Source organism: Burkholderia anthinoferrum (genome assembly GCF_002925705.1).
GTDB lineage: Bacteria > Pseudomonadota > Gammaproteobacteria > Burkholderiales > Burkholderiaceae > Burkholderia > Burkholderia semiarida.
This window is the reverse complement of the sequence record NZ_LFZP01000030.1, coordinates 56,831-112,798: the sequence shown is the minus strand read 5'-3', so window position 1 is coordinate 112,798 and position 55,968 is coordinate 56,831. Positions and strand designations below refer to the sequence as shown.

53 protein-coding genes, 1 other RNA gene and 1 pseudogene (2 of these 55 only partly in view) are annotated in these 55,968 nt (G+C 67.7%); 24 read left to right on the top strand and 31 right to left on the bottom strand.

The genetic code is table 11. The features are described from left to right. A protein-coding gene (gene rlmD, locus C5F75_RS09230; RefSeq protein ID WP_264160244.1) for a 23S rRNA (uracil(1939)-C(5))-methyltransferase RlmD crosses the window boundary here: on the bottom strand, positions 1–486 show its start. 819 nt of this gene lie to the left of the window's left edge; 486 of the gene's 1,305 nt are visible here — the first part of the coding sequence; the start codon lies at positions 484–486; its stop codon lies beyond the left edge, outside the window. A 324-nt stretch (positions 487–810) separates the two neighbouring features. Between rlmD and C5F75_RS09225 the strand changes: the two genes are divergently transcribed. Continuing rightward, the gene (locus C5F75_RS09225) at positions 811–1,665 is read left to right on the top strand and encodes an endonuclease/exonuclease/phosphatase family protein (RefSeq protein WP_059585307.1); all 855 of its coding nucleotides are present in this window, start codon (positions 811–813) and stop codon (positions 1,663–1,665) included. 29 nt (positions 1,666–1,694) lie between these two features. Here the strand turns inward: C5F75_RS09225 and C5F75_RS09220 are convergent, their stop codons facing one another. From C5F75_RS09220 to ffs, 10 genes are all read right to left on the bottom strand, one after another. Continuing rightward, positions 1,695–2,471 carry a 3'-5' exonuclease gene (locus C5F75_RS09220; RefSeq protein ID WP_059645787.1) on the bottom strand — a complete coding sequence of 259 codons (777 nt, stop codon included), beginning with the start codon at positions 2,469–2,471 and terminating at the stop codon, positions 1,695–1,697. Between the two features lie 3 nt (positions 2,472–2,474). Beyond that, complete coding sequence (gene rpoS, locus C5F75_RS09215) at positions 2,475–3,563, bottom strand: RNA polymerase sigma factor RpoS (RefSeq protein ID WP_059585305.1); 1,089 nt, start codon at positions 3,561–3,563, stop codon at positions 2,475–2,477. Positions 3,564–3,574: 11 nt separating this feature from the next. Next, complete coding sequence (locus C5F75_RS09210; protein ID WP_059585304.1) at positions 3,575–4,465, bottom strand: peptidoglycan DD-metalloendopeptidase family protein; 891 nt, start codon at positions 4,463–4,465, stop codon at positions 3,575–3,577. A gap of 5 nt (positions 4,466–4,470) precedes the next feature. Continuing rightward, positions 4,471–5,421: a protein-L-isoaspartate(D-aspartate) O-methyltransferase gene (locus tag C5F75_RS09205; RefSeq protein WP_059585330.1), complete on the bottom strand. Its 951-nt coding sequence runs from the start codon at positions 5,419–5,421 to the stop codon at positions 4,471–4,473. Next, positions 5,418–6,179 (bottom strand): 5'/3'-nucleotidase SurE, encoded by a 762-nt coding sequence (surE, locus tag C5F75_RS09200; RefSeq protein ID WP_059585303.1) that lies wholly within the window; start codon positions 6,177–6,179, stop codon positions 5,418–5,420. The genes C5F75_RS09205 and surE overlap by 4 nt, the downstream gene beginning before the upstream one ends. Positions 6,180–6,399: 220 nt before the next feature. Continuing rightward, positions 6,400–7,605, bottom strand: a complete 1,206-nt coding sequence (locus C5F75_RS09195) for a CaiB/BaiF CoA transferase family protein (protein ID WP_059585302.1) — start codon at positions 7,603–7,605, stop codon at positions 6,400–6,402. 48 nt (positions 7,606–7,653) lie between these two features. Further along, positions 7,654–8,250, bottom strand: a complete 597-nt coding sequence (gene recR / locus C5F75_RS09190; protein WP_006478665.1) for a recombination mediator RecR — start codon at positions 8,248–8,250, stop codon at positions 7,654–7,656. Positions 8,251–8,281: 31 nt separating this feature from the next. After that, positions 8,282–8,608: a YbaB/EbfC family nucleoid-associated protein gene (locus tag C5F75_RS09185; RefSeq protein ID WP_006482124.1), complete on the bottom strand. Its 327-nt coding sequence runs from the start codon at positions 8,606–8,608 to the stop codon at positions 8,282–8,284. Positions 8,609–8,703: 95 nt separating this feature from the next. Next, entirely contained in the window at positions 8,704–11,088 is a 2,385-nt protein-coding gene (locus C5F75_RS09180; RefSeq protein ID WP_059585301.1) for a DNA polymerase III subunit gamma/tau, read from the bottom strand. Positions 11,089–11,215: 127 nt separating this feature from the next. Then, an RNA gene (gene ffs / locus C5F75_RS09175) (signal recognition particle sRNA small type) lies at positions 11,216–11,314 on the bottom strand. A 389-nt stretch (positions 11,315–11,703) separates the two neighbouring features. Here ffs and trxA point away from each other — a divergent pair. From trxA to C5F75_RS09130, 8 genes are all read left to right on the top strand, one after another. Then, positions 11,704–12,030 (top strand): thioredoxin TrxA, encoded by a 327-nt coding sequence (gene trxA / locus C5F75_RS09170; RefSeq protein WP_006402348.1) that lies wholly within the window; start codon positions 11,704–11,706, stop codon positions 12,028–12,030. A 195-nt stretch (positions 12,031–12,225) separates the two neighbouring features. Then, positions 12,226–13,488: a transcription termination factor Rho gene (gene rho, locus C5F75_RS09165; RefSeq protein ID WP_006753675.1), complete on the top strand. Its 1,263-nt coding sequence runs from the start codon at positions 12,226–12,228 to the stop codon at positions 13,486–13,488. A gap of 129 nt (positions 13,489–13,617) precedes the next feature. Further along, on the top strand, positions 13,618–14,118 hold the full coding sequence (locus tag C5F75_RS09160; protein ID WP_059585300.1) for a MerR family transcriptional regulator: 501 nt from the start codon (positions 13,618–13,620) through the stop codon (positions 14,116–14,118). Continuing rightward, the gene (locus C5F75_RS09155) at positions 14,115–15,671 is read left to right on the top strand and encodes an MFS transporter (protein WP_059585299.1); all 1,557 of its coding nucleotides are present in this window, start codon (positions 14,115–14,117) and stop codon (positions 15,669–15,671) included. The genes C5F75_RS09160 and C5F75_RS09155 overlap by 4 nt, the downstream gene beginning before the upstream one ends. A gap of 38 nt (positions 15,672–15,709) precedes the next feature. Beyond that, positions 15,710–16,543 (top strand): M90 family metallopeptidase, encoded by an 834-nt coding sequence (locus C5F75_RS09150; RefSeq protein WP_059585298.1) that lies wholly within the window; start codon positions 15,710–15,712, stop codon positions 16,541–16,543. Positions 16,544–16,700: 157 nt separating this feature from the next. Then, complete coding sequence (locus tag C5F75_RS09145) at positions 16,701–16,964, top strand: type B 50S ribosomal protein L31 (RefSeq protein WP_040144297.1); 264 nt, start codon at positions 16,701–16,703, stop codon at positions 16,962–16,964. 145 nt (positions 16,965–17,109) lie between these two features. Further along, complete coding sequence (locus C5F75_RS09135; protein ID WP_104012116.1) at positions 17,110–18,942, top strand: ArnT family glycosyltransferase; 1,833 nt, start codon at positions 17,110–17,112, stop codon at positions 18,940–18,942. Between the two features lie 2 nt (positions 18,943–18,944). Then, on the top strand, positions 18,945–20,297 hold the full coding sequence (locus C5F75_RS09130; protein ID WP_060011029.1) for an MATE family efflux transporter: 1,353 nt from the start codon (positions 18,945–18,947) through the stop codon (positions 20,295–20,297). 11 nt (positions 20,298–20,308) lie between these two features. Here C5F75_RS09130 and lipA read toward each other — a convergent pair whose 3' ends face one another. From lipA to C5F75_RS09100, 6 genes are all read right to left on the bottom strand, one after another. Continuing rightward, positions 20,309–21,274 (bottom strand): lipoyl synthase, encoded by a 966-nt coding sequence (gene lipA / locus C5F75_RS09125; protein WP_059585295.1) that lies wholly within the window; start codon positions 21,272–21,274, stop codon positions 20,309–20,311. Positions 21,275–21,276: 2 nt separating this feature from the next. Continuing rightward, positions 21,277–22,392 (bottom strand): acetoin dehydrogenase dihydrolipoyllysine-residue acetyltransferase subunit, encoded by a 1,116-nt coding sequence (locus C5F75_RS09120; RefSeq protein WP_059585294.1) that lies wholly within the window; start codon positions 22,390–22,392, stop codon positions 21,277–21,279. Positions 22,393–22,396: 4 nt separating this feature from the next. After that, the gene (locus tag C5F75_RS09115) at positions 22,397–23,401 is read right to left on the bottom strand and encodes an alpha-ketoacid dehydrogenase subunit beta (RefSeq protein WP_059585293.1); all 1,005 of its coding nucleotides are present in this window, start codon (positions 23,399–23,401) and stop codon (positions 22,397–22,399) included. A gap of 54 nt (positions 23,402–23,455) precedes the next feature. Then, positions 23,456–24,439 (bottom strand): thiamine pyrophosphate-dependent dehydrogenase E1 component subunit alpha, encoded by a 984-nt coding sequence (locus tag C5F75_RS09110; protein ID WP_059585292.1) that lies wholly within the window; start codon positions 24,437–24,439, stop codon positions 23,456–23,458. 77 nt (positions 24,440–24,516) lie between these two features. Continuing rightward, entirely contained in the window at positions 24,517–25,293 is a 777-nt protein-coding gene (locus C5F75_RS09105) for an SDR family NAD(P)-dependent oxidoreductase (RefSeq protein ID WP_059585291.1), read from the bottom strand. 58 nt (positions 25,294–25,351) lie between these two features. After that, positions 25,352–26,410, bottom strand: a complete 1,059-nt coding sequence (locus C5F75_RS09100) for an ATP-NAD kinase family protein (RefSeq protein ID WP_059585290.1) — start codon at positions 26,408–26,410, stop codon at positions 25,352–25,354. Between the two features lie 525 nt (positions 26,411–26,935). On the opposite strand from C5F75_RS09100, the gene C5F75_RS09090 reads away from it, so the two are divergent. Beyond that, on the top strand, positions 26,936–28,870 hold the full coding sequence (locus C5F75_RS09090) for a sigma-54-dependent Fis family transcriptional regulator (protein WP_059585288.1): 1,935 nt from the start codon (positions 26,936–26,938) through the stop codon (positions 28,868–28,870). A 9-nt stretch (positions 28,871–28,879) separates the two neighbouring features. Here the strand turns inward: C5F75_RS09090 and C5F75_RS09085 are convergent, their stop codons facing one another. Both C5F75_RS09085 and C5F75_RS09080 read right to left on the bottom strand, forming a co-directional pair. Further along, the gene (locus C5F75_RS09085; RefSeq protein WP_059585287.1) at positions 28,880–29,314 is read right to left on the bottom strand and encodes a carboxymuconolactone decarboxylase family protein; all 435 of its coding nucleotides are present in this window, start codon (positions 29,312–29,314) and stop codon (positions 28,880–28,882) included. Then, positions 29,298–29,759: a MerR family transcriptional regulator gene (locus C5F75_RS09080; RefSeq protein WP_059585286.1), complete on the bottom strand. Its 462-nt coding sequence runs from the start codon at positions 29,757–29,759 to the stop codon at positions 29,298–29,300. Before C5F75_RS09080 ends, C5F75_RS09085 begins: the two co-directional genes overlap by 17 nt. Before the next feature lie 286 nt (positions 29,760–30,045). Here C5F75_RS09080 and C5F75_RS09075 point away from each other — a divergent pair, with 286 nt between their 5' ends. After that, positions 30,046–30,657: a ComEA family DNA-binding protein gene (locus C5F75_RS09075; RefSeq protein WP_059585285.1), complete on the top strand. Its 612-nt coding sequence runs from the start codon at positions 30,046–30,048 to the stop codon at positions 30,655–30,657. Between the two features lie 88 nt (positions 30,658–30,745). After that, on the top strand, positions 30,746–31,177 hold the full coding sequence (locus C5F75_RS09070; RefSeq protein ID WP_059585284.1) for a YidB family protein: 432 nt from the start codon (positions 30,746–30,748) through the stop codon (positions 31,175–31,177). 119 nt (positions 31,178–31,296) lie between these two features. Here the strand turns inward: C5F75_RS09070 and clpB are convergent, their stop codons facing one another. Next, positions 31,297–33,894, bottom strand: a complete 2,598-nt coding sequence (gene clpB / locus C5F75_RS09065; RefSeq protein WP_104012115.1) for an ATP-dependent chaperone ClpB — start codon at positions 33,892–33,894, stop codon at positions 31,297–31,299. A gap of 158 nt (positions 33,895–34,052) precedes the next feature. Further along, a complete protein-coding gene (locus tag C5F75_RS09060; RefSeq protein WP_059585282.1) occupies positions 34,053–34,571 on the bottom strand; it encodes an Rrf2 family transcriptional regulator in 519 nt (172 codons plus the stop codon). Between the two features lie 252 nt (positions 34,572–34,823). On the opposite strand from C5F75_RS09060, the gene C5F75_RS09055 reads away from it, so the two are divergent. Further along, the gene (locus C5F75_RS09055; RefSeq protein WP_059585281.1) at positions 34,824–35,384 is read left to right on the top strand and encodes a group III truncated hemoglobin; all 561 of its coding nucleotides are present in this window, start codon (positions 34,824–34,826) and stop codon (positions 35,382–35,384) included. Positions 35,385–35,446: 62 nt separating this feature from the next. Here the strand turns inward: C5F75_RS09055 and C5F75_RS09050 are convergent, their stop codons facing one another. From C5F75_RS09050 to C5F75_RS09025, 6 genes are all read right to left on the bottom strand, one after another. Next, entirely contained in the window at positions 35,447–35,923 is a 477-nt protein-coding gene (locus tag C5F75_RS09050) for a molybdenum cofactor biosynthesis protein MoaE (protein ID WP_059585280.1), read from the bottom strand. 11 nt (positions 35,924–35,934) lie between these two features. Continuing rightward, positions 35,935–36,192, bottom strand: a complete 258-nt coding sequence (moaD, locus tag C5F75_RS09045) for a molybdopterin converting factor subunit 1 (RefSeq protein ID WP_059585279.1) — start codon at positions 36,190–36,192, stop codon at positions 35,935–35,937. Between the two features lie 19 nt (positions 36,193–36,211). Next, complete coding sequence (locus C5F75_RS09040) at positions 36,212–37,459, bottom strand: molybdopterin molybdotransferase MoeA (protein WP_059585278.1); 1,248 nt, start codon at positions 37,457–37,459, stop codon at positions 36,212–36,214. Between the two features lie 234 nt (positions 37,460–37,693). Beyond that, positions 37,694–39,145 carry a threonine synthase gene (gene thrC, locus C5F75_RS09035; RefSeq protein ID WP_059585277.1) on the bottom strand — a complete coding sequence of 484 codons (1,452 nt, stop codon included), beginning with the start codon at positions 39,143–39,145 and terminating at the stop codon, positions 37,694–37,696. Positions 39,146–39,159: 14 nt separating this feature from the next. Further along, entirely contained in the window at positions 39,160–40,488 is a 1,329-nt protein-coding gene (locus tag C5F75_RS09030) for a homoserine dehydrogenase (RefSeq protein WP_059585276.1), read from the bottom strand. A 53-nt stretch (positions 40,489–40,541) separates the two neighbouring features. After that, the gene (locus C5F75_RS09025) at positions 40,542–41,780 is read right to left on the bottom strand and encodes a pyridoxal phosphate-dependent aminotransferase (protein WP_059585275.1); all 1,239 of its coding nucleotides are present in this window, start codon (positions 41,778–41,780) and stop codon (positions 40,542–40,544) included. A gap of 315 nt (positions 41,781–42,095) precedes the next feature. On the opposite strand from C5F75_RS09025, the gene C5F75_RS09020 reads away from it, so the two are divergent. The 9 genes from C5F75_RS09020 to C5F75_RS08980 all read left to right on the top strand — a co-directional run bounded on the left by C5F75_RS09020 (position 42,096) and on the right by C5F75_RS08980 (position 50,475). After that, entirely contained in the window at positions 42,096–42,470 is a 375-nt protein-coding gene (locus C5F75_RS09020; RefSeq protein ID WP_059585274.1) for an Mth938-like domain-containing protein, read from the top strand. A gap of 124 nt (positions 42,471–42,594) precedes the next feature. Next, a complete protein-coding gene (locus C5F75_RS09015; RefSeq protein WP_059585273.1) occupies positions 42,595–44,271 on the top strand; it encodes a glycosyltransferase family 39 protein in 1,677 nt (558 codons plus the stop codon). A 13-nt stretch (positions 44,272–44,284) separates the two neighbouring features. After that, a complete protein-coding gene (locus C5F75_RS09010) occupies positions 44,285–44,656 on the top strand; it encodes an EamA family transporter (protein ID WP_059585272.1) in 372 nt (123 codons plus the stop codon). 130 nt (positions 44,657–44,786) lie between these two features. Further along, positions 44,787–45,938: a DegT/DnrJ/EryC1/StrS family aminotransferase gene (locus C5F75_RS09005; RefSeq protein WP_104012114.1), complete on the top strand. Its 1,152-nt coding sequence runs from the start codon at positions 44,787–44,789 to the stop codon at positions 45,936–45,938. Positions 45,939–45,944: 6 nt separating this feature from the next. Continuing rightward, positions 45,945–46,997, top strand: coding sequence for a glycosyltransferase (locus C5F75_RS09000; protein ID WP_059645634.1), 1,053 nt, complete (start codon positions 45,945–45,947; stop codon positions 46,995–46,997). After that, positions 46,994–47,941, top strand: coding sequence for a formyltransferase (locus tag C5F75_RS08995; RefSeq protein ID WP_104012113.1), 948 nt, complete (start codon positions 46,994–46,996; stop codon positions 47,939–47,941). Before C5F75_RS09000 ends, C5F75_RS08995 begins: the two co-directional genes overlap by 4 nt. Further along, complete coding sequence (locus C5F75_RS08990) at positions 47,938–48,993, top strand: bifunctional UDP-4-keto-pentose/UDP-xylose synthase (RefSeq protein WP_006478632.1); 1,056 nt, start codon at positions 47,938–47,940, stop codon at positions 48,991–48,993. The genes C5F75_RS08995 and C5F75_RS08990 overlap by 4 nt, the downstream gene beginning before the upstream one ends. A gap of 13 nt (positions 48,994–49,006) precedes the next feature. Further along, entirely contained in the window at positions 49,007–49,903 is an 897-nt protein-coding gene (locus C5F75_RS08985; protein ID WP_104012112.1) for a polysaccharide deacetylase family protein, read from the top strand. 110 nt (positions 49,904–50,013) lie between these two features. Further along, positions 50,014–50,475: a peroxiredoxin gene (locus C5F75_RS08980; protein WP_059645625.1), complete on the top strand. Its 462-nt coding sequence runs from the start codon at positions 50,014–50,016 to the stop codon at positions 50,473–50,475. 198 nt (positions 50,476–50,673) lie between these two features. Here C5F75_RS08980 and C5F75_RS37140 read toward each other — a convergent pair. Next, positions 50,674–50,915, bottom strand: a pseudogene (locus C5F75_RS37140) (hypothetical protein); the annotation flags it as partial. Between C5F75_RS37140 and C5F75_RS08970 the strand changes: the two are divergent. Both C5F75_RS08970 and C5F75_RS08965 read left to right on the top strand, forming a co-directional pair. Beyond that, the gene (locus C5F75_RS08970; protein WP_059645620.1) at positions 50,811–52,622 is read left to right on the top strand and encodes a PhoH family protein; all 1,812 of its coding nucleotides are present in this window, start codon (positions 50,811–50,813) and stop codon (positions 52,620–52,622) included. The pseudogene C5F75_RS37140 and the gene C5F75_RS08970 overlap by 105 nt on opposite strands. Before the next feature lie 234 nt (positions 52,623–52,856). Further along, on the top strand, positions 52,857–53,948 hold the full coding sequence (locus C5F75_RS08965) for a C40 family peptidase (RefSeq protein WP_059585266.1): 1,092 nt from the start codon (positions 52,857–52,859) through the stop codon (positions 53,946–53,948). A gap of 122 nt (positions 53,949–54,070) precedes the next feature. Here the strand turns inward: C5F75_RS08965 and C5F75_RS08960 are convergent, their stop codons facing one another. The 3 genes from C5F75_RS08960 to dnaB all read right to left on the bottom strand — a co-directional run. Next, on the bottom strand, positions 54,071–55,081 hold the full coding sequence (locus C5F75_RS08960; protein ID WP_059585265.1) for an inorganic phosphate transporter: 1,011 nt from the start codon (positions 55,079–55,081) through the stop codon (positions 54,071–54,073). A 9-nt stretch (positions 55,082–55,090) separates the two neighbouring features. Then, entirely contained in the window at positions 55,091–55,717 is a 627-nt protein-coding gene (locus C5F75_RS08955) for a DUF47 domain-containing protein (protein ID WP_059585264.1), read from the bottom strand. 138 nt (positions 55,718–55,855) lie between these two features. Continuing rightward, on the bottom strand, positions 55,856–55,968 hold the end of the coding sequence (gene dnaB / locus C5F75_RS08950; RefSeq protein ID WP_059585263.1) for a replicative DNA helicase. It continues 2,311 nt past the right edge of the window; only the last 113 of its 2,424 coding nucleotides appear in the window; the start codon falls outside the window, past its right edge; its stop codon occupies positions 55,856–55,858.

The window sequence follows — 55,968 nt, the reverse complement described above, 5'->3', positions numbered from 1 at the left end:
CACGAGCATCGCCGACACGTGCGGCGGCAGCACTTCGCAGCTCGTCATGTCGGCGACGTAGCTGCTCTTCTTCTCGTGGAATCCGACCAGCACGCCGCCCTTCTTCGCGACGTTGCGCACGGTCAGGCGCGCGCGGTAGCGATAGCCCCATGACGGGCCGTGGATCGGCGCGAACATCGTTTCCGCGCGCAGCTTCGCCAGGTGCCACAGATTGTCTTCGAGCACGCGCTGCTTGACCGCGACCTGCGCGCGCATGTCGAGATGCTGCATCGAGCAGCCGCCGCAGGTGCCGAAGAACTTGCATTTCGGCTGCGTGCGCATCACGCTCGGGCGCAGAATGTCGACGACCGTCGCCTGCTCGTAGCTCGGCTTGCGGCGATAGCTCGAATAGGTCACGCGCTCGCCCGGCAGCGCGCCTTCGACGAAGATCACCTTGCCCGGCTGGCCGTCCTCGGTCACCGTGCGGCCGACACCGCGCGCTTCCATGTCGAGCGATTCGATCTCGAGAACCGGTGCAGGCCCGGGCGGAACGGGCGCATTTTTCGATTTGCGCGCAGAAGTGGGGACGGCTTCGGACACCAGCTTTTCCTGACAAACGTTGAAGAAGGCGAGATTGTAGACGACGCAGGCCCTCGCCGCGTGCTTTGGATGAGGCACGCATCGGGCACGCGGGCATAAACCATGCGGCGCGGGCCCGGACGGCCGCTCGACGCGGCTTTCCGATTCGCCCGCGGCCGGCGTGGGCCACGGAATCAGCCGAGGCAACGTCCGAGGCCCAACATCCCTACCCGCCCGACAGGAGGTTCGACCATGCGATTGATCGACTGGAACATCCAATGGGGCCGGGACGCGGACGGCGGCGTCGATCTTCCGCGCACCGTCGCAGCCATCCGCCGGCTCGGCGATTTCGACGTGCTGTGCCTGCAGGAAGTCACGCGCGGCTTCGACGCACTGCCCGGCCGGCCAGGCCCGGATCAGTTCGCCGAACTCGCGGCGCTGTTGCCCGGCTATACGATCGTCGAGGCCATCGGCGCCGACCTGCCTGCCATCCGGCCCGGTGGAGCACGCCGCCAGTTCGGCAATGCGATCGCGACGCGGCTGCCGGTCGGGCGCGTGCTGCGCCAATTGCTGCCGTGGCCCGCCGACGCCGGCGCGCCGTCGATGCCGCGCGTCGCGCTCGATATCGAGTTGCAGGCGCCCTTCGGGCCGTTGCGCGTGATCACCACGCATCTGGAGTATTACTCGGCGCGCCAGCGGCTTGCACAGGTCGACGCGTTACGCGCCCGGCATCGCGAGGCCTGTGCGCACGCGGACCACCCCGCGCCCGCCGAAACCGCCGACGGGCCGTTCAACGCGACCGGACAACCGCGCGACGCGATCGTCTGCGGCGATTTCAACAGCGCATTCGGCAGCGAGGCATACCGACGCTTTCTGGAGCCGATTGCCGACGCGCCGCGTTTCGTCGACGCGTGGGTCGCGCTGCATCCCGGTCGTACGCCGCCGCCGACGGCCGGCGTCTACGATACGGTGCAATGGTCGGACGGCCCGCTCGCGTGCGATTTCGTGTTCGTGACCGACACGCTGTTGCCGCGCGTCACCGGCTGCGAGATCGACGGCGACGTACGCGCGTCCGATCACCAGCCGGTGCTGCTCGAGCTGGCCTGAACGCGCAGGTTGCGGCGCCGCCGCCCGCGCTACGCGTCGAAGCCGGCCAGGTATTCGGCCCAGTGCGGCGCCGGCTCCAGCGCGAGCGCGTTCTTCACGAGCAGGATTTCGTCCGCGTACTCGCTCGGCGTCAGCCCGCCGCGCATCAACTGAAACCGGCAATACAGCAGGTAGGTGTTGACGACGTCGGTTTCGCAATAGTTGCGGATTTCGTCGATCCGGCCGTCGCGGAACGCCGGCCATACCTGGCTGCCGTCCATCCCGAGCTTGCCCGGGAAACCGCACAGCTTCGCCAGCGCGTCGAGCGGCGCGTTCGCGCGCGCCTGATACATCGCCAACACGTCCATCAGGTCGGTATGCCGCGAGTGATAGCGCGAGATGTAGTTGTTCCACTTGAATTCGCGGTCGTCCTCGCCGAGATCCCAGTAGCGGGTGGCGGGAATGCCGTGCACGAGCGCGCGGTAATGGAGCACCGGCAGATCGAAACCGCCGCCGTTCCACGACACGAGTTGCGGCGTGTATTTCTCGATCACGCGGTAGAACGACTGGATCAGCGTGGCTTCGTTGTCCTGCGGCGTCCCGAGCGAGCGCACGCGAAAACCGTTGTTGTCGCGGAACACGCACGAGATCGCCGCGATCCGCTGCAGATGGTGCGGCAGGAAATCGCCGCCGGTCTTCTCGCGGCGTGCGGCAAACGCATGTTCGGCCACTGCGGCATCGTCGAGCGTCGCGGGCAGGTCTTCCAGACGGCGGATGCCGTCGACATCGGGAATCGTCTCGATGTCAAAAACGAGAATCGGAGTCATCAGTTACAGAACGGCGTCCTTGCGCACGCCGTTGGAGGCGAAGAACCGCTTGAGGCGCACCAGCGCTTCCTGCTGGATCTGGCGCACGCGCTCGCGCGTGAGCCCCATCTCGTCGGCAAGCTCCTCGAGCGTCGCCGGTTCGATGTGGTTCAGGCCGAAGCGGCGCTCGATCACGTGCCGGTGCTTGTCGGACAGCCGCGACAGCCACGCGCGCGTCAGCGTTTCGAGCTCGCGGTGCTGCACCTCGGCGTCGGGCGACTGGCTCTGGTCGTCGGGCAGCAGGTCGAGCAGGCTGCTCGCGGGATCGAGGTCGAGCGGCGCGTCGAGCGATGCCGTGTGTTCGTTGAGCGCGAGGATATCGGTGACTTCCTCGGCGGTCTTGCCGGTGAGATAGGCGATGTCGTCGATACTGGCTTCGCGGCGCTCGGCCGCCTCGCCCGTCGACATCGAATTCTTTTCGAGGTGGCGCTTCGCGCGCAGCACCTGGTTCAGTTCGCGGATCACGTGCACGGGCAGGCGTACCGTGCGGGCCTGGTTCATGATTGCCCGCTCGATGCTCTGCCGGATCCACCACGTCGCATAGGTCGAGAAACGGAACCCGCGCGTCGGGTCGAATTTCTCGATCGCATGCATCAGGCCGAGGTTGCCTTCCTCGATCAGGTCGAGCAGCGGCACGCCGCGGTTCAGGTACCCCTTCGCGATGCTGACGACGAGACGCAGGTTGCGCTCGATCATCACCTGCCGCGCTTCGAATTCGCCGGCCTTCGCAAGGCGCGAATAGCGCTGCTCTTCCTCGACGGTCAGCAGCGGCTTCACGCTGATGCGGTTCAGGTAATGCTGGATCGTGTCGGCCGTGAGCTCGGCCTGCAGCAGCGTGCGGAAATCGTCGACGTCGGGAACTGCTTCCTGGCGGCCTTCGCGCTCGTCGTCGCCACCGTCCGCGTCGGCGTCGCGTGCCTCAAGATCGCGTTCGTTTTCCGCGACGTCGTCTTCGTCGTCCGTCGAAGCACCTGCTCGCCCCACCGATGCTTGCGTGGCACGACTGATCTTCTCAGACTCGGCTTGCGGCTCGTGGCGCTTCGATTTCGGCATGGTCGTCTCGGTTATTGAGGCGGCAAATACTTCAGCGGATCGACAGGCTTACCCTGCCGGCGAACCTCGAAATGCAGCATCACGCGGTCGGCATCGCTGTTACCCATCTCGGCGATCTTCTGCCCCTTCGTTACCGCGTCCCCCTCTTTTACCATCAAAGCGCGATTGTGTGCATACGCCGTGAGGTAAGTTGCATCGTGTTTGATGATAATGAGGTTGCCGTAACCACGCAGCCCGTTGCCGGAGTAAACGACGCGCCCGTCTGCTGCTGCCTTCACGGCCTCGCCGGCCGTCCCGCCGATATTGACGCCCTTGTTCTTCGCATCGTCGAACCCGTTCAGCACGGGGCCGCGCGCAGGCCACGCGAACGTCACGGGGCCGCTCGGGGCCGCGGCCGTATCGCTCGATCCGGTTGCCGCGGCCGGCGGCGTGGCGGCAAGCGCCGACGACGTGCCGGCAGCCGGCGTGGCCGGGCCGCTGCTCAGCGGCGCGGTCGCGACCGCACCACCGGCGATCGGTGCGGTGGCCGGCGCGCCCGCGACCGCGGCGCCGCCCGGCGGCGCGACACGCAGCAACTGGTCGACTTCGATCTGGTTCGGGTTCGCCAGATTGTTCCACGACGCGATGTCTCGATAGTTCTGCCCGTTCTCGAGCGCGATCCGGTACAGCGTGTCACCCGGCTTCACCCGATAGAAGCCGGGCGGCGGCGGGCCGAGCGGCACCGCGGGCTGCGCGGCGGTGCTCGTGCCGAGCGCCCCGGAGCGATCGACGACGGGCGCGTTGTCGAGCCGCGTCGCACAGGCGGCCAGCAGCGTGGAGAAAGCAGCCACACAGATCGCGCGCTGGGCGAGCGTGAGCGGTTCCCTGGATCGGTTGTTTTGCATCGCGCGCAACATACTCATCGGTTTCAAATCACTCCGGATTTTAAAGGGACAAAGAAAACGCGATCAAGCCGGGACTCTCGCCATTGCGCGTGCGCGACGCGCTCGACGAGCGTGAGCACCTGGTGCTGTCCGCTCTGCGCACCGACAGGCGCGACGAGCCGCCCGCCGATCGCGAGTTGCTCGAGCAGCGCGCGCGGCACGTCGAGCCCCGCCGCCGCGATCACGATCGCGTCGAACGGGGCCGCGGACGGCAGGCCGACACGCCCGTCGCCGTAGTGCAGACGGATGTTCGGCACGCGCAGCGGCCGCAGGTTCAGCTTCGCGCGCTCGTAAAGCGGCTTGATGCGTTCAATCGAATACACGTCGCGTGCCACGTGGCTCAGCACGGCGGCCTGATAGCCGCAGCCCGTGCCGATCTCGAGCACGCGCTCGAGCGTGCGGCCGGCCATCGCGAGCTCGATCATGCGCGCGACGACCGACGGCTTTGAAATGGTTTGCTGGTGGCCGATCGGCAGCGCCGAATCCTCGTAGGCCTGCGTCGCGAGCCCCGGATCCACGAACAGGTGGCGCGGCACCGCGGCCATCGCGTCCAGCACGCGCGCATCGGTCACGCCGTTCGCGCGCAGGCGTTCGACCATCCGCTCGCGCACACGTTCCGACGTAAGCGCGAACGCGCCGGCCGGCGCGACACTCGGCGCGGCCGGCTTCGGCAGCGCAGGCTTCAGTGCGGTAGGCTTCGGTGCGGTCGCCGGCTTCGCGGCGGCGATACCCGGCTGCGGCGCACGCAAGGCGGCCGGCTTCACCGCAACCGGTTTCACCGCGACCGGTTTCAGCGCGGCCGCGGGTTTGTCGGCGGCCTTCGGCACCGCGCCCGCCGTCTGGCGTTCGCCGGCCCGGCCTTTTTCCGACTTGCGTGGCGCTCGCTTGAGATCTTCGAGCGCGAGCGGGAACCGCTTCGCGCGCTCGCCGCTCATGAAGCCCGCCCTCCGGCGCGCGCCCATTCGCGCGTCGCGGGCAGCATCTGCGTATGCGTGAGATCGAGCTGCAGCGGCGTGATCGACACGAAACCGTTCGCGACGGCATGGAAATCCGTGCCTTCGCTGGCGTCCAGCGCCTCTCCCGCGGCGCCGATCCAGTAGATCGGCTCGCCGCGCGGGTCGGTCTGGCGAATCACCGGCTGCGACGGATGACGCTTGCCGAGGCGCGTGACCTTCCAGCCCTTCAGTTGATCGTACGGCAGGTTCGGAATGTTGACGTTCAGCAGCGGCTGGCCCGGCAGCGGATGCGCGAGGTAGTGCGCGACGATTTCCGCGGCGACGCGCGCGGCGTCGGCCAGATGCGTCCAGCCCTTGTCGACCAGCGAGAACGCGATGGCCGGCACGCCGAACATGATGCCTTCGGTGGCGGCTGCAACTGTCCCCGAATAGAGCGTGTCTTCGCCCATGTTCTGGCCGTTGTTGATGCCGGACACGACGATGTCCGGCCTCGCATCGGCCATCCCCGTCAGCGCGACGTGCACCGAATCGGTCGGCGTGCCGTTCACGTAGAAGAAACCCGTACCCGCTGCGCGCTGCACCGACAGCGGCCGCGACAACGTGAGGGAATTCGACGCGCCGCTGCAGTTCTGCTCGGGCGCGATCACCGTAAGCTCGGCCAGCGGCTGCAGCGCTTCGCTGAGCGCGGCGAGACCAGGGGCGAGATAGCCGTCGTCGTTGCTGAGTAGGATTCGCATCCGGCGATTGTAACCGAGGAAGGATGGCGCGAGAGCGACAGTCCAGCCACCGCAGGCGGGCGGGTATACGCATGGGCGGGCGATGCGCCGCCGTACTGCGCGGCGGCGTTCCGCGCGCTGGGGAAAACACCGTGTCGCCCGATTTGCCGCCCCGACGAAAGTCTCGTCGACGGAATACCATCGTCGGGAAGCCCGGCGCGAAGCGCCGGGCCGGCTGCGCTCAGATCGCGCCCGCCTCGCGCAGTGCGGCAATCGCCTGCGTGTCGTAGCCGAGGCCGCGCAGCACCTCGTCGGTGTGCTCGCCGAGCTCGGGCCCGAGCCAGCGCGTTTCGCCCGGCGTGGCCGACAGCTTCGGCGTGATGTTCGGCAGCGGAATGTCGGTGCCGTCGGCCAGCTTGAACCGCTGGATCATCTGGCGCGCGACGAACTGCGGATCGGTGAACATGTCGGCCGCGCTGTAGATGCGTCCGGCCGGCACGTCGGCCGCGTTCAGCACGCCGAGCGCCTCGTCGATCGTGCGCGGCGCGAGCCACGCGGCGATCGCGTCGTCGATTTCCTGCGTGCGCGGCACGCGCCCGTCGTTCTGCGCGAGCGCGGGATCGTCGGCGAGGTCGTCGCGCTCGATCGCCTTCATCAACCGCTTGAAGATCGGGTCGCTGTTGCCGCCGATCACGATGCTGCCGTCGCGGCATGCATACGTGTTCGACGGCACGATGCCCGGCAGCGACGCGCCGGTGCGCTCGCGCACCATCCCGTACACACCGTATTCGGGCACCACGCTTTCCATCATGTTGAAGACGGCTTCATACAGTGCAACGTCGACCACCTGCCCCGCGCCGCCGTTGACCTTGCGGTGATGGAGCGCCATCAGCGCGCCGATCACGCCGTGCAGCGCGGCGATCGAATCGCCGATCGAGATGCCGATGCGCGGCGGCGGAAGATCCGGATAGCCGGTGATGTGGCGCAGCCCGCCCATCGATTCGGCGATCGCGCCGAAGCCGGGCCGGTCGCGGTACGGGCCCGTCTGCCCGTAGCCGGACAGGCGCACCATCACGAGGCCCGGATTGTCGGCCGACAGCACGTCGTAGCCGAGCCCGAGCTTTTCGAGCAGGCCCGGACGGAAGTTCTCGATCACGATGTCGGCCTCGCTCGCGAGTTGCCGCGCGATCGCCTTGCCGGCGTCGGCTTTCAGGTTCAGCGTGACCGATTTCTTGTTGCGCGCCTGCACGGACCACCACAGCGACGTGCCGCCCTGCTCCGGGTAGAGCTTGCGCCATTTGCGCAGCGGGTCGCCGCCGTTCGGATCCTCGATCTTGATCACTTCCGCGCCGAATTCGGCGAACAGCCGCGACGCGAACGGCCCCGCGATCAGCGTTCCGAATTCGAGCACTTTGACGCCCGCGAGCGGGCCCTGGCTGGTGCTCATGTGTCTCCCTGGCATGAGGAACGGCGCCGCTAGCAGGCGGCGCCCGGCTTACATCGTGCGGCGATCGAGCATCGCGCGGGCGATGGTGCCCGCGTCCACGTACTCGAGCTCGCCGCCCACCGGCACGCCGCGCGCGAGACGCGTGACCGCCAGCCCGCGCGCCTTGAGCGTCTGGCCGAGATAGTGGGCGGTGGCTTCGCCTTCGTTCGTGAAGTTGGTCGCGAGCACGACTTCCTTGACGACGCCGTCGGACGCGCGCCGCACGAGGCGGTCGAAATGGATTTCCTTCGGACCGATTCCGTCGAGCGGGCTCAGTCGCCCCATCAGCACGAAATACAGCCCGCGGTAGGTCATCGTCTGCTCGAGCATGATCTGGTCGGCGGGCGTCTCGACGACGCACAGCAGCGTCGGATCACGCTCCTCGTCGCTGCAGACCTCGCAGATCTGCGCTTCGGTGAACGTGTTGCATTTTTCGCAATGCTGCAGGTGCTCGGTCGCGAACAGCAGCGACCGGCCGAGCCGCTCCGCGCCCTCACGGTCGTGCTGCATCAGGTGAACCGCCATGCGCTGCGCGGATTTCGGCCCGACGCCGGGCAGCACGCGCAACGCTTCGACGAGAGCGGACAGGGCGGACGGCTGTTTCATACGGCGGCAAACGGTGCCAAGGACGCCAAGCTCAGAACGGCAGCTTGAAGCCCGGGGGCAGCGGCAGGCCCGACGTCATGCCGCTCATCTTTTCCTGCGACGTGGCTTCGGCCTTGCGCACCGCGTCGTTGAACGCAGCGGCGACGAGATCCTCGAGCATGTCCTTGTCGTCCGCGAGCAGGCTCGGGTCGATCGACACGCGGCGCACTTCGTTGCGGCACGTCATCGTCACCTTGACGAGGCCGGCGCCCGACTGCCCTTCGACCTCGATCAGCGCAAGCTGCTCCTGCATCTTCTTCATGTTTTCCTGCATTTGCTGCGCTTGCTTCATCAGTCCGGCGAGGTTGCCTTTCAACATGGGAATACTCCTTCTCGATCGTGTGAAAACCGGCACGCGGCGCGTGCCGGCCAATGTGTGCGGGGCGTGATTGTGCCTGTCGCGGGGCGCTCAGTTCAATGGAGTGTAGGCGGCGCGCCGTCCGGCGACGAATCGGCGAGCGGGCGCACCGACCCCTCGACGATGCGCGCACCGAACTCGCGCACGAGCTGCTGAACGAACGGATCGCCGTGAATCTCCTGCTCGGCTTCGCGCTGGCGTGCCGCGCGCGCGGCCGCATCGAGCGCCGCCGCAGTGCGCCGTGCGGGCCCGACCTCCACGGTCACCTCGACCGGCTTGCCGAGCGCATCGGCCAGCGCGGCCTTCAGCTTCGCCACCTGCGCGGCGTCCGCATACTGCGGCACGGGCACCGACAGTTTCAACGCGCTCGCATCGACGGCCGTCAGCTCGCTGTTGAACGCGAGCTGGTATGCAACACCCTTCAGCGGCAGCCGCGCGGCCAGCGCCGGCCATTCGCCGTCGAAGCCGATCGGATCGAGCGCGATCGCCGGCGGTAGCGGGCGCGTGTCGATCGGCGCGGCCGGACGTGCGTCCGCCGGCTTCGGCGTCACACGCACATCGTCGGGACCGCTGTCGAACACCGGCACGAAGCCGTCGTCGGAACCGCCGAACATTTCGTCGGCGCTGAGCGGCACGTAGTCGTCGGGCGGGATGTCCTCCCACGGCGGCGACGGCTGGCGCGCCTCGGCGGCTTGCGGCGCGCGGGCGGCGGCACGCGGCGTCGGCACCTGCACGGCCGGCCGCGGCGCGGCCGGCTTCTCGGCGGCCGGCTGGGCCGCCGCCGGCTTGGCCGCAGCGCCTGCACGACCGCGGTCCGACGACACGCGCATCCCTGCATTGCGCAGCACGTCGAGCGCGGCGGCGGCACCGCCGGCGCGCGCCGCCGGACGCGCGGCGGCCGGCTCGGGCGACGCGGCGCGCGGCGTCGGTTCGGCCTGCGGCGCCGGTTCGTCGTTTCGCTGCACGGCGGCAACGGCAGGCGGCTCGGGTTCCTTGCGGGCGGATGCCGGCACGTCGCCGGTGGGCGCTGCTTTCGTTTCCGGCTGCGGCGGCACGATGGCGTGTGCGTCGGCCGCGACCGGTGCCGGCGCTGCCGCCTCCGCCTCCGCCGGCGACGGGACGGCAGCCGGCTTGGCGGCCGACCGCCCGGCTTCGTCGCCCGACTGCGCCGGCGCCGAACGTGCGACCGGCACGGCAGGTGAGGCCGGCGTCGCAACTTGCGGACGCGCTGCGCTGGCGGGCGCTGCCGATACCGGCTTCGCCGCGGCGGCGGCGGCCGGCGCCGCGGCAGCACGCGGGGCCGGCACGGCACGCGGCGGCACGGACGGCTGGCCGCCCGGCGCACTGCCGGCGCCAACGGCCGGCTCGAACGCGAGCATCCGCAGCAGCGTCATCGTGAATCCGGCGTATTCGTCCGGCGCCAGGCCGAGCTCGGCGCGCCCGACCGTCGCGATCTGATAGAACAATTGGACTTGCTCGGGGCTCAGCGTCTGCGCAAAACGGCGCAGATCGGCCGCTTCCGGCCACTCGTCGAGCACCGAGCCCGGCGCGAACTGCGCCCACGCGATCCGGTGCAGCAGGCTCGCGAGATCCTGCAGCGCGGTCGAGAACGACAGGCTGCGCAGCGACATCTCGTCGGCAATCGCGAGGATTTCCGGGCCGCTGCCGGCCGCGAGCGCGTCGAGCAGGCGCACCATGTAGGTCTGGTCGAGCGCGCCGAGCATGCCCGACACCGCCGACTCGGTCACCTCGTTCGCCGAATAGGCGATCGCCTGGTCGGTCAGCGACAGCGCATCGCGCATGCTGCCTTGCGCGGCGCGCGCGAGCAGGCGCAACGCCTGCGGCTCGAACGTGATCCGCTCTTCGCCGAGGATCTGCTCGAGATGCGACACGATGTGCCCGGCCGGCATCTGCTTCAGGTTGAATTGCAGGCAGCGCGACAGCACGGTGACGGGGATTTTCTGCGGATCGGTCGTCGCGAGGATGAACTTGACGTGCGGCGGCGGCTCTTCGAGCGTCTTCAGCATCGCGTTGAACGCGTGGTTCGTCAGCATGTGCACTTCGTCGATCATGTAGACCTTGAAGCGCGCATCGACGGGCGCATACACCGCGCGCTCGAGCAGCGCGGCCATTTCATCGACGCCGCGGTTGCTCGCCGCGTCCATCTCGACGTAATCGACGAAACGGCCCTCGTCGATCTCGCGACAGGCGCGACACACGCCGCACGGCTGCGACGTGACGCCGGTTTCACAGTTGAGCGCCTTCGCGAAGATCCGCGACAGCGTCGTCTTGCCGACACCGCGGGTTCCGGTAAACAGATAGGCGTGATGGAGACGCCCGCCATCGAGCGCGTGCGTGAGCGCCCTGACGACGTGCTCCTGGCCGACGATCGAAGCGAAATCCTTCGGACGCCACTTGCGTGCGAGAACTTGATAGGTCATCGGGAAATTGTATCAGTAACGCTGCGTCGCGCCGACACGCGAAACGGTGCGGAACACGGGCAACGCACAGGTCGAACGGAGTGTGACGCGGAAATAAAAAACGCCCGGCGAACGGGGCGAGAAGGAAGGTGACGAGCCCAACCCTCGGCACTGGCGGAAAACGATTGTGGCTGCTTCGTTCCCGACCTGACCAGGTTCACCGCCCCACCATGCGAGGAGGCCCGTCACGGCATATTCTATCACCGCTTCCGGACGAATGCGACCATTTGTTCGCATCAATGCGAATGTCGCCGGGCAAACCGGCCCGTCGTCCATTCGGATACGTTGCATGCGGCGCGCCCCTTGCAATTGGCGAACCGGCCTCCACCTGCATGGCACGATGGTCGAACGTCGCGTCGTACCCCTACTCGCGTAGCGGCTACTATCGCCGCCCGCAGCAGATAGCAATTTAGGCTAATATGACGCCCGAACGACCCGCGAGCCGCGGATGCAGCGCTTACGCCCCTCCTTTCCGGAAAGGCGGAGTGACCTGCCGCGGCGGCCGGCAGCCTACGGCGGCCGGTTCGCCGCAACGCGCAAGCAGGCAGTCCCCGAACCGTAAGAGGTATTGACCCAATGAGCGAACAGATCAAACACATCAGCGACGCATCGTTCGAACAGGACGTCGTCAAGTCCGACAAGCCCGTACTCGTCGATTTCTGGGCCGAATGGTGCGGCCCGTGCAAGATGATCGCCCCGATCCTCGACGAAGTCGCGAAGGACTACGGCGATAAGCTGCAGATCGCGAAGATCAACGTCGACGACAACCAGGCCACGCCCGCGAAGTTCGGCGTGCGCGGCATCCCGACGCTGATCCTGTTCAAGAACGGCGCGGCTGCCGCGCAGAAGGTCGGCGCGCTGTCGAAGTCGCAGCTCACCGCATTCCTGGACAGCCACCTGTAATACCGGCAGATCCGCGGACGTGTTGTCAGTCGGCAACACGTCCGCCGCCAAGCCGCCGATCGCTCGCTCAAGCGCGAATCGGCCTATGCTAGAATTAAAAAACGTCGGCAAGACGCATTTAAGTCTCTGAGCGCTTCCGCTCGCCCTCCTCCCTTATTTTCTTTCGTCGCTTCTCCTCCCTGGCGGGTTCTCCGTATGCATTTATCCGAGCTCAAGTCTCTGCACGTGTCCGAACTGATCGAAATGGCCAATGGCCTGGAGATCGAAAACGCGAACCGCCTGCGCAAGCAGGAGTTGATGTTTGCCATTCTCAAAAAGCGCGCCAAGACGGGAGAGACGATCTTCGGCGACGGTACGCTCGAAGTGCTGCCGGACGGCTTCGGCTTCCTGCGCTCGCCGGAAATGTCGTACCTCGCGAGCACCGACGACATCTATATCAGCCCGTCGCAAATCCGCCGCTTCAACCTGCACACCGGCGACACCATCGAAGGTGAAGTCCGCACGCCGAAGGACGGCGAGCGCTACTTCGCGCTGGTGAAGGTCGACAAAGTCAACGGGCAGCCGCCCGAGGCCTCGAAACACAAGATCATGTTCGAGAACCTCACGCCGCTGCACCCGAACAAGCCGCTGGCGCTCGAGCGCGAGATGCGCGGCGAGGAAAACGTCACGGGCCGCATCATCGACATGATCGCGCCGATCGGCAAGGGCCAGCGCGGCCTGCTGGTCGCGTCGCCGAAGTCGGGCAAGACGGTGATGCTCCAGCACATCGCGCACGCGATCAAGCAGAACCACCCGGACGTCGTCCTGTTCGTGCTGCTGATCGACGAACGCCCCGAAGAAGTGACCGAAATGCAGCGCTCGGTCGCCGGCGAAGTCATCGCGTCCACGTTCGACGAGCCGGCCACGCGTCACGTGCAAGTCGCCGAAATGGTGATCGAGAAGGCCAAGCGCCTCGTCGAAATGAAGCACGACGTCGTGATTCTGCTCGACTCGATCACGCGTCTCGCACGCGCTTACAACACCGTGATCCCGGCATCGGGCAAGGTGCTGACGGGCGGTGTCGACGCGAACGCGCTGCAGCGCCCGAAGCGCTTCTTCGGCGCGGCGCGCAACATCGAGGAAGGCGGCTCGCTGACGATCATCGGCACCGCGCTGATCGAAACCGGCAGCCGCATGGACGACGTGATCTACGAAGAGTTCAAGGGCACCGGCAACATGGAAGTGCACCTCGAGCGCCGCCTCGCGGAAAAGCGCGTCTATCCGTCGATCAACCTGAACAAGTCGGGCACGCGTCGCGAAGAAATGCTGATCAAGCCCGAGATCCTTCAGAAGATCTGGGTGCTGCGCAAGTTCATCCACGACATGGACGAAGTCGAGGCGATGGAATTCCTGCTCGACAAGATCCGCCAGACGAAGAGCAACTCCGAGTTCTTCGACCTGATGCGCCGCGGCGGCTGATCGCCCTCGCCGCACGACACGGCCGCCCGCGCATTCCGCCTGGCGGCCGTTTTTCGATCCCAACCTGTACGTGAACGTACACGTTGACCTATAATCGCGTCATCCTTCCGCCGAAATCCGCCACCTCCGATGCCGAACGACGCCTCCGCCCCGTTATTGACCGTCAGCGACGCCGCGTCGCGGCTCGGCGTCACGCCGCGCACGCTCAAATATTACGAGGAGCGCGGGCTCGTCACGCCGTCGCGCAGCGAAGGCCGCTACCGCCTCTACGACGAAACCGACCTCGAGCGCTTCGCGCGCATCCTGCGGCTGCGCGCGCTCGGGTTCTCGCTGCACGGCATCACCGAAATGCTGAAGCGCCCGCTGGAAGAAACCGGCGACGGCCGGCGCCGCTATTCGGATGCATCGCTGCGCGACATCCGCGCCGGCCTCGCCGAGCAGATCGATACGCTCGACCGGCGGATCGCGGCCGTCCAGCGCGAGCTGAAGGAAGCCGTCGCGCTGCGCAAGGAATTGCAGCACGACATCGACTACGTCGAACGGCGCCTCGCCGGCGAAAACGCCGATGCGCTGATCGCGCAGCGGCGGGCGGAAGCCGGCGCGCGGCGCGCCCGCAAGGATCGCGAATGAACGCGGTGCCCGGCCGATCGCCGCTGTGGAGCCGCGCGAACCTGCGCGCGGACTTGTTCCCATGGGCGCTCGCGCTCGTCACCGGCATCGACTACTTCGACAACGCGGTCTTCTCGTTCTTCGCGAGCTACATCGCGGGCGGCATCAACGCATCGCCCGACGAACTCGTGTGGTCGTCGAGCGCCTACGCGGTCACGGCCGTGCTCGGTATCCTGCAGCAGCAATGGTGGGTCGACCGGCTCGGCCATCGCCGCTACGTCGCGGGCTGCATGCTGATGTTCTCGTTCGGCGCGATCGCGTCGGCGCTGGCCGACACGTCGCTGGCGCTCGCGTTCGCGCGCGGTTTCCAGGGTTATTTCATCGGCCCGATGATGGGCGCGTGCCGGATCCTGATCCAGATCAGTTTCAAGCCGCAGGAGCGGCCGCCCGCGACCCGCGCGTTCCTGATCATGATCCTGCTCGGCAGCGCGCTCGCGCCGATCGTCGGCGGGCTGCTGGTCGCGCATTCGACGTGGCGCGCGCTGTTCGCGTGCACGGCGCCGGCCGGCATCGCGTTCGCGATCCTCGCGCTGCTCACGCTGCCCGATTCGGGCCGCGCGCCGGACGACGAACGCGGTTCCGGCCACTTCTGGCCGTACGTCCTGTTCGCGCTCGCGCAAGGGGCGCTGCAGATCGTGCTGCAGCAGGTGCATTACCAGCTCTACAGCGGCTCGCCGATGCTGATCGCGCTGACGATCGCCGGGCTCGGCGCGCTCGCGTGGTTCGCCTATCACCAGTGGCATCACCCGACGCCGCTCGTGCGGCTGCACGCGTTTCGCGAGCGGACGTTCCAGATCGGGCTACTGCTCTACATGTTCTATTACTACGAGACGACGGGCTTCAGTTACCTGACGTCGCGGTTTCTCGAGGGCGGGCTCGGCTATCCGGTCGAGAACGCCGGGCGCCTGGTCGGCACGATGTCGCTGATCTCGGCCACCGCGCTGTTCGCCTATCTGCGCTACGCGAAATTCGTCACGCACAAGAAATGGTTCGTCGTGCCGGGGTTCGCGATCGCGGTCACGGCCGCGCTGTGGATGACGCGGATGACGCCGCAGGTCGGCGAAGCGGCGCTGATCGTCCCGCTGCTGCTGCGCGGGTTGCTGCTGCTGTTCATCGTGCTGCCGGTCGCGAACCTCACGTTCCGCATCTTCGCGATCGACGAATACACGCACGGCTACCGGCTCAAGAACATCGTGCGGCAACTGACGATCTCGTTCGCGACGTCGTCGGTGATCATCGTCGAGCAGCACCGGCTGGCCGTGCACCAGACACGGCTCGTCGAGCGCGCGAACGTGTTCGACCCGCTGTTCCAGCAGACCGCCGATGCACTCACGCGCGGCTATGCGGCCGCCGGCCACGCGCTGAACGACGCGCACGGCCTCGCGATCGCGTCGATCGCGCGGATGGTGGCGCAACAGGCGTCGTTCCTCGCGTCGCTCGACGGTTTTTACTTCCTCGCGGGCGTGGCGCTCGTCGGCGGCCTCTTCGCGGCATGGCAAAAACAGATCGATTGAGTTAAAAGACAGGCTTTGGATTTTCGTCCGCAGCCTCCATGCTTTCGAAACTGACCCGCTGGTTCGACGACCGCCGCCGCGACCGCGCGCTGCGCAGCCATCCGATTCCCGACGCGCTATGGCGCGAAACCGTCGAGCGGCTGCCGTTCCTGGCCAATCTCCCGCCCGGCGCGCTCGTCCGGCTGCGCGAGATGACGAGCCTGTTCGTCGCGAAAAAATCGTTTTCGACCGCGCATGGGCTCGAGTTGACCGACGCGATGATCGTCGCGATCGCCGCGCAGGCCTGCCTGCCCGTGCTGAATCTCGACCTGTCACTGTACGACGGCTGGGTCGGCGTCGTCGTGTATCCGGGCGAATTCGTGATCCGCAAGACGGTGCAGGACGAGGACGGCGTCGTACACGAAGTCGAGCAGGATGCGAGCGGCGAGGCATGGGAAGGCGGACCCGTGATCCTGTCGTGGGAAGACGCGCAGATGACGGACGGCCGGGATGCATACAACGTGGTGATCCACGAGTTCGCGCACAAGATCGACATGGTCAATGGCGCGGCCGACGGCTATCCGCCCCTTTTTCGCCGCTGGCATGCGCCGCACCTCGACGCGCAGGCGTGGGCCGACGTGTTCGAACATGCGTACGACCAGTTCTGCGCGCGCGTCGACGCGGTGCCGGAGCGCGCGTGGGCGCGCTTCGAGCGGGACTCGCTGATCGATCCCTATGCGGCCGACCACCCGTCGGAATTCTTCGCCGTATGCAGCGAGGCGCTGTTCGTGCGGCCGAAAGCGTTCGAGTCCGAATTTCCGGAGCTGTACCGGCTGCTCGCGCGCTACTACCGGCAGGATCCGGCCGGCACCGGCGCGCTCGACGCACCATGAAAATTATTCGTCAACCGTCTGATTTTCTGGCATAATCGCCGTTTTTCGACCTTAGGCAAGTGGCTCGCGCCGGGCTTGACGTCAGCCGAAACGCTCCCATCGGGGCGGCACGGCCGGCCAAGCGGCGGGTTGGCTACCGCTATCACCAAGGAAAATCATGAAACCTGGCATTCACCCGGACTACCGCGAAGTCGTCTTCCAAGACATGTCGAACGGCTTCAAGTTCATCACGCGCTCGACGATCCAGACGCGTGAAACCATCGAGCACGAAGGCAAGACCTACCCGCTCGCCAAGATCGAAGTGTCGTCGGAATCGCACTCGTTCTACACGGGTCAGCAAAAGATCATGGACACGGCAGGCCGTGTCGAGAAGTTCAAGAACAAGTTCGGCGCACGCGCCAGCGGCAAGGTCGCGAAGTAAGCTTCGCACCGCATCCGGTGGTTGCAACGCACCGGTACCGCACGAAAGGGCAGCCCAGGCTGCCCTTTTTTGTCTCTGCCCGCCCGGAAAGGCGCCGCCCGGCGCCCGGGCAACGACCTGACGCACAACAGCGGGCGCGACTACAATGCCGGATGCTCGAAACCGGCTCGACCGCGCGCAGTCGCGCCGGCCGCCCGCCCATAACAAATCGCTCATCTGCATGAAGCCTGTCGTCCGTCTCACCGCCTCCGCCACGCGTGCGCTGCCGCGCTGGCTGCTGCTCACGCTCTGCCTCGTCTACGCGGCGTTCGGCCTGTTCGGCCGCGACCCGTGGAAAAACGAGGACGCGGCGGGCTTCGGCGTGATGTGGACGATGGCCAAGGGCGGCTGGCACGACTGGCTGCTGCCGAACCTGGTCGGCAAGTTCATCACGACCGACGGGCCGCTCGGCTACTGGCTCGGCGCACTGTCGATCCGCGGCCTCGGCCCGTGGGTCGACGCAAGCAACGCGTCGCGCGTCGATACCGGCGTGCTGTTCTGCGCCGCGTGCGCGTTCGTCTGGTACGCGGCCTACCTGCTCGGCCGGCGCGCCGAGGTTCAACCGTTCAAATACGCATTCGGCGGCGAGCCCGAGCCGCGCGACTACGGCCGCACGCTCGCGGACGGCGCGCTGCTGGTGCTCGTCGCCTGCTTCGGCCTCGCGGAACGCGGGCATGAAACGACGCCGCAACTCGCGCAATTCGCGTGGATCGCGATGCTCGTGTACGGGATCGTGCGCGGCATCGACAAGCCGCTGCAAGGCGCACTGTGGTGGGGCCTCGCGATGGGCCTCGTCGCGCTGTCCGGCAACCCGGTGCTGGTCGTCGCGCTGCTCGCGGGCACGGCCGCGCTGTGGCTCGTCACGCCCGAGATGCGCAACCTGCGCCTGCCGCTGGTCGGCCTGCCGCTCGCGGCCGCGATCTTCGCGCTGTGGCCGATCGCCGCCTTCGTCGCGGCGCCGGACGACGCCGCATGGTTCTTCAACCAGTGGATCCACGGCAGCCTGATGCGCTTTTCGGGCCCGCCGACGGCCGTGCTCGGCTATGCGGCGAAGAACCTGCCTTTGTTCACGTGGCCCGCCTGGCCGCTCGCGATCTGGGCGTGGTGGAGCTGGGCCGGCATGCGCCGTCGCGCGCACATCGCGATTCCGCTGTCGGTGGCCGTGCCGCTCGTCGCGCTCGTGATCCTGCAAAGCCAGCAGTCGAACCGCATGTACATGCTGCTGCTGCCGCCGCTCGCGGTGCTGGCGACGTTTGCGCTGCCGACCCTCAAGCGCGGCGCGATCAACGCGATCGACTGGTTTGCCGTACTGAGCTTCACGATCCTCGGCACCTTCGTGTGGCTGGTGTGGCTCGCATCGCTCACCGGCTTCCCGCATCCGCTCGCGCGCAACCTCGCGCGTCTCGTGCCCGGCTACGAGCCGCATTTCAAGATCCTGTCGTTCATCTGCGCGGTGATCGTCACCGTGTGCTGGTGCTTCATCGTGCGGTGGCGCGTGTCGCGGCAGCCGAAGGTGCTGTGGCGCAGCGTCGTGCTGTCGGGTGCGGGCACGACGCTGATGTGGGTGCTGCTGATGACGCTGTGGCTGCCGATCGTCAACTACGGCCGGACCTATCGCGACGTCGCGCAACAGATCGCCGTGCACCTGCCGTCCGACTACGAATGCATCTCGCCGGTGCGGCTCGGCGACGCGCAGATCGCGACCTTCGCGTACTTCGGCGACATGCACTTCGATTTCTCCGGCGACTGCGACGTGATCCTGCGCCAGGACCGTGCCGACTTCGGCGAGCCGAGCGCGATGTCGCAATACGTGTGGCGTCTCGTCTGGGAAGGCCGCCGCGTCGCCGACCGCGACGAGCGCTTCCGCCTGTACGAGCGCATCGAACGGCCGAAGACGCCCGTCAAGCGGCGTCCGCCGCGCCGCCGGGCGGCCGATTGACGATGTTCGGCGACATCCGCCGGATCGTCGGTCTCGCGTGGCCGGTGCTGGTCGGCCAGCTCGCGATCATCGCGTTCGGGGTGATCGACACCGCGATGGTGGGCCGCTACTCGGCCGTCGATCTCGCCGCGCTCGGGCTCGGCTCGTCGATCTACGTATCGATCTATATCGGTCTAACCGGCATCCTGTCCGCGCTGCAGCCGATCACCGGGCAACTGTACGGCGCGCGGCGCTATGCGGAAATCGGCGAGGAAGTGCGCCAGGCGCTGTGGCTCGCGCTGCTGCTCGCGATTCCCGGCTTCCTGCTGCTGCATTTTCCCGAGCCGCTGTTGCGCATCGCGCATGCGCCCGCCGCGCTGCACGAGCGCACCGTCGACTACCTGCGCATCCTGTCGTACGGGCTGCCCGCGAGCCTCGTGTTCCGCATCTACAACGCGCTGACCAACGCGGCCGGCAAGCCGCGGCTCGCGATGATCCTGCAGATCGGCGCGCTGCTGCTCAAGTTTCCGCTGAACGTCTGGTTCATCTTCGGCGGCTTCGGCGTGCCGGCGCTCGGCGGCCCCGGCTGCGGGCTCGCGAGCACGCTGATCAACTGGGCGCTCGCGCTGATCGGCTACACGCTGCTCGCGAAGCTCGACGTGTTCGCGCCGCTCGCGATCTTCTCTCGCTTCTGCTGGCCCGTCTGGGCGCGCCAGAAGGCAATCCTGAAGCTCGGCGTGCCGATGGGCCTGTCGTATCTGATCGAGGTCACGTCGTACACGTGCATGGCGCTGTTCATCGCGCAGTTCGGCACGACGACGCTCGCCGGCCACCAGATCGCCGGCAACATCGGCGCGGTGCTGTACATGACGCCGCTGTCGATCGGCGTGGCGGCGTCGACGCTGGTCGCGCGCGCGCTCGGCGCCGGGCACGCCGAGGAAGCCCGGCTGCTCGGCCGGCACAGCGTGATGTTCGCGTGCGGCGTGGCGGCTGCCTACGGCGTGCTCGTGTTCGCGCTGCGCCCGCTGATCATCGGCGGCTACACGCCGAACCCGGCCGTCGCCGCGGCCGCGATGCCGCTCGTCGCGATCGTCGCGTGCTACCACGTGTTCGATGCGCTGCAGGTCACGTCGGCGTTCGTGCTGCGCGCGTACAAGGTGGCGGTCGTGCCGACCGTGATCTATGCGGTCGCCCTGTGGGGCGTCGGACTCAGCGGCGGCTACCTGCTCGGCTTCGACGTCGGCGGGATCGCGCCCGCGTGGCTGACCGGCGCGCGCGGCTTCTGGTTCGCGAACACGGTCAGCCTGATGCTGGCGGGCGCGGGGCTCGTGCTGTACCTGCGCCGCATTGGCCGCGCGCACGCCGCCACAGCCTGAAGCGCGGCGCGCTACGCGCCCTCCAGCACGTCGGCTGCGTGATAGGAGGACCGCACGAGCGGGCCGGCGACCACTTCCCTGAAACCGAGCGCAAGCGCCTCGTCGCGCCACACGGCGAAGGCCTCCGGGCTCACGTGGCGCCGCACGGGCAAATGGTGCGCCGACGGCGCCAGATACTGGCCGAGCGTCAGCACGTCGACCTCGTGCGCGCGCAGGTCGCGCAGCGTGTCGCGCACCTCGTCGTCGTGCTCGCCGAGCCCGAGCATCAATCCCGATTTCGTCACGAGCGTCGGCCGCGCGGCCTTCGCCTGCGCGAGCAGTTCGAGCGAGCCCCGATAGTCGGCGCCCGGCCGCGCCGCCCGGTACAGCGACGGCACCGTCTCGATGTTGTGGTTGAACACGTCGGGCCACGCCGACGACAGCGCATCGAGCGCCCGTGCCGTGCGGCCGCGGAAGTCCGGCGTCAGCACCTCGACGCCGATGCCCGGCACGCTCGCGCGCACCGCCGCGATGCACGCGGCGAAATGCGCGGCGCCGCCGTCGCGCAGATCGTCGCGGTCGACCGACGTGATCACGACGTAGCGCAACCCGAGCGCCGCCGCCGCGTCGGCCAGCCGCGCGGGCTCGTCGGGATCGAGCGGCTCGGGCCGGCCGTGCGCGACGTCGCAGAACGGGCAACGCCGCGTACACAGCCCGCCCATGATCATGAAGGTCGCGGTGCGCTGCGCGAAGCATTCGCCGATGTTCGGGCACATCGCCTCCTCGCAGACGGAATGCAGCCGATGCTCGCGCAGCACGGCGGCCATGTCGGCCACCGCCGCGCTCATCATCGGCCGCGCGCGCAGCCACGGCGGCTTCGGCAGCGCCGCGCCGGCCGCGGGCTCGACGCGCACCGGAATGCGCGCGAGCTTGTCGCGACTTCTCGCGCCGGGCTGGCCGAGCGCCGTGAGGCTGGGTCGTTCGAGCGCGGCGGCCATCGTCAGTCTCCGAGGAACGCGACGATCAGGCGGTTCACGTCGGCGGCCGCCTCCATCTGCACCATGTGCCCGCCGCCGGCGATCACCTCGGCGCGCACGCCGTCCGGCAAGCCCTGCGCGTGCCGCGCGGGAATCACCTGGTCGCGCTCGCCCCAGATCACGAGCGTGCGCGGCGCAAGCGACGCGAGCCGGTCGCGGAATACGCGCCGCTGCGCGGCGCCGTCGAACGCGGCGTCCGCGATCTTCTCCAGCGCGGCCTGCACGCCTTCGAGCCGCTTGTACTTGACGAGATCCTCGACGAGCTGCCGCGTGACCAGCGCGTCGTCCGCGAACAGCGCGCCGAGGTGCGGCTTCAGCGTGTTGCGGCTGTTGCCGGCGACGAAGCCGTCGATGTATGCACGGTTGATGTCGGCGCCGAGCCCCGCGCTCGCGATCAGCGTGAGCGACGCCACGCGCGCCGGCGCGCTGTCGGCCAACGTCATCGCCACCGCGCCGCCCATCGAATGGCCGATCAGGTGCGCACGCTCGATGTGCTGCGCATCGAGCAGCGCAAGCACCGCGTCGGCCAGTTCGTCGAGACTGCCGGTCTCGACGGCCTTCTCCGACTCGCCGTGGCCGGGCAGATCGAGCGCCCACACCGGCCGGTGCGCGGCGAGTTCCGCATGGTTGAACAGCCAGTTGTTCAGGTCGCCGCCGAAGCCGTGGATCAGCACGGCCGGCGTGCCCGAACCGTCGCCGAGCTTCAGGAAGCGGATCGTGCGTCCGCCGATCCGCGCCTTCTCCGGCTGCGGGCCGGCCGCCTCGTCGGACGCCGCGCTCGGCACGAAATCGCGCTGGAAGTCGGCGATCGCCGCATCGATGTCGGCGTCGCTCGTGTCGGCGGCCGCGACCACGCCGAGCAGCGCGCCGACGGGCAACGTCTCGCCCTCCTGCGCGATCTGGCGGCGCAGCGTGCCGTCGAACGCGCATTCGACGCCCGACGAGATCTTGTCGGTCTCGACGTCGAGCACCTCGTCGCCCTTCGCCACGCGTTCGCCGATCGCCTTCAGCCAGCCATTGACCTGCCCCTGCTCCATCGACAGCCCCCACTTGGGCATCGTGATCATGTGAATCGACATCGTGTCAGCTCCTCGTCTTCAGGACCGCCCGCGCAATCGCATCGGCGGACGGGATATACAGGTCTTCCAGCACGCCGGCGAACGGCGCGGGCGTATGCGGCGCGGTGACGAGCTCGATCGGCGCCTTGAGCGAGCGGAACGCGCGCTGCGCGACGAGCGCGGCGATGTCGGTCGCGATCGAGCAGCGCGGGTTCGCTTCGTCGACCACCACCACGCGCCCCGTGCGCTCGGCGCTTTCGAGGATCGTTTCCTCGTCGAGCGGCGACGTCGTGCGCAGGTCGATCACGTCGCACTGGATGCCGTCCTTCGCGAGCGTCGCGGCCGCGTCCATCGCCAGATGCACCATCCGGCCGTACGTGACGATCGTCGCGTCGTCGCCGTCGCGCAGCACGTTCGCCTCGCCGAACGGAATCGCATAGGATTCCTCCGGTACGTCGCCCTCACGCGTATAGAGCAGCTTGTGTTCGAGGAAGATCACGGGATCGTTGTCGCGGATCGCCTGGATCAGGAGCCCCTTCGCGTCGTACGGCGTCGACGGGCACACGACCTTCAGCCCCGGGATGTGCGTGAACAGCGACGTGAGCATCTGCGAGTGCTGCGCGGCCGCGCGCAGGCCGGCGCCGTACATCGCGCGGATCACGACCGGCGTCACGGCCTTGCCGCCGAACATGTAGCGGAATTTCGCCGCCTGGTTGAAGATCTGGTCGAAACATACGCCCATGAAATCGATGAACATCAGTTCCGCGACGGGCCGCATCCCGCACGCGGCAGCGCCGACCGCCGCGCCGATGTAGCCGCCCTCCGACAGCGGCGTATCGAGCACGCGGCCCGGAAACTTGTGGAACAACCCCTTCGTCACGCCGAGCACGCCGCCCCATGCGTCGTCCTCGCCGGGCGCGCCCGCGCCGCCCGCGTTGTCCTCGCCCATCACGATCACGCTGTCGTCGCGCGCCATTTCCTGCGCGAGCGCCTCGTTGATCGCCTGCGAATAGGTAATCTTCCTTGCCATGTCTGTCTCCTGAAATGTTCGGTTCGCCGTGCCGGCTGCTCGGTCAGGCCGGGTTCACGGATACGACACGTAGACGTCGGCGAGCAGGTCGGCGGCATCCGGCAGCGGCGCCGCCTTCGCCTGCGCGACCGCGTCGTCGATCAGCGCCTTCACCTGGGCGTCGACCGCGCGCAGGTCGGCCGTCGTCAGCGCTTCGGCGCGCACGACGCGCGTTTCGAAATGCTTCAGGCAGTCCTTCTCGTCGCGCAGCTTCTGCACTTCGCCCGGCGCGCGATAGGTTTGCGCATCGCCCTCGAAGTGGCCGAAATAGCGCGTGAACTTCACCTCGACGAGCGTCGGGCCGCCGCCGTTGCGCGCGCGGTCGACGGCTTCGCCGAGCGCCTCGTGCACCGCGAAGAAGTCGAAGCCGTCGACGATCACGCCCGGCATCCCAAACCCGTTCGCCCGATCGGCGATGTTGTCGGTCGCGACCGACCAGCTCGACGACGTCGCTTCCGCATAGCCGTTGTTTTCGGCGACGAAGATCGCGGGCAGCCGCCACACCGACGCGAGGTTCATCGATTCGAAGATCACGCCCTGGTTCGACGCGCCGTCGCCGAAGAAGCACACGCCGACGCCGCCGGTTTTCTTGTGCTTGGCCGCGAGCGCCGCACCGCACACGAGCGGGCCGCCCGCGCCGACGATCCCGTTCGCGCCGAGCATCCCCATCGACAGGTCGGCGATGTGCATCGAGCCGCCCTTGCCGTGGCAGACGCCTGTCTTCTTGCCGTAGATCTCGGCCATCATCCCGTGCACGTCGACGCCCTTCGCGATGCAATGGCCGTGGCCGCGGTGCGTGGTGGCCACGTAGTCGTCGAGGCCGAGGTGCAGCATCGTGCCGACGGCGGACGCCTCCTCGCCCGCGTACAGGTGAACGAAGCCGGGTATCTCGCCGGTCGCGAATTCGACGTGCAGGCGTTCCTCGAATTCGCGGATCGTGCGCATCAGCCGATAGGCGTCCAGCAGCTTGTCCCTGCCGAGCTGTGTCGAAGCGGTCATGTGTGTCTCCTGGGTAGGTCTGACTGCGAATGCCGCCCCGGCCATGCCGTGGCGGCGGATTGCACGGCCTGCGGCCGTCAGTGAAACGTGAAGCCGCCGTCGACGTTCACGGCCTGGCCCGTCACGTTGTCCATCGTCGCGAAGAACAGCGCGAGCCGGCCCATGTCTTCCGGCGTCTGCGCGCGGCCCTGCGGAATCAGCGTCAACTGGTGCCGCTGCCACGACTCCTCGACCGATTCGCCGTCGGTCTTCCATTCGTCGGACAGCCGGTCCCACATGTAGGTACGGACGATGCCGGGGCAGATCGCGTTGACGGTCACGCCGTCGCGCGCGAGCTCCTTCGCCAGCGCGTTGGTGAAACCGACGACCGCAAATTTCGATGCGCTGTAATGCGCGAGATTCGGGAAGCCTTCCTTGCCCGCGATCGACGCGACGTTGATGATCCGGCCGCGCCGCTGCGCCTTCAGATGCGCGAGCGCCGCGCGGCAGCCGAGGAACGTGCCCTTTGCGTTCACGTCCATCACGAAATCCCAGTCGCGCTCGGTCAGTTCGGCAACCGGACGGATGCTGATCACGCCCGCGCAGTTCACGAGGATGTCGAGCCCGCCGAGGTCGCCGAGCGCCTGCGCGACCATCGCGTCGACCTGCGCGGCCTGCGTGACGTCGACCTTCGCGATCGCCGCGCGGCGGCCGAGCGCGCGCACCTCGCCGGCGGTCGCGTCGAGCGCGTCGTCGAGCAGGTCGGCCAGCAGGATGTCGGCACCGGCGCCGGCGAGCGTCAGCGCGATGCCGCGGCCGATGCCGCGCGCGCCGCCCGTGACGATGGCGACCTGTCCTTCGAGAGGGGCTGTCATGGCGATGTCTCCTTGATGATCGTGATGGATGTCGAAACGTCTTCGTGAAACCGGTGTATCAGTCGTGCCACGCACCGGCATCGCGCAGCAGTTGCCGTGACGACGCGTAGCGCAGCGTGCGGCCGACGTCGACCGTCAACGGTCCGCCCCAGTCGAGTGCGATCTCGTAGCGATCGCCGCGCGCGACCTCGATCTCGCGCTCGCCGTCGAACGCGAGCGTGCCGCGCTCGAACGGAATCACGTGCCACGCGCCCGGCTCGAGCCGCTCGCAACTGCGCATCACGACGCGGTCGACGCGCCCCGGCGCGATCGGCGCGACGAGCGGCGTGCCGGCCGTCTTGCCGGCATCCGCGAAGCGCATCGCGAGCCCGTGCGGCGCGCTGCGTTCGAGCGGCGCCCACGCGCCGCCGAGCGCGGACAGGCCGATGCCGTCCGGTTCCGCGAACGTCAGATAGAGCGTGTCGATGTCGTCCGAGCCGGAGATCGCGCGCGCGCCGACGAAGCGCTGCCGCGCGGCGCACACATCGACGAGCGCGATCTCCTCGCGCCCGGGCTGCGCGCCCGCGACGCAGCGCACGACGAGCCGCTTGTTGCGCACGAACGCGACCTCGGCCGGCACGGCGCCGGTCGCGACGAGCCCCGCGGCGACGCCGGCGACGGTCGCCTCGCGATGTTCGGGAAACGCGTTGTTGGTGCCGGTGGACAGCGCGACGAGCGGCGTCGCACCGCAATGCGCAGCCACCGCGCGATGGGTGCCGTCGCCGCCGAGCACGACGATCAGCGACACTTCCATCCGATGCAGATAGGCGGCGCCGGCCTGCGTGTCGGCAACGCTGTCGGTGATCGGCAGGTCGACGAATTCGACCTGGGGCCAGCGTTCGTGCGGCGCGACCGCGCGATGCGTGTCGATCGCGCGCAGCAGCAGCGTCGCGATGCCCGTGCGGTCGCGCAGCGTCAGCACGCGCTCGACGCCCATCGCGCCGAGGCCGGCCAGCAGGCGCACGATCATGTTCGCCTTCTCCGCGGTCGGGAACACGGATGCATGCGTCGTGAGGCGGCGGATGTCGCGCCCCGATGCGGGGTTCGCGATCACGCCGACGGTAACGGGCGTCGTCACGGGTTTGTCTCCATCCAGTCGGCAGGGCCGGCGTATTGCGCGCGCCGCCCTCGCCTGTTTCGTCCGCTGCCATCGACGGGCGGCGGATCGTCGTCGCCGACGCGATTGCCGGCTTGCCCGTCATCTCTGCAAGCGGCGTGCCATCGTGCATGCGATGGCCGCGAAACCCGCGTCCGCGCTGGCGCGGCGGGCATGCGCGGGTTCGGAATGCGCGGTCGTGACGGCGCGGCGCGCGTCGAATTCGCCGGTACGTCTCATGCCGTCGATACGGCGACGCGATCGTCGCGGCGCGCGCGCATGCGCGGCGTTCCGCCCGCAAACCCTGCGTTCGCGCGGCGCCGCGCGCGCGACGCCCCGCCTGACGACCGTCGCGCCGCGCGCGGGCGGCCGTCTCAATCGCGCGAGACGCATCGGATACCGGTGAGACGACCGTCTCACGCGCGCCGCGTGCTGCAATGCAGTGTGATCCGCCGGACCGGATGTGCTACAAGAACAGCGACATCCCCGCCGTACCCGGAGCCGACCATGCCCTACGCCGTCCCCCAGGCCCAGCACGCCGACCGCATACTCGGCGCGCTCGCCGGGCGCCTGCCCGCGCCGGCCGATTCCGCTCGCCTCGTGTCTTCGTGGCAGCGATCGCTGGAGCGCTATCGTCTCGACCCCGCTTCGTCGATCGGCCCGCGCGTGCTGACCGCGGCCGAGCTGCGCGAAGTGCGCGACAAGGAAGAGGCCTTCCTGCGTGCGTCGGGCCAGTGCCTGACGCGGCTGCATGACATGATCCGCGTCGCCGACTACTGCGTGATGCTGACCGACGCGCACGGCGTGACGATCGACTACCGGATCGACCGCGAGCGCCGCAACGACTTTCGTCATGCGGGGCTGCACATCGGCTCGTGCTGGTCGGAAAGCGAGGAGGGAACCTGCGGCGTCGCGAGCGTGCTGACCGATCTCGCGCCGATCACCGTGCACAAGACCGATCACTTTCGCGCGGCGTTCACGACGCTCACGTGCAGCGCGGCGCCGATCTTCTCGCCGGCCGGCGAACTGATCGGCGTGCTCGACGCGTCGGCCGTGCATTCGCCCGACGGCCGCGACAGCCAGCGCCTCGTCTACCAGCTCGTGCGGCAAAGCGCGGCGCTGATCGAGGACGGCTACTTCGTGCACAGCACCGCGCAGCACTGGATATTGTTCGGGCATCCGAACCGTCACTACGTCGAGGCGCAGCCCGAGTGGCTGATCGCGTTCGACGAATGCGGCAACATCGTCGCCGCGAACCGGCACGCGCGCGACGCGCTGCCGGCGCTGCGCGAGCCGCGCCATATCGACGAGATCTTCGATGCGACCGAGATGCCGCTGCGCGACGCGGCGCGGCTCGACGCGATCGTCGCGCTGCGGCTGCGCGCGACCGGCGCCCCGCTCTACGCGCGGCTGCGCGCGCCGCTACGCCGCGCCGGCCGCGAACCGGGCGCGGCCCGGGCCGCCACGGCATCGCGCCGCCCGGGCACCGCCGCGCCGCGTCACGTCGGCGCGCTGACGCCGTTCCTGCACAGCAGCGATGCGCGCATCGCGCAACAGGCCGAACTCGCGCTGCGCGTCGCGAGCAAGCGGCTGCCGATCCTCGTGCTCGGCGAAACCGGCGCGGGCAAGGAAGTGTTCGCCCGCGCGATCCACGACGCCGGCGCGCGGCGCGCGCGGCCGTTCGTCGCCGTGAACTGCGGCGCGCTGCCGGAAGCGCTGATCGAGAGCGAACTGTTCGGCTATGCGGCCGGCGCGTTCACCGGCGCACGCAAGCACGGCGCGCGCGGCAAGATCGCGCTCGCCGACGGCGGCACGCTGTTTCTCGATGAAATCGGCGACATGCCGCTCGCGCTGCAGACGCGCCTGCTGCGCGTGCTGGCCGACGGCGAGGTCGTGCCGCTCGGCAGCGATACGCCGGTGCGCGTCGATCTCGACGTGATCTGCGCGACGCACCGCGATCTTGCGCGGATGGTGGCCGACGGCACGTTCCGCGAGGATCTGTACTACCGGTTGAGCGGCGCGACGTTCGAGCTGCCGCCGCTGCGCGAGCGCGCGGACGTGCGCGACGTGATCGCCGCCGTGTTCGCCGAGGAAGCGCAGGCGACCGGCCACGTGCTGACGCTCGATGCGACGCTCGCCGAACAGCTCGCGGCCTACCCGTGGCCGGGCAACGTGCGGCAACTGCGCAACGTGCTGCGCTATGCGTGCGCGGTGTGCGACGCCGCGCGCGTGACGCGGCACGACCTGCCGGCCGAACTCGCCGCGCAGCTCGGCGGCACCCCGGCGGGCGTGCTGCCCGACGACGAACGCGGGCGCATCGTCGCCGCGCTCACCGCGCATCGCTGGCGGCCCGACGCGGCCGCCCGCGCGCTCGGCATGTCGCGCGCGACGCTGTACCGGCGCATCGCGAAGCACCGGATCGTCGCGCCGCACCGCGCGTGACGCGCGCCGTCATGCGGGCTGCCCGGCCGCTTCGTTCGCGTGGTCTGCCCCGCCGGCCGCTTCGTCGCGCCGCTTGAACACCTCGTGCGCGGCGAACAGCGCGTTGAGCGCGGCCGGCATCCCCGCATACACGGCCATCTGCATGAACACCTCGACGATCTCGTCGCGCGTGCAGCCGACGTTCAGCGCGGCCTCGATATGCACCTTCAGTTGCGGCTGCGCGTTGCCGAGCGCGGCCAGTGCGGCGATCGTCGCGATTTCGCGCGCCTTCAGGTCGAGTTGCGGCCGGCTGTAGATGTCGCCGAAGCTGAATTCGACCAGGAGCCGCGCGAAATCCGGCGCGATCGGCGCAAGCGCCGCGATCACGCGTTCGCCCGCTTCGCCGTCGATTTCCTTGAGCTTGTTCCAGCCGCGCGTGTAGCGATCCTCAACGAGTCGTTCCATCTTGTCCGTCCTGTTCCGATAAAGAGTGAGAAAGATTCGCCCGTCGTTCCGTTTCCCGTTCCTGCGCCTCGTAGTACGCGATCTTGGCGCCGATCGCATCGAGGCTCGCCTGCAGCTCCGCGATATGCGCGCGCACCGCGTCGCGATGCGCGACCAGCAAGTCGCGCCGCGCGCGGAACGTCGACTCGCCCTGCTCGCGCAGCACCGCGAACGCCTGCATCTGCGCGATCGGCATGCCGGTCGCCTTCAGGCGCATCACGAAGGCCAGCCAGTCAAGGTCGGCCGGCGCATAGAGCCGGTGCCCGGCCGCCGTGCGCGAAATCGCGCGCAGCAGGCCGGCCTGCTCGTAATACCGCAACGTGTGCGTCGACACGCCCGTCAGTTCGGCGACTTGCCCGATCGTCAGCGGACCGGCGGCGGAGGGTTGGGATAGGGTTTTCGACATGGCAGGAACAAGGTTAGGAGTTAGAGTTCACTCTAAGTCAAGCATTGTCTGACGGCCAGTGCGGCGTTCGCCCGCGATCCCCCTGCGACACCGTAAAGAATGGTCAAAATCGCCCGCCGCGACCGCTTTCGGCCTTTACAGCACCGCAAGCCTTCAGCAAGATGCGATCAGCCTGTCTCAAAAAGGGCACGCATTTGTCCTATGCTTAACGGCGACGCCCGGCCAGCTCGTGGGCCGCCGTCCGTTGCAACAACCATTCATCCGTCAGAACCAGGGAGCCCTTGCCATGCTGAAAAAGCTGCTGATGCTGTTCGTCGCGCTGTCGCTGTCGCTCGCCGCCGGCCTTGCCGCTGCCGTCGATGTCAACACGGCCGACCAGGCCGCGCTCGAATCCGTGAAGGGTCTCGGGCCCGTGAAGTCGAAGGCGATCATCGACGAACGCACCAAGAACGGCCCGTTCAAGGACGCCGACGATCTCGCGAACCGCGTGAAGGGTCTCGGCACGAAGTCGGTCGGGCATCTCGAGGAAAACGGCCTGACGATCGGCGGCTCGTCGACGCCGCCGAAGGGCGTGAAGCCGTCGAAGCCGGCCGCGACGACGTCGGCGACCCCATCGACCACGACCTCGGCAGGCACCGCATCGACGTCCACGACCGCGACGGCCGGCACGACGACCACGGCCCCCGCGCCGGCGGCGAGCGCACCGGAAGCAGCCGCCAAGCCGGCCAAGACCAAGCGCGCATCGAAGAAGGAAAAGGCGGCAGCGGCGGCAGCGGCATCCGCGGACGCGGGTGCGAGCGCACCGGCGGCCGCGTCGTCCACGAAGGCCGCGAAGGGTTCGAAGAAGAAGAGCAAGAAGGACAAGGCAGCCTCCGCCGCCGCGGCGTCGGGCGCCTGATGTGCGCCGCGCGCGCGACGGCGTGCGCGCGGCATTCGTTCAACGGGCGCCGTCGTCACGGCGCCCTTTTCAGTGAAGGTGAAGAACCATGGGTCTCCTCGACATCGTCGGCGGTCTGATCGGCGGCCAGGCCGGCGGCAACTCGCAAAGCGCGCTGATCACGACCGCGCTCGAATTCATCAACAACCAGCCGGGCGGCCTGAACGGGCTGATCGAGAAGTTCAAGGCCGGCGGCGCCGGCGAGATCATCGGTTCGTGGGTCGGCACCGGCGAAAACCAGCCGATCTCGCCGGATACGCTGCAGAACGTGCTCGGCTCGGACGTCGTCGGCTCGCTCGCGAGCAAGGTCGGCATCGATCCCGCGCAGGCCTCGTCGATCCTCGCGCAGGTGCTGCCGCACGTCGTCAACGGCGCGACGCCGAACGGCGAAGTGCCGGCCAGCGGCCAGGTCGACACGTCGAACGTGCTCGGCACGCTCACGCAGCTCGCCGGCATGTTCGGCGGCAACAAGCAGGGCTGAGAGCCCGCGCCGCGACCGGGCGGCCCGTTCGGCCGCTCCATAAGCAAACACCCCGCCGAGGCGGGGTGTTCGTTTTTGCGCGCCCGGCGTGAGCCGGGCACGCGGCCGATGGCGGACGATCAGTGAACGACGCGGTCGAACACGAACTGGCCGTCGTTCACGTCGACCGGGATCACGTCCTTCGGACCGAAGCGGCCCGCGAGGATCAGCTTCGCGACCGGGTTCTCGATCTCCTGCTGGATCGCGCGCTTCAGCGGCCGCGCACCGAACACCGGATCGTAGCCGACCTTCGCGATCTGTTCGAGCGCCGCCGGCGACACGTCGAGCGCCATGTCGAGCTTCGCGAGCCGGTCATGCAGGCGCGCCAGCTGGATCTTCGCGATCGACTCGATGTTGCTGCGGTCGAGCGCGTGGAACACGACGACGTCGTCGATCCGGTTCAGGAACTCGGGGCGGAAATGCTGCTTCACCTCGAGCCACACGGCGTCCTTGATCTCGTCCTGCGGCGAGCCCGTCATGGCCTGGATCACCTGCGAGCCGAGGTTCGACGTCATCACGATGACCGTGTTCTTGAAGTCGACCGTACGCCCCTGCCCGTCCGTCATGCGGCCGTCGTCGAGCACCTGCAGCAGCACGTTGAACACGTCCGGATGCGCCTTCTCGATCTCGTCGAGCAGGATCACGCTGTACGGCTTGCGGCGCACGGCTTCCGTCAGGTAGCCGCCTTCCTCGTAGCCGACGTAGCCCGGCGGCGCGCCGATCAGCCGCGCGACGCTGTGCTTCTCCATGAACTCGCTCATGTCGATGCGGATCAGGTGCTCTTCCGAATCGAACAGGAACGACGCCAGCGCCTTGCACAGCTCGGTCTTGCCGACACCGGTCGGGCCGAGGAACAGGAACGAGCCGTACGGACGGTTCGGATCGGCGAGCCCCGCGCGCGACCGACGGATCGCATCGGCCACCGCGCTGATCGCCTCGTCCTGGCCGACCACGCGCTCGTGCAGCTTTTCCTCGATGTGCAGCAGCTTCTCGCGTTCGCCCTGCATCATCCGCGACACGGGGATGCCCGTCGCACGCGACACGACTTCCGCGATTTCCTCCGCACCGACCTGCGTGCGCAGCAGTCGCGGACGCGTCGGGTTGTGCTGCTCCTGCTCCTCGGCCTGCGTGACCTGCTTCAGTTGCGCCTCGAGCTGCGGCAACTTGCCGTACTGCAGCTCGGCGACCTTCTCCAGCTTGCCTTCACGCTGCAGCCGCGCGATGTCCGCCCGCACCTTCTCGATCTCTTCCTTGAGCTGCGCGCTGCCCTGCACCGCGGCCTTCTCGGCGGTCCAGATCTCTTCCAGGTCCGCATATTCGCGGCCGAGGCGATCGATCTCTTCCTCGATCAGTTGCAGGCGCTTCTGCGACGCTTCGTCCTGCTCCTTCTTCACCGCTTCGCGCTCGATCTTCAGCTGGATCAGACGACGGTCGAGCTTGTCCATCTCTTCCGGCTTCGAATCGATTTCCATCTTGATCTTCGAGGCGGCTTCGTCGATCAGGTCGATCGCCTTGTCGGGCAGGAAGCGGTCGGTGATGTAGCGATGCGACAGCTCGGCCGCGGCGACGATCGCCGGGTCGGTGATGTCGACGCCGTGGTGCAGCTCGTACTTCTCCTGCAACCCGCGCAGGATCGCGATCGTCGCCTCGACGCTCGGCTCGTCGACGAGCACCTTCTGGAAGCGGCGTTCGAGCGCGGCGTCCTTCTCGATGTACTTGCGGTATTCGTCGAGCGTGGTCGCGCCGATGCAGTGCAGCTCGCCGCGCGACAGCGCCGGCTTGAGCATGTTGCCCGCGTCCAGCGCGCCTTCGGCCTTGCCCGCGCCGACCATCGTATGAATTTCGTCGATGAAGACGATCGTCTGGCCTTCGTCCTTCGCGATGTCGTTGAGCACGGCCTTCAGGCGCTCCTCGAACTCGCCGCGATACTTCGCGCCGGCGAGCAGCGCGGCCATGTCGAGCGACAGCACGCGCTTGCCCTTCAGCGTCTCGGGCACCTCGCCGTTGACGATCCGCTGCGCGAGCCCTTCGACGATCGCGGTCTTGCCGACGCCCGGCTCGCCGATCAGCACCGGGTTGTTCTTCGTGCGGCGCTGCAGGATCTGGATCGAGCGGCGAATTTCGTCGTCGCGGCCGATCACCGGGTCGAGCTTGCCCGCGCGGGCGCGCTCGGTCAGGTCGACCGTGTATTTCTTCAGCGCCTCGCGCTGGCTTTCGGCGTCCTGGCTGTGCACCTGCGAGCCGCCGCGCACCGCGGCGATCGCGGCTTCGAGCGCCTTGCGCGTGAGACCGTGCTGGCGCGCGAGCTTGCCGGCGTCGCCCTTGTCGTCGGACACGGCGAGCAGGAACATCTCGCTCGCGATGAACGTGTCGTTGAGCTTCTGCGCTTCCTTGTCGGCCTGATTCAGCAGGCCGGCCAACTCACGGCCGATCTGGATGTCGCCGCCCATGCCCGTTACTTGCGGCAGGCGCGAAATGGCTTCGTTCAGCGCGCCCTGGAGCGCCTGCACGTGCACGCCCGCGCGCGACATCAGCGAGCGGGCCGAGCCGTCGTGCTGCGCGACCAGCGCCGCGAGCACGTGAACGGGTTCGATGTATTGATTGTCGCGGCCCGCCGCGAGGCTTTGCGCGTCCGCGAGTGCTTCCTGGAACTTGGTGGTGAGCTTGTCGATTCTCATTTGGTTGAGACCTCCAATTTTCGATTAACACCAAGATGAGGATGGTTATGCGGCTTTCAAGCGAAATTCGGGTTGATTCAGCGCAAAAATTGCCGGATAGCCTGAAAACGGTCCGGCGGCGTGATGGCGCGAGCGGGCAGCGCGCGGCGCCCCGCGCATCAGGGGGCCTTGGACGACGTCTGTTCAACTGCCGGCGCTTCGTCCGGCACCGGCGCGGCACGCACGAGCGCGACCGGACGAATGCCGAGCAACGCCGCGAGCGGCGATGCGGGCACGGCCAGCTCGCCGAGCGTGTGACGATCGAGCTCCGCGAAGAACGCATCGCGCGCGGCCGCCAGCACGCTTTTCAGCTGGCACTGCGGCTCGATCACGCAGCCGCGCGGCTCGCTGCCGTCGGGCGAAAAGCAGCCGACCAGCGCGAAGTCGTTTTCGGTCGCCCGCACGACCTGGCCGACCGTCAGCCGCAGCGAATCGGCGAACAGCCGCAGCCCGCCGTTGCGGCCGCGCACGGTGTCGACCCAGCCCAGTTCGCCGAGCCGCTGGACGACTTTCATCAGATGGTTCTTCGAGATGCCGTAGGCGTCCGAGATCTCCTGGATCGTCGCGAGCCCCTCGCCGCGCACGGCCAGATACAGCATCACGCGCAGCGAATAGTCGGTGTAGTCGGTGAGTCTCATGAGCGAATACAGAAAAGGTCGATCGTGCCCCGCTCGGATGAACCGGGCCGATCGCGAGGCGTGCAGGGCCGATAGACGGCGCCGTGGCGCGGCCCCGGGTTGCCGGGATCGCGTGCGCGCAATAAGATGCGGGATATCTACACGTTTTCCAGGGGTTATTGGACGCTATTTTGCGTCAAAATCCGACCGGCGTCCTGCCCGTCGCCGGCGCCGTCGCGCCGTCACCGCCCCGCTCTACCGGCCCTTTTCGTCATGACTGCCCAACCCGTCTCGCCCGATACCGTACCGGCCCGCCCCCGCGACGCCGAGCCGACCGAAGACAACATCCGCGATCTCGTCTACGCGTTCTACGACCGCGTACGCGCCGATCCGCTGCTGGGGCCCGTATTCGACGCGAAGCTGGCCGGCCGCTGGGACGACCATCTGCCGAAGATGGTGACGTTCTGGTCGAGCCTCGTGCTCGGCACCAAGGGTTATCGCGGCAACGTGCAGCAGGCGCACCAGCCGCTCGACGGGATCGAGCCGGCCCATTTCAGCCGCTGGCTGTCGCTGTTCCTGAACACCGTCGAAGCGCGCTACGCGCCGCCCGCGGCGGTTCGTTTCATGGAGCCCGCGCTGCGGATCGCGCAGAGCCTGCAGTTGAGCCGGTTCGGCTGGGACTACCGGATTCCGCCCGAGCAGCAGGCGCTGCTCGACGCGATCGCGCCGCGCCGCCGCGACGCGGGCGACGATTCGCACGCGTTACCGTCGCGCGCCCGCGGCGAGCCTTTTCCGACGAAGATCATCGGGCGCGGCGTCGACCCGGACGCGTAACGCCCTTTACACGCGACGACGGCACGCACGCGGCACTTCGCTGCATCGCCCGCGTGCCGCGCTCAGCGCGGCGCGTTGCCCGACTCGACGCCCCAGCGCGCGAGCGCGGCGTCGTCGGTGCTGCGCGCATCGACCCAGCGCTCGCCGTCCGGCGTCGTTTCCTTCTTCCAGAACGGCGCTTCGGTCTTCAGATAATCCATCACGAACTCGCACGACGCGAACGCGTCGCCGCGGTGCGACGCGACCGTCGCGACCATCACGATCTGGTCGAGCGGCAGCAGCCTGCCGACGCGGTGCACGATCGCGACGTCGACACCCGGCCAGCGCCGGCCGGCCTCGGCCGCGATCTTTTCGAGCGCCTTCTCGGTCATTCCGGGATAGTGCTCGAGCTCCATCGCGGCGACCGTATCGCCTTCGTTCAGGTCGCGCACCGTGCCGACGAAGCACGCGAGCGCGCCGATCTTCGGGTTGCGCGCCCGCAATGCCGCCACTTCGGCATTCAGATCGAAATCGTCGGTCTGGACTCGTACCGCTGCCATCGCCTCCCCCCTCAACCGCCCGTGACGGGCGGGAAGAACGCGACCTCGCAGCCTTCGGTGAGCCGCGTGTCGGGGTCGGTCATCTCGTGGTTGCACGCCATGCGCAACGCGCGCCCTTCGGCGAGCGTGTCGGCCCACGCGCCGCCGCGCGCGCGCAGCCACGCGCGCACGTCGCCGACGGTCGTCACGCCGTCCGGCACGTCGGCTTCTTCATCGGCCACGCCCAGTGCTTCGCGCACGCTTGCAAAAAATTTCAGTTGAATCTTCATGGTTCGGGGAGCCGCCGCGTCACGACAGCAGTTCGGAAAACGGAATGAAACGCACGGTCTCGCCTGCGCTGATCGCGTGCTGCGGCGGATTGTCGATCAGGCCGTCGCCCCAGACCGTCGACGTGAGCACGGCCGAGCTCTGGTTCGGGAACAGGTCGAGGCCGCCGGCCGCATTGACGCGCGCGCGCAGGAATTCGTTGCGCCGGTCGCCCTTGCTCTGCGAAAAATCGGCACGCAGCGACAACGCGCGCGGCGCGACGTCGCGCACGCCGGACAGGCGCAGCAGGAACGGCCGCACGAACAGCAGGAACGTGACGAAGCTCGAGACCGGGTTGCCGGGCAGCCCGATGAAATGCGCGTCGGCGCGCTCGTCGCCGCGGCGCACCGCGCCGTACGCGAGCGGCTTGCCGGGCTTCATCGCGATCTGCCACAGCGCGAGCCGGCCTTCGGCCTCCACGGCCGGCTTCACGTGATCCTCGTCGCCGACCGACACGCCGCCGCTCGTCAGGATCACGTCGTGATCGCGGGCGGCCTCGCGCAGCGTGTCGCGCGTCGCGGCCAGCGAGTCGGGCACGATGCCGTAATCGGTCACGTGGCAGCCGAGCCGCTCGAGCAGCCCGCGCAACGTGAAGCGGTTCGAGTTGTAGATCGCGCCGGGCTTCAGCGGCTCGCCGGGCATCGTCAGTTCGTCACCGGTGAAGAACACCGCGACGCGAATCCGCCGCGCGACCGCCAGTTGCGCGCAGCCGACCGACGCAGCGAGACCCAGCGCCTGCGGCGTGAGCCGCGTGCCGGCCGGCAGGATCACCGAACCCTGACGGATGTCCGCGCCCTGCGCGGTGATCCATTCGCCGGCCTTCGGCGTGTGCAGGATCTCGACCGCGTCGCCGTCGGCCGATGCCTGCTCCTGCATCACGACGGCATCGGCGCCCGGCGGCACCGTCGCGCCGGTGAAAATCCGCGCGGCCGTGCCGGCCGCGAGCGGCGCGGCCGGATGCCCGGCCGGAATGCGCTGCGACACCGGCAGGCGCCGGTCGCCGTGCAGCAGGTCGGCGACACGCACTGCATAGCCGTCCATCGCGCTCGTATGCATCGGCGGCACGTCGAGCGGCGAGCTGACGTCGGCCGCCAGCACGCGGCCGAGCGCGTCGAGCGTGGCGACGGTTTCGGCGCCGGGCAGCGGCTTCGCGGCGTCGAGCAGCGCGGCGAGCGCCTCGGCGGTCGACAGCATCGGCGCGCGCGGCGCCGCGGGATTCGGGTTCGACATCGATGGAATCGGGGATCGTTGGAATCAATACGTCATTGTAGCGACGACGCCACGCGGGCGCGCGATATGGCGGGCATGCGAAAACTGTGATCGGCGCGAACGCGCGGGTCTGGCACCTGTTTCGCGCGGCGTACGATGCCCGCGCGCCAAACGAAACGGCCGGAACCCCGATCCGTTCGACGAATCGGCATTCCGGCCGTCCCGCGCGACCGGGCCCGCGGGCCCGGCCGTGCGTCATGCGCCCGTATGGGCGGCGATGAAGTCCTTCACCTGCTGCGCGTCGGCCTTCACGACCTCGAAGCGCTGCGGCAGCGCCTCGAGCCCGTCGAAAGCGGCCGGACGCTCGGCTTCGCGATCGAGCGCCTCGCGGATCGTCTCGCCGAACTTGATCGGCTGCGCCGTCTCGAGCACGACCATCGGCACGCCGGCCTCCAGATGCTCGCGCGCGACCTTCACGCCGTCGGCCGTATGCGTATCGATCATCGTGTCGTAGCGCGAGAACACGTCGCGGATCGTCGCGATGCGGTCGGCGTGGCTGCTGCGGCCGGACACGAAGCCGAATTCGGCCACACGCGCGAAATCGCCGCTCGCCGCGAGATCGAAGCCGCCCTTCTCCTCGACGTCGCGGAACAGTTGCATCACGCGCGCCGGATCGCGGCCGAGCAGGTCGAACACGAAGCGCTCGAAGTTCGACGCCTTCGAGATGTCCATGCTCGGGCTGCTCGTGTGATAGGTGTTTTCGGCGCTGCGCACGCGGTACGCGCCGGTACGGAAGAACTCGTCGAGCACGTCGTTCTCGTTGGTCGCGACCACCAGCTTCGCGATCGGCAGCCCCATCATCCGCGCGATGTGGCCCGCGCAGACGTTGCCGAAGTTGCCCGACGGCACCGTGAACGACACGCGCTCGTCGTTGGACTGCGTCGCCGCGAAATAGCCCTTGAAGTAGTACACGACCTGCGCGACGACGCGTGCCCAGTTGATCGAGTTGACGGTGCCGATCTTGTGCCGCGCCTTGAACGCGTGATCGTTCGACACGGCCTTCACGATGTCCTGGCAGTCGTCGAACACGCCTTCGACCGCGAGGTTGAAGATGTTCGGATCCTGCAGGCTGAACATCTGCGCCGTCTGGAACGCGCTCATCTTCTTGTGCGGCGACAGCATGAACACGCGCACGCCCGCCTTGCCGCGCATCGCATACTCGGCCGCGCTGCCGGTGTCGCCCGACGTCGCGCCGAGGATGTTCAGCGTTTCGCCGTGCTTCGCGAGCGTGTACTCGAACAGGTTGCCGAGCAGCTGCATCGCCATGTCCTTGAACGCGAGCGTCGGGCCGTTCGACAGTTCGAGCAGCGACAGCGCCGCGCCGTTCTCGGTGCCGAGCGCCTTCAGCGGCGTGATGTCGGACGCGTTTTCGCCATGGCGCGTGTTGCTGTACACGGCGGCCGTATACGTGCGGCGCGTGATCGCGCGCAGATCGTCGGCCGGCACGTCATCGCAGAACTTCGACAGGATCTCGAACGCGAGATCCGCGTACGACAGCGTGCGCCAGCGCGCGAGCTCGTCGGCGGACACCCTCGGATACTCGGCCGGCAGGTAGAGCCCGCCGTCCTTCGCGAGACCGCCGAGCAGGATGTCGGAGAACGTATGGCGCTCGCCGATGCCGGCGCCGCGCGTGGAAATGTAGTTCATGTCGTTCCTGGTCCTCAGTTCAGCGCTTCCATGCGCAGCTTCGTTACCTTCGAGACCACCGTCGCGAGGCTCTCGATCTGCGCGATCGCCGCGTTGACGTTCTTCTCGACCGTCTCGTGCGTGATCAGGATGATGTCGGTCTCGCCGTTCGCGCCGTCGATCTGCTCCGATTCCTTCTGCAGCAGCGCGTCGATCGAGATGCCCGACTCGGCGAGGATGCGCGTGATGGCGGCCAGCACGCCGGTCTGGTCGGCAACGCGCAGGCGCAGGTAGTAGCCGCTCGTCACTTCCTCGATCGGCAGGATCGGCGTGTTCGACAGGCTGTCCGGCTGGAACGCGAGGTGCGGCACGCGATGCTCGGGGTCGGCCGTGTGCAGGCGCGTGACGTCGACGAGATCCGCGACGACGGCCGATGCGGTCGGCTCGGCGCCCGCGCCCTTGCCGTAGTACAGCGTCGTGCCGACCGCATCGCCGTGCACGACGACCGCGTTCATCGCGCCCTCGACGTTCGCGAGCAGGCGCTTTTCCGGGATCAGCGTCGGGTGCACGCGCAGCTCGATGCCGTTTGCGGCGCGGCGCGCGATGCCGAGCAGCTTGATCCGGTAGCCGAGCTCTTCCGCGTAGCGGATGTCGGTCGCGTCGAGCTTGCTGATGCCCTCGACGTACGCGCGGTCGAACTGCACCGGCACGCCGAACGCGATCGCGCTCATGATCGTCGCCTTGTGCGCGGCGTCGACGCCTTCGATGTCGAAGGTCGGATCGGCTTCCGCGTAGCCGAGTTCCTGCGCGGCCTTCAGCGCGGTCGCGAAATCGAGGCCGCGGTCGCGCATTTCCGACAGGATGTAGTTCGTCGTGCCGTTGATGATGCCCGCGATGTACTGGATGCGGTTCGCGGTCAGGCCTTCGCGCAGCGCCTTGATGATCGGGATGCCGCCGGCGACGGCCGCCTCGAACGCGACCATCACGCCCTTCTCGCGCGCGGCTTCGAAGATCTCGGTGCCGTGCACCGCGAGCAGCGCCTTGTTCGCCGTGACGACGTGCTTGCCGTTCGCGATCGCGCGCAGCACGAGCTCGCGCGCGATGCCGGTGCCGCCGATCATCTCGGCGACGATCGCGATCGACGGATCGTCGACGACCGCGTTGAAGTCGTCGGTGATCTGCGCGGCCGCGGCGTCACCGCCGAGCGCGGCCTGCGCCTTGGCCGGGTTGCGCACGGCAATGCGCGCCACCTCGATGCCGCGCCCCGCGCGTCGCTTGATTTCTTCCTGGTTGCGGCGCAGCACCGTGAAGGTGCCGCTGCCGACGGTGCCGAAGCCCAACAGGCCAACTTTGATCGGTTCCATGCTGCGTGTGATCGATGAGTAAGAAGTAGTGAGTTCCGTGTGGCGCTGCCCGCTCAGACCGAATGGCGCTTGCGGTAGCCGTCGAGAAAGCGCGCGATCCGGTTGATCGAATCGGCCAGATCGTCGAGGTTCGGCAGGAAGACCACGCGGAAGTGGTCCGGCGTCGCCCAGTTGAACCCCGTGCCCTGAACCAGCAGCACGCGTTCCTCGAGCAACAGGTCGAGAATGAACTGCTGGTCGTTCTGGATCGGGTAGAGCTTCGGGTCGAGGCGCGGGAACATGTACAGCGCGGCCTGCGGTTTCACGCAGGTCACGCCCGGGATCGACGTCAGCATGTCATACGCGAGTTCGCGCTGCTTGTACAGGCGCCCGTTCGGCACGATCAGCTCGTTGATGCTCTGGTAGCCGCCGAGCGCCGTCTGGATCGCGAACTGGCCGGGCACGTTCGCGCACAGGCGCATCGACGACAGGATGCCGAGCCCTTCCAGATAATCCTTCGCGCGCCGGCGGTTGTCGCCGCCGAGGCCCGATACGGCCATCCAGCCCGCGCGATAGCCGCACGACCGGTAGCTCTTCGACAGGCTGTTGAACGTGACGGTGATCACGTCCTCCGACAGCGCGCCCAGCGCCGTGTGCTCGAGGCCGTCGTAGACGATCTTGTCGTAGACCTCGTCGGCGAACACGATCAGCCCGTGCTGGCGCGCGATCTCGAGCAGCTCGAGCAGCAATTCGTCGGAATAAAGCGCGCCGGTCGGATTGTTCGGGTTGATCACGACGATCGCCTTCGTGTTCGGCGTGATCTTGCCGCGGATGTCGTCGAGGTCGGGCATCCACGCGTTCTGCTCGTCGCACACGTAGTGCACGGGCGTGCCGCCCGACAGGCTCACGGCCGCCGTCCACAGCGGGTAGTCGGGCGCGGGCAGCAGCACTTCGTCGCCGTCGTTCAGGAGCGCCTGGGTCGCCATCACGATCAGCTCGGACGCGCCGTTGCCGATGTAGATGTCGTCGAGCCCGACGCCGACGACGCCCTTTTCCTGCGTGTAGTGCATCACGGCCTTGCGCGCCGAGAACACGCCCTTCGAATCCGAATAGCCGGACGACGCCGGCAGGTTGCGGATCATGTCCTGGATGATTTCGTCCGGCGCGTCGAAACCGAACGGCGCGAGGTTGCCGATGTTCAGCTTGATGATGCGGTGGCCTTCTTCCTCGAGGCGCTTGGCGTGCTCGAGCACCGGGCCACGGATGTCGTAGCAGACGTTGAGCAGCTTGTTCGACTTCTGAATCGGTTTCACGACGACACGGTTCCTGGGTTGGCCTTGCGGCCGGGGGGACGGGATCAAAACTGGAAAGCGGCCGGTCTGTGCGCGCTGTCTAGGCTGGGAAAAAGCGGCGGCCGGACGCGGCTTGTGGCGACGCACGACGCAAGTGGCGCCCGGGGGCGACCAAAAAGTTATAATTTAGCGGATTTTGGCCGACTTTCGCAATGCACCATAGCCGCGCCGGGCCCGCGCCGTCAGGCGTCCGCGCGTGCCGGAGCGCGCGAAACCGGCCCGCCGGGCCCCACGGCCCTGCCAATCCATTCCCCTACGGAACCGCGGAATACCGATTTGAAACTGCACCAGGACACGAGCGGCGCGCTCAACACCGTCACCGGCTACGGCCCCGATTATGTCGACGTCAACCTCGAACGCCATGAAACGAGCGTCATCGTCCTGCCCGGCGCGCCGGTCCAGGCCTGGCCCGTGGTGTCGTTCGACGCGCTCGCGCCCGAGCATTTCGCGATGCTGCTCGACCCCACGCCCGAACTCGTGATCTTCGGCAGCGGCGCGCGGCTGCGCTTTCCGCACCCGCGGCTCGTCGCGGCGCTCACCGCGAAACGGATCGGCGTCGAGACGATGGATTTCCAGGCCGCCTGCCGCACCTACAACATCCTGATGGCCGAGGGCCGCAAAGTCGCCGCCGCGCTCTTGATTGAACGTTAATCCCCGATGCGGTAAAACACGGGCCGGCGCAGCGGGTCGATCCCCGGATCGCCCCCGGCCAGGCCGCCCGCCCCCGGCGCACCGCGCCGGCGGCCCGTCACAACAACCAACAGGCTGAAAACCCATGAACGATACGCCGTCGAGGCTACCGCTCAATCGCATCACGCTCGTCCTCCTCGTCGTCGCGCTCGCGATCGTCTGGTTCGCGCCGCTCGGGCTGCGCCACCTGATCCCGAGCGACGAAGGCCGCTACGCGGAGATGGCGCGCGAGATGTTCGTCACCGGCGACTGGATCACGCCGCGCTACAACGGCTACAAGTACTTCGAGAAGCCGCCGCTGCAGACCTGGCTGAACGCGCTCACCTTCGCCTGGTTCGGCATCGGCGAATGGCAGGCGCGCCTCTACACCGCCGTCGCGAGCTTCGCCGGCGTGCTGCTCGTCGGCTACACCGGCGCGCGCCTGTTCAACCCGCTGTCGGGCTTGCTCGCGGCCGTCGTGCTGGCCAGCTCGCCGTACTGGAACCTGATGGGCCACTTCAACGCGCTCGACATGGGGCTCGCGTTCTGGATGGCGCTGTCGCTCTGCTCGCTGCTGCTCGCGCAGCGGCCCGGGCTGCGCCCGGCCGCGGTACGCGGCTGGATGTGGGCGTGCTGGGCCGCGATGGCGTTGGCGGTGCTGTCGAAGGGCCTCGTCGGCCTGATCCTGCCGGGCGCCGTGCTCGTGCTGTATACGCTGGTCGCGCGCGACTGGGCGCTGTGGAAGCGCCTGTACCTCGTCAGCGGCCTCGTGATCTTCTTCGCGATCGTCACGCCGTGGTTCGTGCTCGTCCAGCAGCGCAACCCCGAGTTCTTCAACTTCTTCTTCGTCGTCCAGCAGTTCCGCCGGTACCTGACCCCGGAACAGAACCGCCCGGGCCCGCTGTACTACTTCGTGCCCGTGCTGCTGGTCGGCTTCCTGCCGTGGCTGTCGGTCGCGTGGCAGAGCATCCGCCATGCGCTGCGCATGCCGCGCCAGCCGAACGGCTTCTCGCCGATGCTCGTGCTGCTGATCTGGAGCGCGTTCATTTTCCTGTTCTTCAGCGCGTCGCATTCGAAGCTGATCTCGTACGTGCTGCCGGTCGCGCCGGCGCTCGCGCTGATCATCGGCGCGTACCTGCCGCTGATGACGGCCGACCGGTTCCGCCGCCACCTGCTCGGCTATCTCGTGTTCTTCGTCGCCGCGGCGTTCGGGATCATCTTCCTCGCGTACCAGGGCGACGCCCGCACGCCGAACGCGCTGTACCGCGCGTTCCAGATGTGGCTGTACGCCGGCCTCGCGGTCTCGGCCGCGCTGACGCTCGCGGCCGCGTGGCTCAACCGCCGGGCGGGCGCGGCCGCCGCGCTCGCCGCGTTCGGCGCCGCGTGGCTCGCGTTCGGCACGATCGGCGGCACCGGGCACGACGAGTTCGGCCGCTACAGCTCGGGCGCGCTGCTCGCGCCGGCCGTGCGCGCCGAGCTGGCGAAGCTGCCGCCCGACACGCCGTTCTACTCGATCGAAATGCTCGACCACACGTTCCCGTTCTACGTGGGCCACACGACGATCATGGTCCAGCGCCAGGACGAGCTCGCGTTCGGGATCTCGGTCGAGCCGAACAAGTGGATCCCGACCGTCGGCGAATGGATCACGCGCTGGAAGCAGGACACCCATGCGCTCGCGATCATGCCGCCCGGCCAGTACGACGCGCTGGCCAAGGAAGGCGTGCCGATGCGCGTGATCGCGCGCGACAACCGCCGCGTGATCGTCGAGAAACCGCAATCGTAAGGACGTCCCCCGCATGAATCCCGTTTCGTTCGTCTGCATCGTCACCGGCGTGATGCTCAACGCCTGTGCGCAACTTTTGCTGAAAGCCGGCGTCAACGCCGTTGGACACTTCGAATTCAGCCGTGCGAACATCATTCCGGTCGGATTCAAGATCGCGACCCAATTGCCGATCATCGGCGGCCTCGGCTGCTACGTGCTGAGCGTCGTCGTATGGATCGTCGGGCTGTCGCGGGTCGACGTGTCGATCGCGTACCCGATGCTGTCGCTCGGCTACGTCGTCAATGCGTTCGCGGCGTGGTACCTGTTCGGCGAAGTCCTGTCGATGCAGCGGCTCGTCGGCATCGGCATCATCCTGATCGGCGTGCTCGTGCTCGCGCGCAGCTGAGCACGGCGCGCGGCGTTAAGCGTCCGCCTACAAAAAATCACGGTACGAATCGGCCAACCGGTGTTTAATGCCGGTTTCGGACGGATCGCCCGACCCTTTTATTACACGCCATTACAGGCCCAACGCGTTCATGAGCCAGACTACCGCTCCGTTTCTGCCGTTCACCCGCCCCGAGATCGACGAGGAAACCATCCAGGGCGTCGTCGACGTGCTGCGCTCGGGCTGGATCACGACCGGCCCGCAGTGCCAGAAATTCGAAGCCGCGCTGTCGGAGTACTGCGGCGGCCGCCCGGTCCGCGCGTTCAATTCGGGTACCTGCACGCTCGAGATCGGCCTGCGCATCGCGGGCGTCGGCCCCGGCGACGAGGTGATCACGACGCCGGCGTCGTGGGTCTCGACCAGCAACGTGATCATCGAAACGGGCGCGACGCCCGTATTCGCGGACATCGATCCCGTCACGCGCAACATCGATCTCGACAAGCTCGAGCAGGCGATCACGCCGCGCACGAAGGCGATCGTCCCCGTGTTCCTGTCCGGCCTGCCGGTCGACATGGACCGCCTGTACGCGATCGCCCGCGCGCACAAGCTGCGCGTGATCGAGGATGCCGCGCAGGCATTCGGCTCGATGTGGAACGGCAAGCGCATCGGCGCGTTCGGCGACCTCGTGTCGTTCAGCTTCCACGCGAACAAGAATCTGACGACGATCGAAGGCGGCGCGCTCGTGCTGAACGACGAGGACGAAGCCGTGCTCGCGCAGAAGTACCGGCTGCAGGGCATCACGCGCACCGGCTTCGACGGGATGGACTGCGACGTGCTCGGCGGCAAGTACAACCTGACCGACGTCGCCGCGCGCGTCGGCCTCGGCCAGCTACCGCACCTCGAGCGCTTCACCGCGCAGCGCCGCGCGCTCGCCCGCGCGTATTTCGCCGCGTTCGACGGCGGCGCGGCCGTGAAGCTCGGCCTCGGCCTGCCGGTCGCCGAATTCGAGAACGGCAACTGGCACATGTTCCTCGTCACGCTGCCGCTCGAGCGGCTGACGATCACGCGCGCCGAATTCATGGCGCAGATGAAGGAACGCGGCATCGGCACCGGCATCCACTACCCGGCGATCCATCTTTTCACGCTGTACCGTGCGCGCGGTTTCAAGGAGGGGATGTTCCCCCACGCCGAACGGTACGGCGCGTCGACCGTCACGCTGCCGCTGTTTACGCAGATGACGGAAGGCGACGTGCGTCGCGTGGTCGACGCCGTCAATCAGATTTGCGAACAATACGGAAAATAAGCGTACATGAGTCACCTTGAAGCACGCGCCGGGCATCCGGGCGCCGGACACCCGGGCGCCGCGCATCTGGACGCCGGCCGGCCCGAAGTCTCGGTCATCATCCCCGTATACAACGAGGAAGACGGCCTCGCCGCGCTGTTCGCGCGACTGTATCCGGCGCTCGACGCACTCGACACGCCGTACGAAGTGATCCTGATCAACGACGGCAGCCGCGACCGCTCGGCCGCGATGCTCGCCGATCAGTTCCACGTACGGCCGGACACGACACGCGTCGTGCTGCTCAACGGCAACTACGGCCAGCACATGGCGATCCTCGCGGGCTTCGCGCAGTCGCGCGGCGAGATCGTCATCACGCTCGACGCCGACCTGCAGAATCCGCCCGAGGAAATCGGCAAGCTGATCGCGAAGATGCGCGAGGGCTACGACTACGTCGGCTCGATCCGCAAGCAGCGCCAGGACAGCCTGTGGCGGCGCAAGGCGTCGCAGATGATGAACCGGCTGCGCGAGCGCATCACGCGCATCAAGATGACCGACCAGGGCTGCATGCTGCGCGCGTACAGCCGCCGCATCATCGACACGATCAACGTGTGCGGCGAAGTCAACACGTTCATCCCCGCGCTCGCGTACACGTTCGCGCAGAACCCGACCGAAATCGAGGTCGCGCACGAGGAACGCTTCGCGGGCCAGTCGAAGTATTCGCTGTACAGCCTGATCCGGCTGAACTTCGACCTCGTGACGGGCTTCTCGGTCGTGCCGCTGCAGTGGCTGTCGTTCATCGGCGTGATCCTGTCGCTCGGCTCCGCCGCGCTGTTCGTGCTGCTGCTCGTGCGCCGCTTCATCGTCGGCGCGGAAGTGCAAGGCGTGTTCACGCTGTTCGCGATCACGTTCTTCCTGCTCGGCGTGATCATCTTCGCGCTGGGCCTGCTCGGCGAATACGTCGGCCGCATCTACCAGCAGGTGCGCGCGCGGCCGCGCTACCTGATCCAGGCCGTGCTCGAGCAGCACGATGGCGTGCCGCCGGTGCCGGCCGGCGCGAACCATCCGGGAGCCGTGCAATGAAGCCGCGCGCGGTCGTCTTCGCGTATCACAACGTCGGCGTGCGGTGCCTGCAGGTGCTGCTCGCGCGCGGCGTCGACGTCGCGCTGGTCGTCACGCACGAGGACAATCCGAACGAGAACATCTGGTTCGGCAGCGTCGCGGCCGTCGCGGCCGAGCACGGCATTCCGGTGCTCACGCCGGCCGATCCCGCCGATCCGGCGCTGCGCCGCGCGGTGTCCGACGCGCGGCCCGATTTCATCTTCTCGTTCTACTACCGCCACATGCTGCCGGTGGACCTGCTCGCGATCGCGCCGCGCGGCGCGTACAACATGCACGGTTCGCTGCTGCCGAAATACCGGGGTCGGGTTCCGACCAACTGGGCCGTGCTGAACGGCGAGACCGAGACCGGCGCGACGCTGCACGAGATGGCCGCCAAGCCCGACGCGGGTGCGATCGTCGGCCAGACCGCGGTGCCGATCCTGCCGGACGACACGGCCGCGCAGGTATTCGACAAGGTCACCGTGGCCGCCGAGCAGACGCTGTGGCGCGTGCTGCCCGCGCTGCTCGCGGGCGAGGCGCCGCACCTGCCGAACGATCTCGCGACCGGCAGCTACTACGGCGGACGCAAGCCCGAGGACGGCCGCGTCGACTGGTCGAAGCCGGCCGCGCAGGTCTACAACCTGGTGCGCGCGGTCGCGCCCCCGTATCCGGGTGCATTCACGGACGTCCACGGCGCGCGCTTCGTGATCGCGCGCGCGCGCCTCGCGGCGCCCGGCAGCGCGATGGCGGCGGCCGCCGCGGATTTGCCGCCCGGCCTGCACGTAAGCGATAATGCGCTATTCGGCGTCTGCGGCGACAGCCGCGCCCTATCCATTCTCGAGCTCCGGCAACAGCGCGACGGCGGTGAAACCGTCGTGGCGCCCGCGGAATTCGCGCAGTTCATTCATTCTTCCCGTCATTCATGAAAGCAAAAAAAGTCCTGATCCTGGGTGTGAACGGCTTCATCGGCCATCACCTGTCGAAGCGCATTCTTGAGACCACCGATTGGGAAGTGTTCGGCATGGACATGCAGACCGACCGGCTGGGCGACCTCGTCAACCACGAGCGGATGCATTTCTTCGAAGGCGACATCACGATCAACAAGGAGTGGGTCGAGTATCACGTGAAGAAGTGCGACGTGATCCTGCCGCTCGTCGCGATCGCGACGCCGGCCACCTACGTCCAGCAGCCGCTGCGCGTGTTCGAGCTCGACTTCGAGGCGAACCTGCCGATCGTGCGCTCGGCCGTCAAGTACGGCAAGCACCTCGTGTTCCCGTCGACCTCCGAGGTCTACGGCATGTGCTCGGACGAGCAGTTCGACCCGGATGCCTCCGCGCTCACCTACGGCCCGATCAACAAGCCGCGCTGGATCTACGCGTGCTCGAAGCAGCTGATGGACCGCGTGATCTGGGGCTACGGGATGGAAGGCCTGAACTTCACGCTGTTCCGCCCGTTCAACTGGATCGGCCCGGGCCTCGACTCGATCTACACGCCGAAGGAAGGCAGCTCGCGCGTGGTCACGCAGTTCCTCGGCCACATCGTGCGCGGCGAGAACATCAGCCTCGTCGACGGCGGCTCGCAGAAGCGCGCGTTCACCGACATCGGCGACGGCATCAGCGCGCTGATGAAGATCATCGAGAACAAGGGCGGCGTCGCGTCGGGCAAGATCTACAACATCGGCAATCCGAAGAACAACTTCTCGGTTCGCGAGCTCGCGCACAAGATGCTCGAACTGGCCGCGGAATTCCCCGAGTACGCCGATTCGGCCAAGCAGGTGAAGCTCGTCGAAACGACGTCCGGCGCCTACTACGGCAACGGCTACCAGGACGTGCAGAACCGCGTGCCGAAGATCGACAACACGATGCAGGAGCTCGGCTGGGCGCCGCAAGCGACGTTCGACGACGCGCTGCGCAACATCTTCGAAGCGTATCGCGGCCACGTCGCCGACGCGCGCGCGCTCGTCGAACAGCAAGGCTGAGCGGGACGTTCGCTTGGCTCGCATCGTCCTCAAGATCGACGTCGACACGCTGCGCGGCACGCGCGAAGGCGTGCCGAACCTCGCGCGCATCTTCGATCGCTTCAATGCGCGCGCGACCTTCCTCTTCAGCCTCGGGCCCGATCACACGGGCTGGGCGCTGCGGCGCGTGTTCCGTCCGGGCTTCCTGAAGAAGGTGTCGCGCACGTCGGTCGTCGAACACTACGGCGTGAAGCAGCTGATGTACGGCGTGCTGCTGCCCGGCCCCGACATCGGCCGCCGCGCGATCGCCGACATGCGCGCGATTCACGAGGCCGGCTTCGAATGCGGGATCCACACGTGGGATCACGTGGTCTGGCAGGACAACGTGCGCGTGCGCGATCGCGACTGGACCGCGCGTGAAATGCAGAAGAGCCATGCGCGCTTCATCGAGATCTTCGGCGCGCCGCCCGTCACGCACGGCGCGGCCGGCTGGCAGATGAACGATTCCGCGTTCGAGCAGATCGACGCGTGGGGGATGCGCTACGCATCCGACGGTCGCGGCCACTCGCCGTACCTGCCCGTCGTCGGCGGCCGCATGCTGTCGCACGTGCAGATGCCGACCACGCTGCCGACGCTCGACGAAGTGCTCGGCGTCGACGGCATCGACACGCACAACGTCGCCGCGCACATCCTCAAGTTCACCGAAGCCAATCCGCACGACCAGGTGTTCACGCTGCATGCGGAACTGGAAGGCCAGAAGCTCGCGCCCGTGTTCGAGCAACTGCTCGCCGGCTGGCGTGCGCAAGGCCACACGTTTGCGACGATGGGCGACTACCACGCGACGCTGGACCGCGACTCGCTGCCATCGTACCCTGTCGCGTGGGGCGAAATCCCCGGCCGCTCCGGCGAACTGATCGTCCAGCCCGACTGAGTTCGCGCGCGAGCCGGCGTCGCCGCTCCCGCCCTCGCGGCGCGTCGCCGCGACGCCCCGCCGAACCACGCCGCCGCAGCGGCGCCCTTCCATAACAACAGGAGAAACACGTGTCTGTCGAAGTTGACCGTCAAGTTCCCGATTTCACCGCACCGGCCACGGGCGGCGACATTTCGCTGTCCGACCTGAAGGGCAAGAAGCTCGTACTGTACTTCTATCCGAAGGACAACACGCCGGGCTGCACGACCGAAGGGCTGCAGTTCCGCGATCTCTATCCGAAGTTCAAGAAAGCCGGTGCGGAAGTCATCGGCGTGTCGCGCGACAGCCTGCGCTCGCACGACAACTTCAAGGCCAAGCTCGAACTGCCGTTCCCGCTGATTTCCGATGCCGACGAAGCGCTGTGCGCGTTGTTCGATGTCATCAAGATGAAGAAAATGTATGGCAAGGAAGTGCGCGGAATCGAGCGCTCGACGTTCCTGATCGACGCGGACGGCGTGCTTCGCCACGCATGGCGCGGCATCAAGGTACCGGGTCACGTGGACGACGTGCTAAAGGCTGTACAAGCGCTTTGAGGCGCGTTATATTGGGCCGCAATGAATGCCCGTTCGCCCCATATTTCTCGTAGCTGCGCCGGTGCCCGTTGCGATGCTTGCCGGCACCTGACGCGCATCACGACGGCATCAGCCGAGCCGCATGTCCCTGTCGACGGGGCAGCGGCTTTTTTTATGGAACGCGCGCCGGCCCTCCCCGGTCCGGCCCTTACCGCATCGAGGAGCTGATCGACACTTAGGCGAACCGGCTAGACGAAATTCCTGTGCGCCACCGCGCGCAAACTGCATGCGTCTACGTCACGCAGGATGCGATCAGCGGCGCACGCCATGCGACACGATTCCTCCCGAGGGACACCATGCCTTTGCCTACTCCCCCCAGCAAGCTCGGCAGCCTGCTGCCGCCCGACGAATACAAGGCGAAAGCGCGGCCCGCGAAAGCCGCGAAGAAATCCGCCGAAGGGGACGCATCCACAGCCGGTGACTATGGTCCGGCCAGCGTGGCCCAACCGATGATCGAAGCCGCGAACACGGCCGCGCCGCTGCGCGCCGTCGCGTCTTCGGCGCCCGATGCCCCGAGCGCGCCCGCGCGCGGCCGCAAGACCAGGCAGACGGCCGCGCTGCTGCAGCCGATGCCGGCGCCCGCCGAACCCGCGGCGCCCGTCGTGGCACGCAACGACAAGCCGGCCGCAGATAAATCTGGCGGAGCGGCCGCGGCACCCGCGCGCGATGCCGGCGCCGCGACGAAGTCGCGCAGCCGCAAGCCCGCCGACGCCGAACTGCAGAAGCTGTTCGTGCTCGACACCAACGTGCTGATGCACGACCCGAGCAGCCTCTTCCGCTTCGAGGAACACGACGTCTATCTGCCGATGATGACGCTCGAGGAACTCGACAACCACAAGAAGGGGATGTCCGAAGTCGCACGCAACGCGCGCCAGGTCAGCCGCACGCTCGACGCGCTCGTCGCCGACGGCGGCCCGATCTCGGCCGGCATCCCGCTGTCGCGCCTCGGCAGCCGCGACGCGCTCGGCCGCCTGTACTTCCAGACGAAGCTGGCCGATATCGCGCCGGTGGAAGGTTTGCCCGAAGGCAAGGCCGACAATCAGATCCTCGGCGTCGTGCGCGCGCTGCAGCGCGACCGGCCCGACCGCCAGGTCGTGCTGGTGTCGAAAGACATCAACATGCGGATCAAGGCGCACGCGCTCGGCCTGCCCGCGGAAGACTACTTCAACGACCAGGTGCTCGAGGATTCGGATCTCCTGTACAACGGCGTGCGCGAACTGCCGCAGGATTTCTGGACCAAGCATGCGAAGGGCATGGAGAGCTGGCAGGACACGAAGACGGGCACCACGTACTACCGCGTGACCGGCCCGCTCGTCGCGTCGATGCTCGTCAACGAGTTCGTCTATCTCGAGCCGCAGAACGGCGAGCCGACGTTCCACGCGATCGTCCGCGAGCTGAACGGCAAGACGGCGCTGCTGCAGACGCTGCGCGACTACAGCCACCACAAGAACAACGTGTGGGGCATCACCGCGCGCAATCGCGAGCAGAACTTCGCGCTGAACCTGCTGATGAACCCCGAGATCGACTTCGTCACGCTGCTCGGCCAGGCCGGCACCGGCAAGACGCTCGTCGCGCTCGCGGCCGGCCTCGCGCAGGTGCTCGACGACAAGCGCTACAACGAGATCATCGTGACGCGCGCGACCGTGCCCGTCGGCGAGGACATCGGTTTCCTGCCCGGCACCGAGGAAGAAAAGATGCAGCCGTGGATGGGCGCATTCGACGACAACCTCGAAGTGCTGCAGAAGACCGACGACGCGGCCGGCGAATGGGGCCGTGCCGCGACGCAGGAGCTGATCCGTTCGCGCCTGAAGGTGAAGAGCATGAACTTCATGCGCGGCCGCACGTTCGTCGACAAGTACCTGATCATCGACGAGGCGCAGAACCTGACGCCGAAGCAGATGAAGACGCTCGTCACGCGCGCGGGCCCCGGCACGAAGATCGTGTGCCTGGGCAACATCGCGCAGATCGACACGCCCTATCTGACCGAGGGCAGCTCGGGCCTGACCTACGTCGTCGACCGCTTCAAGGGCTGGGGCCACAGCGGCCACGTGACGCTCGCGCGCGGCGAACGCTCGCGGCTCGCCGACTACGCGTCGGACATTCTGTAACGCGCTGGCCGGCCGATCGGCCGGCTGTCGACGCCACGCGGCGCTCCGTTTCCGGAGCGCCGTTTTTATTTGGGGTCGAAGACAAAGGTAATGCGTCGTCACGCAACCATGCAGTTTACGCGCGAAACTTCAAGTAAATTCTCAAGAATGGTTGCTTAAGCCCCGCCGGAGCGTCTACCATCGAGTCTGTCTGTTGTCATACGATTCGCGAGTGCACCGCTCGCCCGCCTTGCCATGCTTCGAATCTGGGTTCCCGTCGCCGTCGTCTCCCTGCTTGCGGCCTGCTCCAGCGTGCCGCCGCAATCGGCATCGCGTTCCGCGTCGGGCATGAAGATCACGACGCCGCGGGCGTTCCCGGCGCCGGCCAATTTCCCCAAATTCGTCGACCACAGCGTCGGCCAGGAAGAGATCTCGATCCAGGCGATGAGCCTCGTCGGCGTCCCGTATCGCTGGGGCGGCAACACGCCGGCGAGCGGCTTCGACTGCAGCGGGCTCGTGCGCTACGTGATCGGCCGCGCGGCCGACGTGAACCTGCCGCGCACGACCGCCGACATGAGCAGCCGCGGCGTGTCGATCGAGCCCGACGAGATCGCGCCGGGCGACCTGATCTTCTTCAATACGACCGGGCGGCCGCATTCGCACGTCGGCATCTATGTCGGCAAGCTGCGCTTCGTCAACGCACCGTCGACGGGCGGCACCGTGCGGCTCGACTACCTGACGAACCCGTACTGGGCGAAGCGCTTCGACGGCATTCGCCGCGTCGCGCCGCCGCGCTCCGCCCCGACGCCGTTCGATGCGCCGACCTACGAGGCCAAGCGCGACGAGCCGCGCAATCCGCCGGCGCTCGCGGCTGCTCCGGCGGTCGTGACGGCTGCCGCCGCGCCGCGACAGCCGGCGGCGTATGCGTCTTCACGAGCAAGAGCGACGCAGGCGCCGGCTCCAGCTTCGGCCATCCCGACCGCGCCGGTCGTGACGGCCACCGCAACCGCACCGGCAGCACCGGCCGCCGATCCGTATGAACCGCCGCCACCGCGGATGCAGACGGCCCAGCAGCAAGCCACGTCGGTGAATGACGGCGCGACCGCGATGACCGCCAACGCAGCACCGACCGCCCCGGCGGAAGTCGGCACGCAGATTCCGACGACCGCACTGACGGCCGCTGAGGCCGCCGCCTTCGATGCCGAGCCGCCGCCCGCCGCCGGCACGCCGCCGCGCACCATCGAGCCCGCGCAGGTGTTGCGTGCGTCGACGCAATCCGCGCCCATCAGCCCGCGCACCAGTACGGCAGACGATCCGATCGCACGGTTCGCGAACGGCAGCTACTGAGCCGTTGCTCGAACCGCGACCGTCGACGACGTCGACAACATGCTCCGCTGGCCTCCAAAAGAAAATGCGCCGCGGCCTTTCGGCCTGCGGCGCATTTCGCGTCGATCAGGAAGTGTCGGCGATCAGAAGATCTGATGGCCGAGCCACCAGCCGCCAGCCGCGAACAGCGCGGCCGCCGGCAACGTCAGCACCCACGCCCACACGATGTTGCCGGCGACGCCCCAGCGCACGGCCGACAGCTTCTGCGTCGCGCCGACACCGACGATCGCACCGGTAATCGTGTGCGTGGTCGACACGGGAATGCCAAGGAACGATGCGACGAACAGCGTGATTGCCCCGCCGCTTTCCGCGCAGAAACCGCCGACCGGCTTGAGCTTCGTGATCTTCTGGCCCATCGTGCGCACGATGCGCCAGCCGCCGAACAGCGTGCCGAGGCCCATCGACAGGTAGCACGCGCCGATCACCCACGCCGGCGGCGCATCGGCGGTGGCCGACGCGTAACCGCTCGCGATCAGCAGCATCCAGATGATACCGATCGTCTTCTGTGCGTCGTTGCCGCCGTGGCCCAGGCTGTACAGCCCCGCCGACAGCAGCTGCAGCCGGCGGAAGCGCCGGTCGACCTTGCTGGGCGCGGTACGGAAATACAGCCACGACACGCCGAGCATGAACAGTGAACCGAGGATGAAACCGAGCAGCGGCGAAATGAAGATGAACGCGATCGTCTTCAGCAGCCCGTCGATGTTCAGCGAGCTCCAGCCCGACTTCGCGAGCGCCGCGCCGACGAGGCCGCCGATCAGCGCGTGCGACGAGCTCGACGGAATCCCGTAGTACCACGTGATCACGTTCCAGCCGATCGCGCCGACCAGCGCACCGAACACGACGTAGTGATCGACGATCTCGGGATCGATCGTGCCTTTACCGACGGTCTGCGCGACTTTCAGGTGGAAGATGAAATACGCGATCACGTTGAACGCGGCCGCGAACACCACGGCCTGCTGGGGCTTCAGCACCCCGGTCGACACGACGGTGGCGATCGAGTTCGCCGCGTCGTGAAAGCCGTTCATGAAGTCGAATACGAGCGCGACGAGCACGAGCGTCGCGACCATCCATAGGGCGAGTTGTATCGAATGCATGTGGTCCGCTCAGGCGTTTTCCAGCACGATGCCTTCGATGATGTTCGCGACGTCCTCGCACTTGTCGGTGATCTCTTCCAGCAGCTCGTAGATCGCCTTCAGCTTGATGAGCGTCTTCACGTCGTCTTCCTCGCGGAACAGCTTCGACATCGCCGCGCGCAGCACGCGGTCGGCTTCCGACTCCCAGCGATCGATTTCCTCGCACTGCTTGAGGATCTGCGCCGACTGCTTCATGTCGGACAGCAGGCCGACGGCCTGCTGCACGTGTTGCGCCGACTGCGTGACGATATGCGCGAGCTGGCTCGCCTCGGACGTGACGGACTGCACGTCGTACAGCGACACGGCCGTCGCGACGTCCTCCATCAGGTCGAGGATGTCGTCCATCGTCGTGATCAGCTTGTGGATCTCGTCACGATCGAGCGGCGTGATGAAGGTCTTGTGCAGCAGATCGATCGCCTCGTGCGTGAGCTTGTCGGCGGCCTTCTCGGCGATTTGCACGTTTTGCTTGTGAATCTCGGCGTCGACGAGATTGTCGATCAGCAGTTCGAGCTCGCGGCCACCGGAAACGATGTGCTTCGCGTGCGAGTTGAAGAGTTCAAAGAACTTGCCCTCGGTGGGCATGAATCGACCGAACATGGGATTCCTGAGAGATTGTCAAACTACTGTCACGAAAACGGGCGACATTGTACCGGTTCCGGTCGCGACGCGACGTGCGCATATGCGCACGCCGGGATTGGATACAACATTTGGCGAAATAGGTGTTTACAACCGGCTTTACTCGCCGTAGAAGGTCTGCGCCCCGGCAAAATTGTCGAACTTCGTGTATTGCCCCAGGAACGTGAGCCGAACGGGCCCGATCGGGCCGTTACGCTGCTTGCCGATGATGA

What these genes read in the sequence shown, in the direction of transcription:
- C5F75_RS09150 (WP_059585298.1), top strand. Translation starts at nt 15,710, where the DNA reads ATGCTTTCGAAACTGACCCGCTGGTTCGACGACCGCCGCCGCGACCGC.
- C5F75_RS09085 (WP_059585287.1), bottom strand. Translation starts at nt 29,314, where the DNA reads ATGGAACGACTCGTTGAGGATCGCTACACGCGCGGCTGGAACAAGCTC.
- C5F75_RS08965 (WP_059585266.1), top strand. Translation starts at nt 52,857, where the DNA reads ATGCTTCGAATCTGGGTTCCCGTCGCCGTCGTCTCCCTGCTTGCGGCC.
- C5F75_RS09080 (WP_059585286.1), bottom strand. Translation starts at nt 29,759, where the DNA reads ATGTCGAAAACCCTATCCCAACCCTCCGCCGCCGGTCCGCTGACGATC.
- C5F75_RS08995 (WP_104012113.1), top strand. Translation starts at nt 46,994, where the DNA reads ATGAAGCCGCGCGCGGTCGTCTTCGCGTATCACAACGTCGGCGTGCGG.
- rho (WP_006753675.1), top strand. Translation starts at nt 12,226, where the DNA reads ATGCATTTATCCGAGCTCAAGTCTCTGCACGTGTCCGAACTGATCGAA.
- C5F75_RS08955 (WP_059585264.1), bottom strand. Translation starts at nt 55,717, where the DNA reads ATGTTCGGTCGATTCATGCCCACCGAGGGCAAGTTCTTTGAACTCTTC.
- C5F75_RS09160 (WP_059585300.1), top strand. Translation starts at nt 13,618, where the DNA reads ATGCCGAACGACGCCTCCGCCCCGTTATTGACCGTCAGCGACGCCGCG.
- moaD (WP_059585279.1), bottom strand. Translation starts at nt 36,192, where the DNA reads ATGAAGATTCAACTGAAATTTTTTGCAAGCGTGCGCGAAGCACTGGGC.
- C5F75_RS08990 (WP_006478632.1), top strand. Translation starts at nt 47,938, where the DNA reads ATGAAAGCAAAAAAAGTCCTGATCCTGGGTGTGAACGGCTTCATCGGC.
- C5F75_RS09185 (WP_006482124.1), bottom strand. Translation starts at nt 8,608, where the DNA reads ATGTTGAAAGGCAACCTCGCCGGACTGATGAAGCAAGCGCAGCAAATG.
- recR (WP_006478665.1), bottom strand. Translation starts at nt 8,250, where the DNA reads ATGAAACAGCCGTCCGCCCTGTCCGCTCTCGTCGAAGCGTTGCGCGTG.
- C5F75_RS09210 (WP_059585304.1), bottom strand. Translation starts at nt 4,465, where the DNA reads ATGAGTATGTTGCGCGCGATGCAAAACAACCGATCCAGGGAACCGCTC.
- C5F75_RS09070 (WP_059585284.1), top strand. Translation starts at nt 30,746, where the DNA reads ATGGGTCTCCTCGACATCGTCGGCGGTCTGATCGGCGGCCAGGCCGGC.
- C5F75_RS09105 (WP_059585291.1), bottom strand. Translation starts at nt 25,293, where the DNA reads ATGACAGCCCCTCTCGAAGGACAGGTCGCCATCGTCACGGGCGGCGCG.
- C5F75_RS09075 (WP_059585285.1), top strand. Translation starts at nt 30,046, where the DNA reads ATGCTGAAAAAGCTGCTGATGCTGTTCGTCGCGCTGTCGCTGTCGCTC.
- C5F75_RS09110 (WP_059585292.1), bottom strand. Translation starts at nt 24,439, where the DNA reads ATGACCGCTTCGACACAGCTCGGCAGGGACAAGCTGCTGGACGCCTAT.
- C5F75_RS09040 (WP_059585278.1), bottom strand. Translation starts at nt 37,459, where the DNA reads ATGTCGAACCCGAATCCCGCGGCGCCGCGCGCGCCGATGCTGTCGACC.
- lipA (WP_059585295.1), bottom strand. Translation starts at nt 21,274, where the DNA reads ATGGCCGCCGCGCTCGAACGACCCAGCCTCACGGCGCTCGGCCAGCCC.
- C5F75_RS08970 (WP_059645620.1), top strand. Translation starts at nt 50,811, where the DNA reads ATGCCTTTGCCTACTCCCCCCAGCAAGCTCGGCAGCCTGCTGCCGCCC.
- C5F75_RS08960 (WP_059585265.1), bottom strand. Translation starts at nt 55,081, where the DNA reads ATGCATTCGATACAACTCGCCCTATGGATGGTCGCGACGCTCGTGCTC.
- C5F75_RS09135 (WP_104012116.1), top strand. Translation starts at nt 17,110, where the DNA reads ATGCCGGATGCTCGAAACCGGCTCGACCGCGCGCAGTCGCGCCGGCCG.
- rpoS (WP_059585305.1), bottom strand. Translation starts at nt 3,563, where the DNA reads ATGCCGAAATCGAAGCGCCACGAGCCGCAAGCCGAGTCTGAGAAGATC.
- clpB (WP_104012115.1), bottom strand. Translation starts at nt 33,894, where the DNA reads ATGAGAATCGACAAGCTCACCACCAAGTTCCAGGAAGCACTCGCGGAC.
- C5F75_RS09005 (WP_104012114.1), top strand. Translation starts at nt 44,787, where the DNA reads ATGAGCCAGACTACCGCTCCGTTTCTGCCGTTCACCCGCCCCGAGATC.
- C5F75_RS09225 (WP_059585307.1), top strand. Translation starts at nt 811, where the DNA reads ATGCGATTGATCGACTGGAACATCCAATGGGGCCGGGACGCGGACGGC.
- C5F75_RS09220 (WP_059645787.1), bottom strand. Translation starts at nt 2,471, where the DNA reads ATGACTCCGATTCTCGTTTTTGACATCGAGACGATTCCCGATGTCGAC.
- C5F75_RS09030 (WP_059585276.1), bottom strand. Translation starts at nt 40,488, where the DNA reads ATGGAACCGATCAAAGTTGGCCTGTTGGGCTTCGGCACCGTCGGCAGC.
- C5F75_RS09060 (WP_059585282.1), bottom strand. Translation starts at nt 34,571, where the DNA reads ATGAGACTCACCGACTACACCGACTATTCGCTGCGCGTGATGCTGTAT.
- C5F75_RS09195 (WP_059585302.1), bottom strand. Translation starts at nt 7,605, where the DNA reads ATGAGCACCAGCCAGGGCCCGCTCGCGGGCGTCAAAGTGCTCGAATTC.
- C5F75_RS09050 (WP_059585280.1), bottom strand. Translation starts at nt 35,923, where the DNA reads ATGGCAGCGGTACGAGTCCAGACCGACGATTTCGATCTGAATGCCGAA.
- C5F75_RS09145 (WP_040144297.1), top strand. Translation starts at nt 16,701, where the DNA reads ATGAAACCTGGCATTCACCCGGACTACCGCGAAGTCGTCTTCCAAGAC.
- C5F75_RS09010 (WP_059585272.1), top strand. Translation starts at nt 44,285, where the DNA reads ATGAATCCCGTTTCGTTCGTCTGCATCGTCACCGGCGTGATGCTCAAC.
- C5F75_RS09180 (WP_059585301.1), bottom strand. Translation starts at nt 11,088, where the DNA reads ATGACCTATCAAGTTCTCGCACGCAAGTGGCGTCCGAAGGATTTCGCT.
- C5F75_RS09115 (WP_059585293.1), bottom strand. Translation starts at nt 23,401, where the DNA reads ATGGCAAGGAAGATTACCTATTCGCAGGCGATCAACGAGGCGCTCGCG.
- C5F75_RS09130 (WP_060011029.1), top strand. Translation starts at nt 18,945, where the DNA reads ATGTTCGGCGACATCCGCCGGATCGTCGGTCTCGCGTGGCCGGTGCTG.
- C5F75_RS09090 (WP_059585288.1), top strand. Translation starts at nt 26,936, where the DNA reads ATGCCCTACGCCGTCCCCCAGGCCCAGCACGCCGACCGCATACTCGGC.
- C5F75_RS09015 (WP_059585273.1), top strand. Translation starts at nt 42,595, where the DNA reads ATGAACGATACGCCGTCGAGGCTACCGCTCAATCGCATCACGCTCGTC.
- C5F75_RS09205 (WP_059585330.1), bottom strand. Translation starts at nt 5,421, where the DNA reads ATGAGCGGCGAGCGCGCGAAGCGGTTCCCGCTCGCGCTCGAAGATCTC.
- C5F75_RS09000 (WP_059645634.1), top strand. Translation starts at nt 45,945, where the DNA reads ATGAGTCACCTTGAAGCACGCGCCGGGCATCCGGGCGCCGGACACCCG.
- C5F75_RS09055 (WP_059585281.1), top strand. Translation starts at nt 34,824, where the DNA reads ATGACTGCCCAACCCGTCTCGCCCGATACCGTACCGGCCCGCCCCCGC.
- trxA (WP_006402348.1), top strand. Translation starts at nt 11,704, where the DNA reads ATGAGCGAACAGATCAAACACATCAGCGACGCATCGTTCGAACAGGAC.
- C5F75_RS09120 (WP_059585294.1), bottom strand. Translation starts at nt 22,392, where the DNA reads ATGTCGATTCACATGATCACGATGCCCAAGTGGGGGCTGTCGATGGAG.
- surE (WP_059585303.1), bottom strand. Translation starts at nt 6,179, where the DNA reads ATGCGAATCCTACTCAGCAACGACGACGGCTATCTCGCCCCTGGTCTC.
- thrC (WP_059585277.1), bottom strand. Translation starts at nt 39,145, where the DNA reads ATGAACTACATTTCCACGCGCGGCGCCGGCATCGGCGAGCGCCATACG.
- C5F75_RS09155 (WP_059585299.1), top strand. Translation starts at nt 14,115, where the DNA reads ATGAACGCGGTGCCCGGCCGATCGCCGCTGTGGAGCCGCGCGAACCTG.